The 45,388-nt window shown below is 46.5% G+C and carries 39 protein-coding genes and 1 pseudogene (1 of these 40 running past the window's edge); 7 read left to right on the forward strand and 33 right to left on the reverse strand.

The annotated features are described in order from the left end of the window. Window positions 1–352 carry the 3' portion of a ferrous iron transport protein B gene (gene feoB, locus H6A32_RS08180; RefSeq protein WP_087167459.1) on the forward strand. It extends 1,697 nt beyond the left edge of the window, so 352 of the gene's 2,049 nt are visible here — the last part of the coding sequence; its start codon lies beyond the left edge, outside the window; its stop codon occupies window positions 350–352. A gap of 66 nt (window positions 353–418) precedes the next feature. Here the strand turns inward: feoB and H6A32_RS08185 are convergent, their stop codons facing one another. The 17 genes and pseudogenes from H6A32_RS08185 to H6A32_RS08265 all read right to left on the reverse strand — a co-directional run bounded on the left by H6A32_RS08185 (window position 419) and on the right by H6A32_RS08265 (window position 19,303). Continuing rightward, window positions 419–1,783 (reverse strand): aldehyde dehydrogenase, encoded by a 1,365-nt coding sequence (locus tag H6A32_RS08185; RefSeq protein WP_204864095.1) that lies wholly within the window; start codon window positions 1,781–1,783, stop codon window positions 419–421. Between the two features lie 16 nt (window positions 1,784–1,799). Next, entirely contained in the window at window positions 1,800–2,651 is an 852-nt protein-coding gene (locus tag H6A32_RS08190; protein ID WP_087254525.1) for a PHP domain-containing protein, read from the reverse strand. A gap of 113 nt (window positions 2,652–2,764) precedes the next feature. Further along, window positions 2,765–3,484 (reverse strand): hypothetical protein, encoded by a 720-nt coding sequence (locus tag H6A32_RS08195; protein WP_087167462.1) that lies wholly within the window; start codon window positions 3,482–3,484, stop codon window positions 2,765–2,767. A 436-nt stretch (window positions 3,485–3,920) separates the two neighbouring features. Beyond that, window positions 3,921–4,364, reverse strand: coding sequence for a DUF6465 family protein (locus H6A32_RS08200; protein WP_087167463.1), 444 nt, complete (start codon window positions 4,362–4,364; stop codon window positions 3,921–3,923). 110 nt (window positions 4,365–4,474) lie between these two features. Then, the gene (locus H6A32_RS08205; RefSeq protein ID WP_204864096.1) at window positions 4,475–5,515 is read right to left on the reverse strand and encodes an aldose epimerase family protein; all 1,041 of its coding nucleotides are present in this window, start codon (window positions 5,513–5,515) and stop codon (window positions 4,475–4,477) included. Window positions 5,516–5,649: 134 nt separating this feature from the next. Further along, window positions 5,650–5,931 (reverse strand): annotated as a pseudogene (locus H6A32_RS08210) (ABC transporter permease subunit); the annotation flags it as partial. 27 nt (window positions 5,932–5,958) lie between these two features. Further along, the gene (gene araA, locus H6A32_RS08215; protein ID WP_087254532.1) at window positions 5,959–7,458 is read right to left on the reverse strand and encodes an L-arabinose isomerase; all 1,500 of its coding nucleotides are present in this window, start codon (window positions 7,456–7,458) and stop codon (window positions 5,959–5,961) included. A gap of 28 nt (window positions 7,459–7,486) precedes the next feature. Then, window positions 7,487–8,563 carry a GntR family transcriptional regulator gene (locus H6A32_RS08220; protein ID WP_204864097.1) on the reverse strand — a complete coding sequence of 359 codons (1,077 nt, stop codon included), beginning with the start codon at window positions 8,561–8,563 and terminating at the stop codon, window positions 7,487–7,489. Window positions 8,564–8,730: 167 nt separating this feature from the next. Next, complete coding sequence (locus H6A32_RS08225; protein ID WP_087167471.1) at window positions 8,731–9,234, reverse strand: NUDIX hydrolase; 504 nt, start codon at window positions 9,232–9,234, stop codon at window positions 8,731–8,733. Window positions 9,235–9,281: 47 nt separating this feature from the next. After that, window positions 9,282–10,889, reverse strand: coding sequence for a xylulokinase (locus H6A32_RS08230; protein WP_204864098.1), 1,608 nt, complete (start codon window positions 10,887–10,889; stop codon window positions 9,282–9,284). Window positions 10,890–11,068: 179 nt separating this feature from the next. Then, on the reverse strand, window positions 11,069–12,214 hold the full coding sequence (ytvI, locus tag H6A32_RS08235; RefSeq protein WP_242959064.1) for a sporulation integral membrane protein YtvI: 1,146 nt from the start codon (window positions 12,212–12,214) through the stop codon (window positions 11,069–11,071). 1 nt (window position 12,215) lies between these two features. Continuing rightward, window positions 12,216–12,821: a ribosome biogenesis GTP-binding protein YihA/YsxC gene (yihA, locus tag H6A32_RS08240; protein WP_087167473.1), complete on the reverse strand. Its 606-nt coding sequence runs from the start codon at window positions 12,819–12,821 to the stop codon at window positions 12,216–12,218. After that, a complete protein-coding gene (gene lon / locus H6A32_RS08245; RefSeq protein WP_191433612.1) occupies window positions 12,815–15,163 on the reverse strand; it encodes an endopeptidase La in 2,349 nt (782 codons plus the stop codon). The genes yihA and lon overlap by 7 nt, the downstream gene beginning before the upstream one ends. Before the next feature lie 63 nt (window positions 15,164–15,226). Then, window positions 15,227–16,477, reverse strand: a complete 1,251-nt coding sequence (clpX, locus tag H6A32_RS08250) for an ATP-dependent Clp protease ATP-binding subunit ClpX (RefSeq protein ID WP_087167475.1) — start codon at window positions 16,475–16,477, stop codon at window positions 15,227–15,229. Window positions 16,478–16,568: 91 nt separating this feature from the next. Further along, window positions 16,569–17,150 (reverse strand): ATP-dependent Clp endopeptidase proteolytic subunit ClpP, encoded by a 582-nt coding sequence (clpP, locus tag H6A32_RS08255; protein ID WP_087167476.1) that lies wholly within the window; start codon window positions 17,148–17,150, stop codon window positions 16,569–16,571. 29 nt (window positions 17,151–17,179) lie between these two features. Continuing rightward, window positions 17,180–18,466, reverse strand: a complete 1,287-nt coding sequence (gene tig, locus H6A32_RS08260) for a trigger factor (protein WP_087167477.1) — start codon at window positions 18,464–18,466, stop codon at window positions 17,180–17,182. Between the two features lie 162 nt (window positions 18,467–18,628). Further along, window positions 18,629–19,303 carry a HAMP domain-containing histidine kinase gene (locus H6A32_RS08265; RefSeq protein ID WP_087167478.1) on the reverse strand — a complete coding sequence of 225 codons (675 nt, stop codon included), beginning with the start codon at window positions 19,301–19,303 and terminating at the stop codon, window positions 18,629–18,631. Window positions 19,304–19,442: 139 nt separating this feature from the next. On the opposite strand from H6A32_RS08265, the gene H6A32_RS08270 reads away from it, so the two are divergent. Together H6A32_RS08270 and H6A32_RS08275 are read left to right on the forward strand one after the other, a co-directional pair. Continuing rightward, a complete protein-coding gene (locus H6A32_RS08270) occupies window positions 19,443–19,886 on the forward strand; it encodes a CYTH domain-containing protein (protein ID WP_087167479.1) in 444 nt (147 codons plus the stop codon). Window positions 19,887–19,989: 103 nt separating this feature from the next. Further along, entirely contained in the window at window positions 19,990–20,370 is a 381-nt protein-coding gene (locus H6A32_RS08275) for a helix-turn-helix domain-containing protein (RefSeq protein WP_087254544.1), read from the forward strand. Window positions 20,371–20,417: 47 nt separating this feature from the next. Here the strand turns inward: H6A32_RS08275 and H6A32_RS08280 are convergent, their stop codons facing one another. The 11 genes from H6A32_RS08280 to H6A32_RS08330 form a co-directional block, all read right to left on the reverse strand. After that, complete coding sequence (locus tag H6A32_RS08280; protein WP_087167481.1) at window positions 20,418–21,626, reverse strand: aspartate kinase; 1,209 nt, start codon at window positions 21,624–21,626, stop codon at window positions 20,418–20,420. A gap of 9 nt (window positions 21,627–21,635) precedes the next feature. Beyond that, window positions 21,636–22,841 carry a cofactor-independent phosphoglycerate mutase gene (locus tag H6A32_RS08285; protein ID WP_204864099.1) on the reverse strand — a complete coding sequence of 402 codons (1,206 nt, stop codon included), beginning with the start codon at window positions 22,839–22,841 and terminating at the stop codon, window positions 21,636–21,638. 39 nt (window positions 22,842–22,880) lie between these two features. Continuing rightward, window positions 22,881–24,098, reverse strand: coding sequence for a homoserine dehydrogenase (locus H6A32_RS08290; RefSeq protein WP_118637723.1), 1,218 nt, complete (start codon window positions 24,096–24,098; stop codon window positions 22,881–22,883). A gap of 2 nt (window positions 24,099–24,100) precedes the next feature. Beyond that, window positions 24,101–24,541 (reverse strand): ACT domain-containing protein, encoded by a 441-nt coding sequence (locus tag H6A32_RS08295; RefSeq protein WP_087167484.1) that lies wholly within the window; start codon window positions 24,539–24,541, stop codon window positions 24,101–24,103. Beyond that, window positions 24,534–25,644, reverse strand: a protein-coding gene (gene prfB, locus H6A32_RS08300; RefSeq protein WP_118637721.1) for a peptide chain release factor 2 whose coding sequence is annotated in 2 segments (ribosomal slippage) — window positions 24,534–25,568 and window positions 25,570–25,644 — 1,110 coding nt in all. Because the reading frame shifts where the segments join, the coding sequence is not laid out codon by codon here. The genes H6A32_RS08295 and prfB overlap by 8 nt, the downstream gene beginning before the upstream one ends. A 23-nt stretch (window positions 25,645–25,667) precedes the next feature. Beyond that, window positions 25,668–28,238 (reverse strand): preprotein translocase subunit SecA, encoded by a 2,571-nt coding sequence (gene secA / locus H6A32_RS08305; RefSeq protein WP_087167486.1) that lies wholly within the window; start codon window positions 28,236–28,238, stop codon window positions 25,668–25,670. 119 nt (window positions 28,239–28,357) lie between these two features. Continuing rightward, window positions 28,358–29,143 (reverse strand): phosphoribosylformimino-5-aminoimidazole carboxamide ribotide isomerase, encoded by a 786-nt coding sequence (gene hisA, locus H6A32_RS08310; protein ID WP_087254553.1) that lies wholly within the window; start codon window positions 29,141–29,143, stop codon window positions 28,358–28,360. Window positions 29,144–29,272: 129 nt separating this feature from the next. Further along, window positions 29,273–29,542, reverse strand: a complete 270-nt coding sequence (locus tag H6A32_RS08315) for a hypothetical protein (RefSeq protein WP_087167488.1) — start codon at window positions 29,540–29,542, stop codon at window positions 29,273–29,275. Between the two features lie 72 nt (window positions 29,543–29,614). Then, window positions 29,615–30,373: a 4-hydroxy-tetrahydrodipicolinate reductase gene (gene dapB, locus H6A32_RS08320; RefSeq protein ID WP_087167489.1), complete on the reverse strand. Its 759-nt coding sequence runs from the start codon at window positions 30,371–30,373 to the stop codon at window positions 29,615–29,617. Window positions 30,374–30,443: 70 nt separating this feature from the next. Further along, window positions 30,444–31,331 (reverse strand): 4-hydroxy-tetrahydrodipicolinate synthase, encoded by an 888-nt coding sequence (gene dapA, locus H6A32_RS08325; protein WP_087167490.1) that lies wholly within the window; start codon window positions 31,329–31,331, stop codon window positions 30,444–30,446. A 128-nt stretch (window positions 31,332–31,459) separates the two neighbouring features. Further along, window positions 31,460–32,095: a single-stranded DNA-binding protein gene (locus tag H6A32_RS08330; RefSeq protein WP_191433608.1), complete on the reverse strand. Its 636-nt coding sequence runs from the start codon at window positions 32,093–32,095 to the stop codon at window positions 31,460–31,462. Window positions 32,096–32,307: 212 nt separating this feature from the next. Between H6A32_RS08330 and typA the strand changes: the two genes are divergently transcribed. From typA to hpf, 3 genes are all read left to right on the forward strand, one after another. Beyond that, window positions 32,308–34,137 carry a translational GTPase TypA gene (gene typA / locus H6A32_RS08335; RefSeq protein ID WP_087167492.1) on the forward strand — a complete coding sequence of 610 codons (1,830 nt, stop codon included), beginning with the start codon at window positions 32,308–32,310 and terminating at the stop codon, window positions 34,135–34,137. A 25-nt stretch (window positions 34,138–34,162) separates the two neighbouring features. Beyond that, window positions 34,163–35,041 carry a phosphatase PAP2 family protein gene (locus H6A32_RS08340; protein ID WP_191427003.1) on the forward strand — a complete coding sequence of 293 codons (879 nt, stop codon included), beginning with the start codon at window positions 34,163–34,165 and terminating at the stop codon, window positions 35,039–35,041. Between the two features lie 209 nt (window positions 35,042–35,250). Then, window positions 35,251–35,790: a ribosome hibernation-promoting factor, HPF/YfiA family gene (gene hpf, locus H6A32_RS08345; protein WP_087167494.1), complete on the forward strand. Its 540-nt coding sequence runs from the start codon at window positions 35,251–35,253 to the stop codon at window positions 35,788–35,790. A gap of 39 nt (window positions 35,791–35,829) precedes the next feature. Here hpf and H6A32_RS08350 read toward each other — a convergent pair whose 3' ends face one another. Next, window positions 35,830–36,486, reverse strand: coding sequence for a YigZ family protein (locus H6A32_RS08350; protein WP_087254568.1), 657 nt, complete (start codon window positions 36,484–36,486; stop codon window positions 35,830–35,832). A 162-nt stretch (window positions 36,487–36,648) separates the two neighbouring features. Between H6A32_RS08350 and H6A32_RS08355 the strand changes: the two genes are divergently transcribed. Further along, entirely contained in the window at window positions 36,649–39,240 is a 2,592-nt protein-coding gene (locus tag H6A32_RS08355; protein WP_204864100.1) for a transglycosylase domain-containing protein, read from the forward strand. A gap of 90 nt (window positions 39,241–39,330) precedes the next feature. Here the strand turns inward: H6A32_RS08355 and H6A32_RS08360 are convergent, their stop codons facing one another. From H6A32_RS08360 to ftsH, 4 genes are all read right to left on the reverse strand, one after another. Beyond that, the gene (locus H6A32_RS08360; protein WP_204864101.1) at window positions 39,331–40,263 is read right to left on the reverse strand and encodes an ROK family glucokinase; all 933 of its coding nucleotides are present in this window, start codon (window positions 40,261–40,263) and stop codon (window positions 39,331–39,333) included. Between the two features lie 19 nt (window positions 40,264–40,282). Continuing rightward, on the reverse strand, window positions 40,283–41,200 hold the full coding sequence (gene hprK, locus H6A32_RS08365; RefSeq protein ID WP_087167498.1) for an HPr(Ser) kinase/phosphatase: 918 nt from the start codon (window positions 41,198–41,200) through the stop codon (window positions 40,283–40,285). 54 nt (window positions 41,201–41,254) lie between these two features. Continuing rightward, entirely contained in the window at window positions 41,255–43,099 is a 1,845-nt protein-coding gene (uvrC, locus tag H6A32_RS08370) for an excinuclease ABC subunit UvrC (protein WP_087167499.1), read from the reverse strand. 77 nt (window positions 43,100–43,176) lie between these two features. After that, window positions 43,177–45,246, reverse strand: a complete 2,070-nt coding sequence (gene ftsH / locus H6A32_RS08375) for an ATP-dependent zinc metalloprotease FtsH (RefSeq protein WP_204864102.1) — start codon at window positions 45,244–45,246, stop codon at window positions 43,177–43,179. Window positions 45,247–45,388: the final 142 nt, after the last annotated feature.

Genomic DNA, 45,388 nt, shown 5'->3' on the forward strand with positions numbered 1-45,388 from the left:
ACTTGCTCCGGCGGGACTTGGGTACTGGCAGATCGCCGTTGCTCTGATCTCCGGTATTGCTGCAAAAGAAGTCGTTGTTTCCAGCTGCAGCGTTCTTTTTGGCATCGCCAATATTACGACTTCCGCAGGTATGGACAGCATGGTATCTGTCCTTGCTTCCATGGGATTTGGCGCAGCCAACGCCTACGCAATGATGGTTTTCTGTCTTCTCTATGTTCCATGTATGGCAACGATCGGAACGATCCACAGAGAAGTGGGAAAGACAAGTATCACTGTCGCGTTCGCCTGCTTCCAGCTTGTCATTGCATGGATTTTCGCAGTGATTTTCTACCATATCGGACTGCTGTTTTAAATAAGAGAGAAAACAAAGACCCTTTCCGGTCTCCGGCTGATTACAGGCCGCCCGGAAAGGGTCTTTTTACATAAACTTTTTTATCAAATTAAGATGATCCCGAAACGGCGGGTACCGGAAAGGAATGTCTACAAGAACCGATTTTTTGAGGATACTTTTCTCATGCGTAAAGGTATCAAAACTTGCCTTCCCATGATATTTCCCCATTCCGGACTGCCCTACTCCTCCAAACGGCAGATATGGTGTTGCCAGATGGACTACCGTATCATTGATACAACCTCCTCCGTAGGATAGCTTTTCAAGAATGTAGGACTCCCTTTTTTTGTCCCTCGTAAACAGATACAGCGCCAGCGGGCTTGACTGCGCTTCAATGGCAGCTGCCGCTTCCCGCAGATCATAGTAGGACATGATCGGCAGAACCGGCCCGAATATCTCTTCTTTCATCACAGCGTCATCCCAGGTGATGCCATCCATCACTGTCGGCTCAATCCGAAGCGTGGTACTGTCGGTCTTGCCGCCGTAAATGACTTTATTTTCATTGATCAGTCCACTGATACGTTTGAAGTGCCTCTGGTTGATAATCGCCGGATACTCCTCATTTTCCAGCGGTTTCTGGCCGTACATCTTCTGAATCTGTCTGATAATATAATGAATCAGCCTTTTCTTTACACTGTGCTGCACCAGTACATAATCCGGTGCCACACAGGTCTGTCCGGCATTCAAAAACTTCCCCCAGACAATCCGTTTTGCCGCGGTTCTTAAATCCGCTGTCTCATCAACAATGCAAGGGCTCTTTCCCCCAAGCTCCAGGCTGACAGGAGTTAGATGTCTGGCTGCCTTCTCCATCACGGATTTTCCTACTTTCGGACTTCCCGTAAAGAAAATATAGTCAAACTTTTCATTGAGGAGCGCCTCGTTCTCCTCCCGGCCGCCTGTCACAACTGTGACATACCAGGATGGAAACACTTCCCGAATCATCTCCTGAATCATCGCAGATGTATGCACCGAGTAGGAAGACGGCTTAAGGACTGCACAGTTTCCTGCACTGACCGCGCCAATCAGAGGTGCCACCGTAAGCTGAAAAGGATAATTCCACGGAGCCATAATAAGTACGACACCATAAGGCTCTCTGTAAATAAAAGAGGCAGACGGGAACTGAGATACCGGCGTCCTGACTCTTCTTGGCTTCGCCCAAAGTGTCAGATGTTTCATGGCAAACCTGATTTCCTCTTTTACCATTCCGATCTCAGTCATATATCCTTCCGTGCCGGATTTTCCGAGATCCTTATTGAGGGCATCCAGAATCCGTGACTCATTCTCATCCATCCATTTCAGAAGTCTGCCAAGATAAAATACCCTGAATCCCGTTTTCTTCGTTTTCCCTGTCTTAAAAAACTCTTTCTGCCGTCTTACCAATCCTTTGTACTCCATTCCTTCTCCTTTCCAGCTAGTCTCTTAATTTCTGCATTTTTTCTTTTTTTGCCTCCCGCAGGTAAGGAATCTCGATCGGATCAATCGGATCTACCGGACTTTCTACCTTCATCTTTTTCTGTCTGCTCCTGCGTTTCAAAAGCTCTCCACCTTTGTTGTAGAACCAGAAACTGTATGCGAGAAGCTTATTTGCCTTCCCCATCTTATCTTTCACCGTTTTGTTATAAAATCTTCCGCCGGCTTTTACAATCTGATTCTGACGGATCAAATTGATCAGTTCGGTTTCACATGTGGCTGTTCCCGCAAATTCTGTATACGCGGTACTTACACATTCGATCTTATGGGCATCGCTGCCTCCGGTTCCCGGTTTATTATATTTCTTTGCGAGTCTGGCCGCGCCTTCATTTGACTCCTCAGACTCGCACGCATTAAATACCTCAATAAAATCAAACCGCTTAATCAGCTCCGGGGATTTATAAAACCGCTTTGTATTTGTAAAACTCAGATATTTTTCACCACACGGATGGGCCGGTCCAAGCACACCTCCATTTTTGTGTACCAGATCAATCAACATGGTAAGCGGCAGCCCGCGCATCTCCAGAAGACGCATTTTCCGCCCCTCCGGCATAATGACAAGAAAATGCCCCGCATCTCTCGTGTCGTATTCGATCCCCTTAAATACCATAAAATCCTGGTACTTTTTCCCTTTCAACTCATTTTTCCAGTATCGGTATCCATTGTAAGTATCGTGGTCGGTAACAACCATTCCATCATATCCATTATCGATCAGCTTTTCGATATATTCTTCAATGCCTACTTTGCTGTCAATCGATCCTTCTTTTACATGACAATGCATATCCAGCTTCATACACAAGCCCCCTTTTGCTTACAGGCTTATTATACCCTTTTTTCAGAAAGGCAGTAATACTGTCCGCATTTTCTGATTCCCACAGTCAGATTTTCTCCCTTATTCATTTTCGTTTATTCGTTCTCATCAGAATCCAGAATGTTTCTCGCCATTTCAATTTCGGATTCTACCGATTTCTTTTCCCGAATTTCTTTTGCTTTACTGCGCTCGATCTTTGCAATCTTACTTGACTTCAGAGCATACTGGATGCAGATTCCAAGAACTGCCAGAGCAATGCTCACTCCGTAGAATGCAATTGTACTGTCAAACGGCAGGTAGCGGGATGCTACAATACCGCCGAGAACACCTCCGCCGATTCCCATGACCGGTATAATCATCGGATCACCGAAAACGGCTGCCAGAATCGCAAATAACAGTGCTGCCGCTGCCGCGATGCCAAGTGCAATGTAGCCTCTGCCGCCCGCAAGTGCCAGGGCACTTACAAAAATGGCCACAAACGAAAATACGAATGCCCCGAATTTGCGGAATACCGCCTCGAATGCTGCAAGAAGCACTCCCGCTGCTGCGCATACGCCGATCATGATCCAACCGTCCAGATTCAAATACCAGGACGCCGCCAGTCCAGCAGTCACACCAAGCAGAAGCCCCTGCAGAGCAAACAGAACATATTTACACTTCGCTCCAAAGAAAACCATCAGCAGCGCGATCACACCAGCCACAACAGCTGCCACTGTTCCTCCTTCCGAAAAGATCCACGAGAAATCCATGTTCTTCAATCCATCTTCAAAGAGCAGCCGGCTTATCTGATCTGCTGCTTCAAATACTCTTTCCATCTTTGTCTCTCCTTTGTATATTATTTGATACTCTTTTCGTTTCCCTCCTACTTGTATTTTAATACAAAACTGATATTCCCGCAACACGAAAGATGGACGCCGATGCTTATCTGATCATCAACGCCCATCCTCACTTTGTTGGTTCTTCAGTCATTCGTTAACCTTCCCTTTCTCAGATTATATGAGTTATAAATGTGTTTTCGGTGGTCCGTACCTTCCTTTCTGAAATCCTTTCTGATTTCTATTTCTTTTTCTTGTCCTAATATTACCATCCCTTCTTATTTTTGTCAATATATTTTTCTGTTTCCATCTGTTTTTTCTTTCTTTACATTATTTCCTTTTTAAATTATCTGTTGATTCAGGCGCCCCGGCACACAAAAAAAGATACCATACCGTCCTCTGACCATATGGTATCTTCTCTGCCTTTTTCCGTACATTAGTATGCAACTTTTCCGGAATCTGTCCCGTTTACCACATAGTAAACTGCAGCTTCCTCCGGCTTTACATAAAGTGTGATATCTTTGATATCGCCCACTTTTTTTCCATTTGCCTTTGTCCAGTCTTTTTTGACTGCAGCGATCATATCTTTTTCCTCTACTTCTTTTCCGAAGTACTGAACAAATGTCCTTACTTTGATTTCTTTCTTTGCAGTTTTTTTTGCAGCTGTCTTCTTTGCAGTCTTTACTGTCTTTTCTGCTGCTTCTTTCACAGCCTCTTTTACTTCTTCTGTTTTTTCAGCTACTGCTTCTTTTACAGCTTCTGTCTTTTCCACAGCCGCTTCTTTCACAGCCTCTGTTTTCTCTGCTGCCGCTTTTGCAGTTTCCGCCGCTGCAGCTTCTGTCTTTGCAGTTACCTTTGCCAATGTGCGTTTTCTTGCCATAATAAATCCTCCTAATGAAAACTGTCACCTGTTGTCATTCTTTTCTGCCTTACTACGCCAGCTGTCCATTATTATAGCACAAATTTTTCAAAATGCAAGAAAAGAGCATTTTATTCATGAATCCTGAATTTATATACTGTTGTTGTCTGATAAGTCTCCCCTGCCTTGCACACCGGTGCCTCAAAGTTTTCGTGATGTACCGCATCCGGGAAGTACTGTGTCTCAAAGCAGACTGCCGCATGTTTTCCGTAATGCTTTCCGCCTTTTCCTGTTTCATTTTCAATACCGTTTCCCGTATACATCTGGATTCCCGGAAGGTCCGTCAGGACTTCCATCGAAATACCGGTTTCCGGTGAATACACCTCTGCTGCTTTCTCACAATTTCCCTGATTGCCAAGAGCCCAATTATGATCATATCCGCCTGCAAGCTTCAACGGCTCATAGTCTGCCCCGATATCCTGCCCGATCGCTTTTGCCTGACGGAAATCCATCGGTGTTCCTGTCACATCGATCAGCTTTCCGGTCGGAATCAGTTTATCGTCTGTCTCTGTAAACGCATCTGCGTCAAGACATACGACATGGTTCAGAATCGTATTTTCCCCTTCTCCGTTTAAATTAAAATAACTGTGGTTGGTCAGGTTCAGAATTGTGTCTTCACCCGGAATTGCCCTGTAGGAAATTTTCACTTCATTGTTCTCTGTCAAAGTATAAGTAACTTCAATTCTGACATCTCCCGGATAGCCCTGATCCCCGTCCGGACTGAACAGGGCAAAAGTAATACTCTGCGCATCCGACTGCTTTACTTCCCACAGTCTCTTGTTATAAAAGTTCAGTCCGCTGTGCAGGTTGTTTCCATTTTCATTTGCGTCCAGGCGGAATGTCTTTCCACCAAGTTCAAAAGAAGCCCCCGCAATTCTGTTTGCGTTTCTGCCGACAGTTGCGCCAAAGAAACTTGCTCCTGTCTCATATCCGGACACATCGTCGTATCCGAGTACTACATCCCTTTTCCGACTGTTTTTGTCCACTACCATAATGTTTACAAGGGTTGCACCATAGTCGGTTACTTTCAGCTCCATTCCATTTTCATTTTCCATTGTGTAAAGCGATGCCTGCACACCTGCCCTTGTCTGTCCAAAATTTTCCTTTTTCATTCATCTACCATACGCCTTTCGGCTTCCTTTCTTTCAAACATTTCTGCCTTTTATTTTACACCTAATTTCTCTGCATGAAAAGAAGCATTACAAAGACTGTTTCATTTTCTTTGTAATGCTTCCTGACTGATCCGCTATTTCTTCTCTTTGACTTTTCCAAGTATGGACTGGAGGACAATAAAGAAGCATAACAATGCGGAAAGAACAATTCTTACCCACCAGCTCGACAAGGTCCCCTGAGTAGTAATCAGACTTGTAATCGTACCTTTAATCAGGACTCCGAACAGCGTACCGATCGGTGTTCCTACACCTCCGCTCAGAAGCGTACCTCCGATAACCGCCGCCGAGATCGCATCCATTTCCAGTCCTTTTGCCTGTTCCACGAACCCGGCACAGCTATTGAGGCAGAATACAAAGATACGGCCTGTATTTTCTATTCTTCCTTATTTACGATATGCTGCTGCATTCCATCTGAGTTCATTTTTCAGATTCCGGATATTGGTGTCTTTATCGATATAAACCGCCTCAATACCCATTGCATCCGCCCAGTCTCCCATCTGTTCCGCGGTAATGTCATAGGAGAATGCCGTGTGGTGCGCTCCTCCACAGAGGATCCATGCCTCTGCGCCGGTCTGAAGATTTGGTTCCGGTGTCCAGAAAGCGGTTGCAACCGGAAGTTTCGGCATCGGTTTTTCCGTTTTTTTACAATTGACATTGTTGATAATCAGGCGGAACCTGTCTCCAAGATCAATGAGAGAAGTTGCAATCGCCGGACCTTCCTTTGCCGTGAATACAAGACGTGCCGGATCTTCTCTGTCACCCATGCTGAGCGGCTGCACTTTGATACTGATCGGACCGTCCGCAATAGTCGGGCAGACCTCCAGCATATGAGCCTGAAGAATGCCTTCTTTTCCAGGAACCAGATTGTAGGTATAATCTTCCATAAAGGAAGTTCCCTTTGCGTCTTTCATTCCTTCCGTCATGATTTTCATAATCCGAAGCATGGCTGCAGTCTTCCAGTCTCCTTCTGCGCCAAATCCGTAACCTTTTTCCATCAGTCTCTGGATTGCAAGCCCCGGAAGCTGCTTTAAACTTCCAAGATCACCAAAATGAGTCACAATTGCCTGATAGTTCTTCTCTTCCAGGAACCGTTCAAATCCAATTTCGATCTGTGCCTGTACGGCAACATGTTTCCGGAATTCTTCCGGATCTCTTCCTTCCAGAAGAATATCATATTTATCATAATATTCCTCTACCAGAGAACTTACTTCTCCTTCTTTTACATCTTCGACCGCTTCCGCGATTTCGTTAACCGGATAAGCATCTACTTCCCATCCAAATTTAATCTGTGCCTCTACCTTGTCTCCATCCGTTACGGCTACATTTCTCATATTATCGGCCACCCTCATGACACGTACATGGCTGCTTTCGATCACACCCACAGCTGTACGCATCCAGGATGCAATTTTTTCCTGTACCTGTCTGTCAGACCAGTGTCCCACAACAATTTTTCTCTCGATTCCCATCCTGGTAAAGATATGGCCGAACTCACGGCCTCCATGTGCAGACTGGTTTTCGTTCATGAAATCCATATCAATGGTATCATATGGAATTTCCTGATTGAACTGAGTGTGCAGGTGAAGAAGCGGCTTCCTGTATTCCTGAAGTCCGAGAATCCAGGATTTTGCCGGTGAGAACGTATGCATCCACGTGATGACACCTGCACATTCCTCATCTGTGTTTGCCTCATTAAAGGTCTTTCTGATCAGCTCGTTTGTGATCAGCGTCGGTTTCCAGACAATCTCATACGGAAGAACTCCGGATGCATTCAGCGCCTCCACGATCTTCTGCGCATGCTCTGCCACATGAGCCAGACACTCGTCTCCGTAAAGATCCTGCGATCCTGTACAGAACCAGAACTTGTAGTTTTTCTGCTTTAACATTGTTTTCTCCTCCTGTTTTATTGATTTATTATATATGTGTAATCACTTTCACGGAATTTCGCATAACCAGATCCGGCATAAGTTCCACCGTCTCAATGTCTCCGATTCCCTGTATCTTATCAATCATCATCTCAGCCGCAATCTTTCCAAGCTCCTGCACCGGATTATCGGCCGACGTAAACGGGATCTCACAGAATCTCGAAAGATCGGAATTGTCAATTCCCACAATGGAAAGATCATCCGGTATCCGGATTCCCTGATCCATACAGATACCAACCAGCTTGTTTGCGACCTCATCGTTATAGCAGACACAGGCCGTGCAGCCCTTGATCCGCTTCAGAATTCTACTGCAGTCGTCCCGCATCTCCGCGATCTCATCCGAGTCGATCCATACAACCTGCTTTCCTTTGACCTTGATATCCGCATCCATCAGCGCATCCACATATCCCGCATACCTCTGGTGCCCCTGACCATCGTCCGCCTTGAAAATCCCCGCTATATTGATATGCCCGCAGTCAAGAAGATGCTGCGTCACCATCCGCCCGGCCGCTCTGTCATTCAGGCTCACATGCGCAATATCAAGCTCCGGATAAAAACTGTTAATAAACAGAATCGGAACACCCATCCGCTCCAGCTCCTTGTATAGCTTCAGATTCGGATTCGGAATCCCGCTCTTTGTTGTCTCCGCAATCAGCCCGTCGATTGATCTCTCCCGAATAAAATCCTTCAGAATCATCCGCTCCTTCTCAATCGCATTATTAGACACGGCAAGCTGAAGAAAATATCCCTCATCCGACACTACCCGTTCAATCTCCTTTACAATCAACGGAAAAATATAGACATCCACATAGGTCGTCATCACCGCAATCCTCATGGAACGCTGTCTTTTCTGCTTTCCAATCTCAATATATGTCCCGCTTCCTCGGACACTCCGCACAATCTGTTCCTCCTCCAGCACTGAAAGCGCCTTCCTGATCGTCTGACGACTCACACCAAACCTCACCTGCAGCGTATTCTCGGACGGAAGCTTATCCCCCTGCTTCAGCCTGCCCTCACGCAGCTCTCCTCTGATCCACGCAACCACTTCTTCGTACTTCTTCTGCATTCCAAAGCCTCTCTTTCATTATACTACCACTATAACCCATTCACCTGTACAATACAAGTTGGAGTATTATCCAAACATGTCACGCACAATTTATACAAAATCCAAGATTTGTACTATTGAAATCTCCTGTTTTCAGTACAAATTTGTCAAAGGGGACGTGTTCCGGATCATCGGAACACGTCCCCAAAAATATGTACAAGATCTTTTTCGCCATTCAGGACTGCTTCCATGAGCTGATCCCCTTCATAACGAAGTTTCAGAGAGAAAAACGGTGCATCTTTTTGAATCAGGTCAAAGAAAATCCTATCTCCTTCCCAGAGATTCAGGCGGGAAATCTCGTCTTTTGGAACCCACTTCAGTACGCCTTCGTCACAATCCCGGATCTGCCCTCTAAATCCGTCTATCGTGTAAAGACAGATGTATTCCGGATCCTGTTTATCACAGATAAAGGTTAAAATTCCCCGGAATTTCATGGATGTCACGGTCAGGCCGGTCTCTTCTTCTGTCTCCCTCTTCATACAGTCTTCCGGGCTTTCTCCGTATTCGAATTTTCCTCCTATCCCGATCCATTTGCCTTCATTTACGTCCTGCTCCTTTTTTACGCGGTGAAGCATGAGATAGGCATCCTCTTTTTCGATATATCCCAGTGTTGTCATCTGTACTTTCGGCATGTCGTTCTTTTTGTCCTTCTTTCTTTTTTACCGATAGTATAGCACGTCTATTTCAGATGGTCTACTGCCGCTCGTTCAATCGGGAACCCTTCTTTGTACCGTTCAATAAAGGTATTAAAACCTGCCACATCTTCCGGATCCGCCTGCATCTCAATTCCTGTTTCTCCTGCAAATACTTTTTCTGCCAGGAAATCTGCCAGATTTTCATCTTCCTCACGATGCACCATATAGGATGCGAGCAGGGCAATTCCCCAGGCTCCGCCTTCTCCCGCGGTTTCCATAACGGAAACCGGTGTGTCAATTGCTCCGGCCAGAATACTCTGACCGACTCCTTTTGTCTTGAAAAGTCCGCCATGTCCCAGAATCCGGTCAAGTTCTACATGCTCTTCTTTAAGCATGATGTCCATTCCGACTTTCAATGCTCCAAGAGAGGTGTAAAGATGTACTCTCATGAAGTTTGCGAGATTAAAGCTGCTCTGAGGTGTCCGGACAAATAGCGGGCGCCCTTCTTCAAAGTTTGTAATATGTTCTCCTGAGAAATAATTGTATGCGAGAAGTCCTCCGCAGTCTTTGTTCCCTTCCATTGCTTTGCGATACAGGGTTCCATAGAGATCATCCATGCCAATTTCCATTCCAAAAGTCTCTGCGAACTCTTTAAATACAGATACCCATGCATTCAGGTCAGAAGTACAGTTGTTGCAGTGTACCATTCCCACCGGATCTCCGGACGGGGTGGTCACAAGATCAATCTCCGGATATACTTTGGAAAGTTCTTTTTCCAGTACTACCATGGCAAAAACGGAGGTTCCTGCCGATACATTTCCTGTCCTTGGCGCTACACTGTTTGTTGCCACCATTCCCGTGCCGGCATCTCCTTCCGGCGGGCAGAGCGGTACTCCTGCCTTCAGGTTCCCCGACGGATCCAGCAGCTTTGCCCCCTCTTCTGTCAGAGCGCCTGCATCCTCGCCTGCCAGCAGTACATCCGGAAGAATTCCGCTTAATTTCCACGGATATCCTTTCTCCGCAACAAGGGCATCAAATGTGTCGATCATTCCTTTATGAAACTGCTTTTCTTTGACATCAATCGGGAACATGCCAGACGCTTCCCCGACTCCAAGTACTTTTTTACCGGTCAGTTTCCAGTGAACATATCCTGCAAGCGTTGTAAAAAACGCTACGTCTTTTACATGTTCTTCCCCGTTTAAAACAGCCTGGTAAAGGTGGGCGATGCTCCATCTTTGAGGAATGTGGTACCGGAACAGCTCCGTCAGCTTTTCCGATGCATCCGCTGTGATTGTGTTTCTCCAGGTGCGGAACGGCACGAGAAGTTCCCCTTCTTTATCAAATGCCATATATCCATGCATCATACCGCTGAATCCGATTGCAGCAAGATTTGTGATCTTTGTTCCGTATTTTTCTGATACGTCCTGCGTCATGCTCCGGTAACTGTCCTGCAGTCCTGTCCAGATATCCTCCAGCGTATAGGTCCAGATCCCATGATCATAACGGTTTTCCCAGTCGTGGCTCCCGGATGCCACCGGTTCATTTTTTTCATTAATCAGAATCGCCTTGATCCGTGTCGATCCAAATTCGATTCCAAGCACCGCCTTTCCGTCTTCAATCATCTGTTTTGTATTTTGAGCATCGAATGCCATATGCCTTTCCTCCTTCAAGAATCACTTCCATTTTGTACTATTATATCATTCCGAATTCTCCCCAGCAATGAAACTTGTGCATCCTGCCCAAATTCGGATAAATGCCGAAAAAAGAGACAGGAGGTTTTCAAGTTGTACTGAAAAACTCCTGTCTTACTCTTTCGTCTATTTCTGCCGGACTAAGGTTCTTTCAGTGATGCAATTCCCCGCATCAGAATTCTAACATCATCCAGAATATAATCAAAGGCTCCTGCTTTGTACAGATTTAGAATAATCATTCCGATCGGAACTGCCAGAATCATGCCAAGCAGACTCCCTACCCGGTATCCGACATATAAAAGAATCAACGTAAGAAGCGGACTGAGTCCGATGCTGTCACCGACCAGTTTTGGCTGTATGATCTGTCTCACCAGCTGTGTAATTCCATAAATGATCAAAAGTGCTATCGCTATTTTAATATCCATTACAAAAAACTTATATACAGCCCACGGGATCAGAGCGGTTCCGGTTCCGAAAAACGGAAGGAAATCCAGAAAGGCGATTAAAATCGCAAGTAAGAAAGCATAATCCACACCAAGAATCAGAAAGCCGCACAATAGAATCAGTCCTACAACCGCCATAATTTTAAACTGCGCTTTAAAATAACCTCCGACCGCATACTTCAGATTGTACATAACCATTGACATTCTTGCTTCAATCGCTTTGGGTGCCACTTTTTTACTCCACTGTATGATTTCCTCCCTCTGGGCTGTAAAAAAGTAAGCCGATACAAGTGCTACAATAACAGACACAAGAATCCCCGGAATCCGTTTGACTACATTTCCCGTCGCTTCCACCGCCGGGTTTCCTATCCCTGCGATCACACCGCCTACTCTTTCATCCATATTCTGAATCAGACTGTTCCAGCCGTTTTGAATATTCTCGGGCAGCATCCTGTAAACTCCCTGAAACCGTTCTCCAATCTCCCGAAATCCCGCTTCCAGATCTTGATAAAGATCCGGAGCATTGTTAAGCGCCATCTGTATTTCCCGGGCCAGCTTTACGATTCCCAGATATCCGAGTCCTGCCACAATAGCGATCACCAGAATGATAATCAGGGCAGATCCCAGTTTTTTCTTGATCTTCACTCTGCTCTCCAGCCACCCCACAAGCGGATACGCCAGATACGCAATAAACCACCCGATAACAAATGGCATGAAAAATCCGATTGCCCGTACACCGATCACAATAAACAAGATCGTCCCCAGAAGACTGAAAAAAAGACTTGCGGCAACTTTCCAGTACGGCCTTTTATCTGTTTTCATTCCATCTGCGTCTTCCTGCATCCTACTCCTCCTTACTGTCAGCCCCGAACATTCTGGTCTCGGCAAACTCCCAGATTTCCTCTCTCCCCTGCTTTGTTTTTGCGGAAAACGGAATCACCTTTGTGCCGCTTACCAGATTCAGCCCTTCTCTGATCACCTTGAGCTGTTTTGACAGCTGACTTTTCTTGATTTTATCAAGCTTCGTAGCAATAATTACCGGTTCATACCCCTGATGTAAAATCCAGTCATACATCATTTTATCATTTTTTGACGGTTCGTGCCGGATATCAATCAGAAGGAACACCGCCTTAAGCATGGCAGACTGATGCAGATAGCGCTCAATCATCTTTCCCCACGCCTCCTTTTCTTTCTCGGAAACCTTGGCGTATCCATATCCCGGAAGGTCAACCAGATACATTTCCCCATTGATATTATAAAAATTAATCGTCTGTGTTTTTCCGGGCGTAGCCGAAATCCGGGCCAGAGACTTCCGGTTCATCAAAGCATTGATCAGGGAGGATTTCCCTACATTGGATTTGCCTGCAAATGCAATCTCCGGCTTGTCATTGACCGGAAGTTTACTGGTAATTCCACACACTGTCTCCAGAGCAACCTCTTTAATTACCATTGTTCTCCCTCCTGTTCTATTTTTTCTGCAAGTGCCGTATTTAGTACTTCTTCCATCCGTGAAACGAACCGGATCTCCAGTCCTTTTGTGATTTCCCTGGAAATTTCTTCCACATCCGCCTGATTTTCAGCCGGTACAAGCACACAACGCACGCCTGCGTTTTTCGCTGCCAACAGCTTTTCTTTTAGTCCTCCGATCGGAAGCACTCTTCCACGGAGCGTAATCTCTCCGGTCATGGCCACATCCGCCCGGACTTTTTTCCCGGTCACTGCGGAAAGGATTGCCGTGGCCATCGTAATGCCCGCAGATGGTCCATCCTTCGGCACTGCCCCTTCCGGAATATGTACATGAATGTCATGCTTTTCAAAAAAGTCTTCTTCGATTCCACAGCGGCCGCTGATGGAACGGATATAACTGATTCCGGCCTGCGCAGACTCTTTCATGACGTCACCCATCTGTCCTGTCAGCAGGAGATTTCCCTTTCCGGAAAGAACATTGACCTCAATCTGAAGTGTATCCCCTCCAACGCTTGTCCATGCAAGACCTGTCACAATTCCCACTTCATCCTGGCTGTTTGCCATATGATAGTGGTATTTTTCTTTTCCAAGATACTGTCCCAGATTCCGTTCCGTGATACGTACCCGCTTTTTTCCCGACTCCAGAATCTCCTTGGCCGCCTTTCTGCAAAGCTCCCCAATGGTTCGCTCCAAGGTACGGACACCGGCCTCTTTCGTGTAATTGCGGATGATTTTCCACAATGCTCCATCCGAAATACTGAGAAGTCCACCTTCCAGCCCGTGACGCTCCAGCTGTTTCTTCATCAGATGCTCTTTCGCAATGTGCATCTTTTCATTTTCCGTATAGCTGGAGACCGAAATCACTTCCATTCTGTCAAGAAGCGGTCTTGGAATCGTCTGAAGGGTGTTGGCGGTTGTCACAAAGACAACTTCCGAGAGATCCAGCGGTACTTCCAGATAATGATCCCGGAATTTTTTATTCTGTTCCGAATCCAGAACCTCCAGAAGTGCGGAAAAGGTATCACCTTTATTATAATCAGTGCTCACCTTGTCAATCTCGTCCAAAAGCATCACGGGATTTTTGACCCCCGCTTTCCGAAGCCCATCCGCGATTCTTCCCGGCATCGCTCCTACATAGGTCTTTCTGTGTCCCCGGATCTCCGCCTCATCTCTGACACCTCCGAGAGAGATTCTTACATAAGGCTTTTTCATGGACTCCGCAAGGGATTTCGCAATGGATGTTTTTCCAGTTCCCGGAGGTCCCACAAGACACAAAATAGAAGATCCGCTGCGTTTTGTCAGTTCTCTGACCGCCAGATATTCAAGCACCCGTTCTTTGACTTCTTTCAGACCATAATGCTCTGCCTCAAGAATCTCCTTGGCATGTTTCATATCGGTATATTCCTCCGCCCTTTTATCCCAGGGCATCTCCAGCATTGTCTCAAGATAGGTACGGATGACTCCTGCCTCGGTCGGGTTGTTTACTGTATTTTTAAACCGGCGTATTTCTTTTGCCACTTTCTCGTGTACTTCCTCCGGAGCCTGCATTTTCTTTTCTGCTTTTTCGAATTCTTCCGCGTCGGACAATGTTCCGTCCTCTCCCAGCTCTTCACGGATATATTTTAACTGTTCTCTCAGAATGTATTCCCGCTGGCCTTTGTCGATCCGCTCTCTGACTTTCTTTTCAATTTCTGCGGTAATATCTGCCGCCCGTGTATCTTCCTCGATCCTGGCTACAAGCGTATAGTAGCGTTCCAGAAGATCATCTTCATCCAGCAGTTTCTGAAGTACAACGGAATCCAGTCCGATCCCTGCCGCCGCTTCTCCTGCCATTTCATAGACATCATCAAGCTTCAGGATATCCCGGATCACTCCTTCCGGAACACGCCGTGTCTTTTTTACATAAATCTTCAGGGCATCTGTCAGAATTTTTTTCATTCCCTCCAGAGATACCCCTTCCGGAAGGTCCGGACGCTTTTCCTGACAAATGGAAATATCTGCCTCCCAGTATCCTTCCACCTCACGCATCTCTCTTAACACTGCCCTCTTTTCACCGTAAACCATCACTCTGAGACCCTTTTGAGGCACCCGCACAACCTGCCGGACTTCCGCCAGCACACCGGTACGGCATAGTTCCTCTTTCTGCGGCTCTTCAGTTTTATCTTCTTTCTGTCTGATCAGGAACACCTTCTGTCCTGCAAGCATTGCCTGCTGAACACCTTCCATGGATTTGATCCTGACAACATCAAAATGTACTGCCATACCCGGGAAGACGGTCAGGCCCCGGATCGGCACCATTGGTATATGATTGATCTGTTCTGTCATTAATTCCTCCGTATTTTACAAAAGGTGCAGGTATAATTACCTGCACCTCTCTCATTCTGTCTATTATGCACTTTCAGATTCACGTTCTTCATGCTCGGTCTTTGGCAGGCTCTTTCCCTCAACAGCATCTTTGGTAATGATGCATGTTTTCAGCGTCTCATCCGATGGAGCCCTGTACATGATGTCCATCATGACGTTTTCCATTATCGCTCTTAATCCTCTGGCTCCGGTATTTCTTGCAATCGAACGGTCCGCAATCGCCTCAAGCGCATCTTTATCAAACTGCAGGCTGACTCCGTCGAGTTCCATCAGTTTCTGATACTGCTTCACAATCGAGCTCTTTGGCTCTGTCAAAATCTGAATCAGTGCCTCTCTGTCAAGAGATTCCAGTGCGACAATCACCGGAACACGTCCGACGAATTCCGGAATAAGGCCGAATTTAACAAGATCCTGCGGCAGTACCTGATTTAACAGTCTGTCCAGATTGTCTTCATGATTGGTTGCAATTTCCGCATTAAATCCTATGGATTTCTGGTCGATTCTCTTTTCGATGATCTTGTCAATCCCCTCAAACGCTCCGCCGCAAATGAAAAGGATATTGGACGTATCAATCTGATACAGCTCCTGATGCGGATGTTTTCTTCCGCCCTGCGGAGGCACGGATGCAATCGTACCTTCAATGATTTTCAGAAGCGCCTGCTGTACCCCTTCTCCTGATACATCTCTTGTAATGGATGGATTTTCGGATTTTCTTGTAATCTTGTCAATCTCATCGATATAAATAATTCCGTATTCTGCTCTTTCTATATCACCGTCAGCAGCCTGAATAATCTTCAAAAGAATGTTTTCCACATCTTCTCCGACATATCCCGCTTCTGTCAGCGTCGTGGCATCCGCAATCGCAAACGGCACATTCAGCACTTTTGCAAGCGTCTGTGCAAGAAGCGTCTTTCCGCTTCCGGTCGGTCCAAGCATAAGAATATTGCTTTTCTGCAGTTCCACTCCCAGATCTTTTTCCGCCTTAATCCGTTTATAATGATTATATACAGCAACGGAAAGAACCTTTTTTGCTTCCTCCTGACCAATGACATAGTCATCCAGAAAGCTTTTTATTTCCTCCGGCTTCAAGAGATTAATCTCTCCAAGCCCGTTGTCTTCGTTCTCATATTCGAATTCTTCCTCTATAATTTCGGCACAGATCTCGATACATTCATCACAGATGTAAGCACCGTTTGGTCCCGCAATCAGCTTGCGCACCTGTGACTGTGTCTTATTACAGAAGGAACATCTTACCACATCTTCTTTTAAAGCCATTCTCACACCTCATTTATATACTTTCCGCATTGTATTATGAAACACGGAAAGGGGATGCCCCAAGCACATGGGACAGCCCCTTGTTTCCCCTTTACCGGCTCGTGATGACCTCATCAATTAAACCGTATTCTTTTGCTTCCTCAGCAGACATGAAATTGTCACGATCCGTATCACGGCTGATCGTTTCCAGTGTCTGCCCGGTATTCGCTGCCAGAATTTCATTCAATTTCCGGCGGGTTTTCAGAATATGCTCTGCAGCAATCTGTATCTCTGATGCCTGACCCTGTGCACCACCTGATGGCTGATGAATCATGATCTCAGCGTTCGGAAGCGCAAGACGCTTCCCTTTTTTCCCTCCGGAGAGAAGGAAAGATCCCATACTTGCAGCCATTCCAATACAGATCGTAGACACATCACACTTGATGTACTGCATCGTATCATAAATTGCCAGACCTGCCGTCACAGAACCGCCCGGACTGTTGATGTATAAATTGATATCCTTTCCCGGATCCTCTGCTTCCAGGAACAGGAGCTGTGCAACAATCACACTCGCTGAAGCATCATTTACCTCACCGTCCAGAAAAATGATTCTGTCTTTTAAAAGTCTTGAGTAGATGTCGTATGAACGCTCTCCACGGCTTGTCTGCTCAATGACATAAGGTACTAAACTCATGCAATATGCCTCCTTATTATTTATGTCTCTTATTCTTCTACCGCATTATCAACAAGGAATGTAACAGCTTCCTGAACAGCCATGTCCAGTTTCATCTGTTCTTTTTCTTTTTCTCCCATGAATTCTTTCAGCTTGTCTGCTTCCATCTTGTAAGCATCAGCCATCTTCTGGATTTCCTCGTCGATTTTCTCATCGCTGATTTCGATGTTTTCCGCTTTTACGATCGCTTCCAGAACAAGTCTTGTCTGAATTCTCTTTAATGCCTGCGGTTTCAGCTCATCTGTCATCTTCTCAGCTGTCATTCCTGTAAACTGGAAGTACTGATCAAGAGTCAGCCCCTGCTGCTGTAATCTCTGAGCAAAATCATTTGCCATCTGTCTTACTTCTGTGTCAACCATGGCATCCGGAATATCCATCTGCGCGTTTGCAACAGCTTCTTCTACTGCTTTGTCTTCCTGTTTTCTCTTGCCTTCTGCGATCTTCTGCTCTTTGATCTTTGCCTTGATGTCTGCTTTGTAAGCGTCCAGAGTTTCAAACTCGGAAACTTCGGATGCGAACTCGTCATCCAGCTCCGGAAGTTCTTTTACTTTGATCTCATGCACTGTACATTTGAAGACTGCTTCTTTTCCTGCCAGGTCTTTTGCATGGTACTCTTCCGGGAATTTTACATTCACTTCTTTTTCTTCTTCCAGGTTTGCGCCGATCAGCTGCTCTTCAAATCCCGGGATGAATGCTCCGGAGCCGATTGTCAGCGGGTAGTTTTCTCCTTTTCCGCCTTCAAAAGCAACACCGTCTACAAATCCTTCAAAGTCAAGTACAACTTCGTCTTTATCCTGAACCGGACGGTCTGTCACAGAAACTGTTCTTGCGTTCTTTTCCTGTTCTTCAACAAGTTTTGCTTCGATCTCTTTCTGTGTCACACGGTTGGAAATCTTTTCAACCTTTAATCCTTTGTATTCTCCTAATGTAACTTCCGGCTTTAAAGCCACCTCAGCTGTAAAAATAAATGGTTTGCCTTTTTCAATCTGTACGATATCAATCTTCGGCTGTGATACGATCTCAAGATCCTCTTCATCATATACTTTTCCGTATGCTTCCGGAATCAGCTGGTTTGCAGCGTCATCATAGAAAACTTCCGGTCCGTACATTTTTTCGATCATCTGGCGCGGCACTTTTCCTTTACGGAATCCTGGGATGCTGATGTTTTTCTTCTGCTTGTTGTAAGCTCCCTGGAGTGCTTTTTCCAGTTCTTCGGCAGAAACTTCGATCGTCAGTTTCGCCATGTTGTGTTCCAGTTTCTCTACTTGTAAACTCATTTACATTTCCTCCTAAATCTTATCGTATATGCGAAAAGTCGGCAGACTTATCTACATTACACTGATTGTATGAGTATACCATATTCTTATTCGAATTTCCAGTCTTACCTTTACTTTTCCTCATATTTTCGCCGTTTTCTGCCGGAAGACGCATTTTGACTCTTAGTCCGTGCTGCCGACTTCGTCCATTCGGAAAAACTGTTCCAGAAGTGTCTGGTATTCTTCCTCACTGACCGAATAGGTGTTTCCGTCATCTGCCTCCACTTTCACAATCACGGTCTCCGGATCGGAGTACTGCATATTCAGGTACGCTTCTTCCAGAAGATCATATGCTCTGAATAAATAATCATACTGCATCATCTCCTGAATTTCTTCTTCTGTTCCTTCATATCCTCCGTTCTGCGCGGACTGTTCAATTTCCTTTGATGCCTCCTGCAGCGCAGGTACGTAATTGACAAACAGATCTACCGGCTGAATCTCCACAGATACTTCGTACTCTTTTGAATCTGTCTTCTCCGCTTTCTGCACATCATATTTCATCACACTGAAAATCTCTTTTACAAGTGTTTCGTACTCATACAATGTATAATCACTGAGTTCATCATAACCGGATGTCAGATAATCATAGACAAACTGATCGACAGCCGCCTCATAATCCTGTTTCAGTTCATATTCGGATGTATCCATGATTCTGGACGCCTCCGTAAATTCCCCCTGGAGTCTCTCATCGAGTACGGCTTGTACATACCCTGCTGCATCAAAGTCTCCACCGCATCCGGCAAAGGCCATCATGCCGGCAAGGACCGCAGCCGCCAAAGCACAGGCTTTTTTTCTCATGATTTTCTCCTCCTTGTTCGTTTTTGATTCTATCAGACTCTATAAAAAAAAGCAACCTAAGTCCGTTTTCCCTTGTTTTCCTTCCGCAGTACATTTATACTGAAAGAACAGATCATACTATTACAAGGAGGAAACATTTGTGGAAATTGAACGTAAATACCTCATCGAATCCTGCCCTCTGCCTCTGGAAGATTTTCCATATCATGAGATGGAGCAGGGCTATCTGAATACCAGTCCCGTTGTTCGTATCCGCCGGTCGGACGAGGATTATACATTGACCTATAAATCCAAAGGCCTGATGGTCCGCGAAGAATATAACCTTCCTCTTACAAAGGAGGCCTATGAACATCTTCTTACCAAAATTGACGGAAGACTGATTCAGAAAAGACGTTATCTGATTCCTCTCGAATGCGGACTGACAATCGAACTCGACTGTTTTAAGGGAGACCTGGCTCCGCTTATGCTGGCAGAAGTAGAATTTCCTTCTGTAGAGATGGCCGATTCCTTTACTCCGCCCTCCTGGTTTTCAGAAGATGTAACGTTTTCTGTTCTTTATCACAACAGCACATTAAGCAAATTATAAATAGCAACGTTTTGTTGCTTTTCTTTACATAGATACATTTTGTGGCATTATCTGAATTTTTACATAGAAACTGATATACTGTTTCTAAAAATGGAGGTATGCCATGGCAAATGTACAGCTTGCAAAGAATCTCAGGACTCTTCGCAAAAAATACAACTACACACAGAAACAACTCAGCTCTATCCTGAACATTACCAGACAGGCGTACTCTCACTACGAACAGGCGCTCAGAGAACCGGACCTGTCTACTTTGATCCGTTTTTCTGATTTTTATAAAATCACGCTTGATGAACTGGTCGCCGGTGTCATTGATGCCGATCAGATTCAAGAATCCTTTCCGGTCTATCAGTATCATCTTTGCGAAACAGAAGATCAGAAACACTCAATCTGCTTAACGGATCCGGAAATCGACCTTATTATGAAATACCGGTACTCCTCTGAAAATGACCGTCAGATTGTTCGTGGATTTCTGAAAGACAAATAATCCCCTAACCGTACTAACGGAAAGGGGATTTCTTATTTTTCTGTTTTTTAATCATTCAGTCCAAATCCGTCATGGATTGCAATCATTGCTTTTTCTGTATCTTTTTCATCGATCAGAACAGTGATACGGATTTCAGATGTGGAAATCATGTTGATATTGATGTTGGAGTTAAACAGAGATTCAAACATCTTTGCCGCAACTCCCGGATTGCTGAGCATACCGGCTCCTACAATGGATACCTTTGCCACATCGGTGCTGTATGTAAGCTCTTTGATCGTAAGAACTTCTTTTTTCTCTTCAAGAATAGCAAGTGCTTCTTTCAGATCTTCCTCGGATACGGTAAAAGAAATATCCTTTGTTCCGTTTCTTCCTACAGACTGCAGGATGATATCCACATTGATGTTGTTTTTCGCAAGTGTATTAAAGATTTTGAACGCGATTCCCGGCTCATCTTTTACTCCAATCGCAGAAATTCTTACTGTATTTCTGTCAGCCGCCACACCGGTGATTAACATTTTTTCCATTTTTACTACCTCCTTGACTACGGTTCCCTCTTCTGATGTAAGACTGGAGCGTACAACCAGCTCGACGCCATACTTCTTCGCCATCTCAACGGACCGGTTATGAAGCACCTTTGCTCCTGAAGTCGCAAGTTCCAGCATTTCATCGTAAATAATCTCGTCAATTTTTCTTGCATTTTTTACAATTCTCGGATCTGCCGTGTAGACACCGTCCACATCGGTATAGATTTCGCACTTGTCAGCATGAAGTGCTGCCGCAAGCGCAACCGCAGTAGTATCGGAACCGCCTCGTCCCAGGGTAGAGTAATCATCGTATTTGTTAATTCCCTGGAATCCGGTCACAATTACAATCTTTCTCGCTTCCAGTTCATGCTGGATCCGCTCAGTATCGATCCGTTTGAATCTTGCATTTCCATATCTTGCCGTACAGTGCATCCGCACCTGAAAAGCGTTCAGAGAGATTGCCGGGACATCATATGAGTGAAATGCCATCGCCATCAGCGCAACGGATACCTGCTCTCCCGTAGTCAGGAGCATATCCAGCTCCCTTTTCGGCGCGTTTGGATTGATGCTCTGCGCCAGTTCCAGAAGTTCGTCTGTTGTATCTCCCATAGCTGAAAGTACTACAATTACATCATTCCCTTTTTTATAATCCTCAATGCAGCGCCTTGCCACATTGAAGATTCTTTCTCTGTTTGCGACAGAGCTTCCCCCGAATTTCTTTACTATCAGCATAATTTCCTCCTAGTATTCAAATAAGTGTTCGATCAGATGATATCCATTTTTTTCCCATCTTCCTGACTGCACAGCCGTCCTTTCACAGTAGCTCTCTGCCCCGTTTTCAGGTCTTTTTCTGTCGTAGAGAAGATAGGGAACCGGATCCGCGGTATGTGTTCTGGCAGCAATCGGTGTCGGATGATCCGGCAGAATCAGCAGTCTGTACGGTTCTCCCGATGAATCCATCGCCTCCCTGACAATCCGGATCAGCCTCTGATCCAGAAATTCGATTGCCCGGACCTTCTTTTCCACGCTGCCCTGATGTCCCATTTCATCCGGCGCTTCCACATGGATATAGGCGAAATCGTAGCCTTCATCAAGCAGCGCACGGACTGCCGACTGTGCCTTTCCTTCATAATTCGTATGAAGGCCGCCGTCCGCTCCTTCTACATGAACAATTTTCATTCCGCTTCCGGCGGCAATCCCTTTCAGGAGATCCACCGCCGAAATCATCACGCCTCTTTTTCCGGTCTTTTCCTGAAAATCCGGCAGTTTTGGCCTTTTTCCCGCTCCCCAGAACCAGGCGGAATTGGCCGGCCGAAGCCCCTGGGCTTTCCGCTTTAGATTAACCGGATGCTCTTTTAAAACTCGATAGCTTTCTTTCATCATTGCCAAAAGCATCGGATCCCCCGGAAGATATTCCCGGATCTGATTTGTCAGAATATCATGGGGCGGCGTCAGTTCCATTTCGTGTCCATTCTTCCAAAGCAGAAGATGGCGGTAGGATGTCCCGCGGTACAGCTCAAATCCCGGTTTTAACACTTCCTCCTTCAGAACCTCCAGAAGGACACCTGCATCCCTGGTATTAATTTCATCCGAGCTGTGGTCCACAATTCTCTGATCTTCATAAGGGAGTGATGCATCCTCGGTCAGCGTGACCAGATTGCAGCGGAATGATACATCATCCTCTTCCATCCCTACTCCGATACTGAGCGCCTCAAGAGGCGACCTTCCGGTATAATATACTTCGGGATTATACCCAAGGACCGACAGGTTGGCCGTATCACTTCCAGGTGCCATCCCCTCCGGCACCATTGAGACGAGCCCGATTTCGCTCATCTTTGCAAGGCGATCCATCTCAGGCGTCAAAGCCTGTTCCAGCGTCGTCTTTCCCCCAATACACTCCAGCGGCTCTCCTGCCATACCGTCCCCAAGAATGATAATATATTTCATCCGCAATCATTCCCTTCTGTTTTCGTCTTATAATCTATCTTATGATGCTGCACGGATCATGTGAATGACATTGTCAAACCTTGCAGCCGCGTCTTCGTATTCCCCTTCTTTCATGACATCTGTAATAAATCCGAATTCTCCTTCGCAGCCATCAGCCTCCACGAATTCAACCTTGCCAAAAGTATTTCTGATCCGTTCTTCATATGCTGCCCTGCTTCCGGACATCCGGACAAAAAACTTTCTTTTTACATCCAGGCGGCTTTCAAGTTCCAGACGCTCTCCGGACCAGTATTCGCAGATTGTCTCGTTTCTGTATTTCGCAGCTTCCACGATATCTGCCGCTACTGCGCTGGCCGTCGGCATCTTTCCTGCGCCGCTTCCATAGAACATTGCATCCCCCAAAGCGTTGCCATGCACGAAAATCGCATTGAACACTCCATTCACACTTGCAAGCGGATGCTCTGCCGGAAGTATGAACGGGGCTACAACCGCCTCAAGCTTCTCTTCGTCCCGCTTCATCGTAGCAAGCAGTTTGATTACCGCATTCATCTGTTTTGCGTAGCGCATATCCTGGACAGTAATCTTCGTGATGCCTTCTGTATAAATATCGCGAAAATCCACCTGCTTTCCGGAGACAATGGAAGACAGAATCGCTATTTTCCTGCAGGCATCCATACCTTCCACGTCCGCCTCCGGATTCCGTTCTGCAAATCCATTTGCCTGTGCTTCTTTCAATACTTCATCGTAATCGGCTCCCTCATAGAACATCTTCGTCATCATATAGTTCGTCGTCCCATTCAGGATTCCCGTAATCTCTTCAATCTCATCCGCCGTAAGCGAAGAGACAAGCGGACGGATAATCGGAATACCGCCTCCCACACTCGCCTCAAAGAGGTAGTTGACATGGTTCTCTTTTGCGGTCTTCAACAGCTCCGCTCCATGTGCAGCCACAAGCGCCTTATTGGAGGTTACCACATTTTTCCCGGCTTCCAGACTTCTCTTCACAAAGGTGTAAGCAGGTTCCAGACCGCCCATTACCTCTACGACAATATCCACACTTTCATCACTGACAATTTTTTCAAAATCATGCACAATCAGCTCCTGCACCGGATCCTCCGGGAAATCACGCAGATCCAGAACATATTTGATCCGCACCTGATCTCCTGCGCACCGGTCAATCTTCTCCTGATTTTGCCGGAACACTTCCACTACTCCGGATCCGACTGTACCATAGCCCAGTACCGCAACACTTATCATTTTTATTCCCTCCCTACTATTTTCAGATAATGAACTCCGTTTTTTTCTTCGATTTTCGCAACCATTTCCGAGAGATTTCCTGTTGTGGAAAGGACTTCCACACTCATGGTAAGCGTTGCCACTCCATTGAGCGGAATACTTTGGTGAATAGTCAGAATGTTTGCCCTGCACTGTGCAACTTCACCCAAAATCTCTGCCAAAAGCCCTGGAATATCTTCCATCTGCAGGACCATGGTAATAGTCTGTCCCTTTTCATTTTCATGAAACGGGAAAATATCATCTTTGTATTTATAAAAGGAACTTCTGCTGATTCCTGCCTGTTCTGCCGCTTCGCCGATCGTAAGTCCCTTCTGTGTCGCAAGCAGATGCTTGACCTCCACAACTTTCAACAGGACTTCCGGAACCGCTTTTCTGTTCAGCACATAGTATTTCGTCTTATCCATGTACACTCTCCTGTTTCAGATATGCATTGATGAATCTGTCAATCTCGCCGTCCATCACTGCTCCTACATTACTGGATTCTTCGTTTGTCCTGTGATCCTTGACAAGACTGTATGGATGCATAACATAAGAGCGGATCTGATTTCCAAATCCGATATCCTTGACCTCTCCGCGGATACCGGACATCTTCTCCGCCTGTTCCTGTTCTTTCATCAAATACAGTTTTGCCTTTAACATCTGCATCGCTTTATCCTTATTATGATGCTGCGAGCGCTCATTCTGGCACTGTACGACAATCCCGGTCGGAAGATGCGTGATCCGGACTGCGGAGGACGTCTTGTTAATGTGCTGTCCTCCTGCCCCGCTTGACCGGTAGGTATCGATCTTCAGATCATCTTCATTGATCTCGATATCGATCTCTTTGTCAATATCCGGAATCACATCACAGGACGCAAAAGATGTCTGACGTTTTCCCGCCGAATTGAACGGTGAAATCCGTACCAGACGATGTATCCCTTTCTCGGATTTCAGAAATCCATACGCATTTTCCCCGTGAACTTCAAAGGTCACGTTTTTGATTCCCGCAATGTCACCGTCAATATAATCCAGAACCTCCATCGAAAATCCATGACGCTCCACAAACCGGGAATACATCCGGTAAAGCATCTGGTTCCAGTCACAGGCCTCCGTGCCTCCTGCTCCGGCATGGAGTGTCACGATCGCATCACAATTATCATACTCTCCCCCGAGGAGCGTACTGATCCGTACCTCCTCCAGGTGCTCATCCAGCCTTTTGACTCCGTCACGGATCTCTCCGATAAGACTTTCATCCTGTTCTTCTTCTGCCATTTCCAGAAGGACTCCGGTATCTTCATACTGCTGATTCAGCTCTTCCGCCGTTTTCAGTGTATCTTTCAGCATTTTGAGTTCTTTCATGACTTTCTGGGAGCCTTCCGTATCCTCCCAGAAATCCGGTTCTTCCATTTTACGTTCCAGTTCTTCTACTCTTTTTTCTTTGCCCGGCAGGTCAAAGTGAATCCCTTACTTCCTTAAGAGGTTCCTCGAATGCCTGCAGTTCCAGTCTCAGCTGTTCAAGCTCAACCACTGTTCTCACCTCTTTTATTTTTATTATTTCTTTTTCCCGCAGCACTGTTTGTATTTCAGGCCGCTTCCGCATGGACACGGATCATTCGGGTAAACTTTCTTTTCTGTGCGGACTTTCGGCGCATGGGATGCAGAGTCGTCCTTGTTTGTTCCTGTTACTTTTACAACCTGTTCTCTTTCCACTTTCTGTTCCATCTTGACATGGAAGAGCACACGGATCGTATCTGCCTCAATAGCCTTTGTCATCTCACCGAACATGTCGTATCCAAGCATCTTGTATTCCACGAGCGGATCTTTCTGCCCATATGCCTGAAGACCGATTCCCTGACGAAGCTGGTCCATATCGTCGATATGATCCATCCATCTGCCATCAATCGCTCTGAGCAGTACGACACGCTCTACTTCTCTTAAATGTTCCGGTTCCGGGAATTCTGCTTCCTTTGCCTCGTATGCTTTGACAGCACGTTCTTTCAGAAGATGCTTCAGCTCTTTCTGCTGCTTTTTCTTCACATCTTCCCCGGTCACAGCCTGAATCATCGGAATGGTCTCATGAAGCGCCACATCCATGCCTTCCAGATCCCACTCATCACCGGATCTGTCAGCCGGAGCATATCTGTCAACAAGATCTTCCACATATTCTGTAATCATATGATAGATGGAATCTCTCATGCTTTCCCCGTCAAGCACACGGCGGCGTTCTTCGTAGATAATCTCTCTTTGTTCATTCATAACCTGGTCATATTCCAGAAGATTCTTACGGATACCATAGTTGTTGAACTCGATCTTCTTCTGCGCCTTTTCAATCGCTCCTGAAAGCATTTTGTGTTCAATCTGTTCTCCGTCTTCCACGCCCAGCGCATTGAATACGGACATCAGCTTTTCAGAGCCGAACAGGCGGAGCAGGTCGTCTTCCAGAGAAAGGTAGAAACGGGATTCACCCGGATCGCCCTGACGTCCGGAACGTCCGCGGAGCTGGTTGTCAATTCGTCTGGATTCATGACGCTCTGTACCGATGATCTTTAAGCCGCCGGCTTCTCTTGCCTTTTCATCCAGCTTGATATCGGTACCACGGCCCGCCATATTGGTCGCAATCGTAACCGCGCCGTGCTGTCCGGCCTCAGCTACGATCTGTGCTTCCAGTTCATGGAACTTGGCATTCAGGACATTATGGCGGATACCTCGTTTTCTGAGCATTTTGCTTAAAAGCTCACTGGTCTCAATGGTAATCGTACCAACCAGAACCGGCTGCCCCTTTGCATGTGCTTCCTCAATAGCATCGCATACTGCGTTAAACTTCTCTTTCTTGGTCTTGTAAACAGCATCGTCCAGATCCTTCCGGATAACCGGTTTGTTGGTCGGAATTTCCACAACATCCATTCCGTAGATATCGCGGAACTCTTTTTCTTCTGTCAGGGCGGTACCTGTCATACCACATTTCTTTTCATACTTATTAAAGAAGTTCTGGAAGGTAACCGTTGCAAGTGTTTTACTCTCCCGGTTGACTTTTACATGCTCTTTTGCCTCGATTGCCTGATGAAGTCCGTCGGAATACCTTCTTCCCGGCATGATACGTCCTGTAAACTCATCGACGATCAGCACTTCGTTGTCTTTTACTACATAATCCTTGTCACGGAACATCAGGTTGTGTGCTCTCAGGGCCAGGATGATATTATGCTGGATCTCCAGATTTTCCGGATCTGCCAGATTTTCAATATGGAAGAAGTTTTCAACCTTCTTTACACCGTCTTCCGTCAGGTTGATGGCCTTCTCTTTTTCGTTGACGATGAAGTCTCCGGTTTCTTCAATCTCTTCACCAAGAATTGCATTCATCTTAGAGAATTCACCGCTTGCTTCTCCACGCTCCATCTGTTGCGCAAGAATATCACACGCCTCGTAGAGCTTTGTGGACTTACTGCTCTGGCCGGAAATAATCAGAGGGGTTCTTGCCTCGTCGATCAGAACGGAGTCGACCTCATCGATGATGGCGTATTTCAGTCCCCTTTGTACAAGCTGCTCTTTATAGATCACCATGTTATCTCTCAGATAATCAAATCCAAGTTCATTGTTGGTGACGTATGTAATATCACAGGCATAGGCCGCTCTTCTCTGGTCATTGTCCATATCGTTTAATACGACTCCGACTTTCAGTCCCAGAAATTCATGTACTTTTCCCATCCACTCGGCGTCACGCTTTGCCAGATAGTCGTTGACAGTAACGATATGAACACCTTCTCCCGTGAGGGCATTCAAGTAAGCCGGCAGTGTGGATACAAGTGTCTTTCCTTCACCGGTCTTCATCTCGGAAATACGTCCCTGATGAAGGACAATACCGCCGATCAGCTGTACACGGTAATGTTTCATTCCGATGGATCTTACTGCTGCCTCTCTTACTGTGGCAAATGCCTCAGGAAGCAGGTCATCCAGAGTTTCTCCCTTTGCGTACCGTTCCTTATATTCTCTCGTTTTATCTCTTAATTCTTCATCAGAAAGCTTCTGCATCTCAGGTTCCAAAGCTTCGATATGATCTACGATCGGATAGATTCTCTTTAACTCATGCTGGCTGTGTGTACCAAACACTTTCTGTATCAGTCCCATTTTTTACTGCTCCTTATCGTTCTAAAAAATTAATCCATTCCTCATTTTAACACTATCCACGGGCTTGTTCAACCTGTTTCTAAAGTGTTCACAAACTCTTTCCACCGTGTTCACAAACGTCAGCCATGATACTTCTGTCTGATTTCATCGTAGCTTAGCTCTCCTCCGAAAAGATCCAGAGCACTTCCCACGGTAAAATCCACCCTGTCTTTTCCTGCTTTCTGCAATATCCTTATATCCTCCATGGATGCAATTCCGCCGGCGTACGTCACAGGTATTTCGCCGGCTTTCTCCCATGTTCCAAGGATTCCGGCAAGCTCCTGATCGATTCCCGCAGAGCGTCCCTCCACGTCAACACCGTGAATCAGAAACTCGGCACAGAAACCGGCCAGCATATTCAAAAGTTCCCGGGTCACTTCAGTGTCCGTAAATTTCTGCCACCGGTCTGTGACAACCAGATATTTTCCATCTCGTTTTCTGCAGCTTAAATCCAGAACAATCCGCTCCTTTCCCACGGCATCTTTCAGCTGTTCCAGATGATCCCACCGGATCCGGCCGTCGGAAAAAACATAAGATGTAACAATGACATGACTCGCTCCCTCATCTAAATAATCTCCGGCATTATCCGCCCGGATACCGCCTCCGATCTGAAGTCCTCCGGGGAATGCCTGAAGGGCCCGAAGTGCCTGCTTTTTTGTCTCCTCAAAATACGGAGACGATGCCGGATTCAGAAGAATAACATGACCTCCATAAAGGCCGTCCTCCTGATATCTGCCCGCAAACCAGTCTGCCGGTTTATCCGCCACAAAATTGGTGCTGGCCCTGTCCCCCCGGTCGGTGAGGCTTCCGCCTACAATCTGTTTTACTTTGCCATTATGTATATCAATACAAGGACGGAACCGCATCTTTTTACCTCCCAACACTTTTTTACTTTACCACGTCAATTTATTTTCTTACATTAACACAGGTTCCTCTCTTCCGTCAAGCCAAATATCTCCTCCATAATCGCAGATAAGAGAGCCAAAAAGGCTCTCTTATCTGTCCATATCTGTTCTGCTGTTTCCATCCAGCGCATCTTCCACGCCATCTTTGATATCCCGGGCACCGTCTTCGACACCGTCTTTTAAGTCCTCGGCACCGTCTTCCAGGGCGTCAGCTCCATTATTGATATCTTCCTCCAGCGTGTTCCCGGTATTGCTTCCGTTTGTCGCATCATTGACACGGTTTTCTCCTGAACATGCAGTCATGCAGCCAAGCATGAACACACTCAGCAGAACAAGAGCGGCTCGTTTCCAAGATTTCATCTTTTTCCCTCCTGCAAATAGAATTTGCACTACTTACTATCTGCAGAAAATCAGATTTTATTCATGTGAGAATTAAAATGAAATCACATCGCTCATTTCATATCTTCCTGCCGGCTTCCCTGCCAGGAATTTTGCCGCTTCCAGTGCTCCTTTTCCGAACACGGCTTTGGAATAAGCGGTATGTTTAAACTCAATCACTTCATCCTCTCCCGCAAAGAGCACCTCGTGTTCCCCGACGATCGTTCCGCCGCGGACAGCCGAGATTCCGATTTCTCTTTTTTCCCTTGGCTTTCTCTCCTGACTTCTGTCAAAACAGTATGCGTACTGTGGATCCTGGGTCTCATTGATGGCATCGGCAAGTGCAAGCGCTGTTCCGCTTGGCGCGTCTACCTTTTTATTATGATGCTTTTCAACAATTTCAATATCATATCCTGCCGGGGCAAGGACTTTGGCAGCATCCTTCAAAAGACGCATCAGCAGATTGATGCCGAGAGACATATTGGCAGATTTAAGAACAGCCGTCTCTTTTGCCGCGTCTTCCACTTTCTGAAGCTGCTCTTCGGAAAGACCGGTCGTACAAAGCACTACCGGAAGTTTCTTTTCGCAGCAGGCTTCCAAAAGCCCGTCCACCGCTTTTGCGTTTGAAAAATCGATCACAACATCTGCTTCCACATCACAGTCTTTCAGATTGTCAAATACCGGATAGGTATTTTCAATCCCGCGGAATGTATCAATTCCTGCCACAATCTGACAATTGCCGTCTTCTGCCGCGAGCCGGGTGATCACCTGTCCCATTTTCCCATTACAGCCATGCATAATTATTCTTACCATCTTCGCTCTTCTCCTTTCGCATATCCAAAGAGGGCGCCTTTCGGCTCCCTCTTTTCTTTTCCTGATTCTGTTAAGCCAGTTTCATTCCAAACTTTTTCATCTCTTCTGCAAGAGCCTGTTTGTGAGCCTCCTCCATCGGGGAAAGCGGCATTCTCAGACCTCCAACTTCTTTTCCAAGCAGATTCATCGCCGTCTTTACCGGAATCGGATTGACCTCGCAGAACAGCTTGTCGATCAGCGGCAACGCATCCAGCTGCATCTTCAGACTTCCTTTCAGATCGCCGTCAAAGAACTTCCGGCAGATGTCATGGGTGTACTCCGGTGCAATATTGGCAAGAACGGAGATGACTCCCTTGCCTCCAAGAGACAGAAGCGGGACGATCTGGTCGTCATTGCCCGAATACAGATCCAGCTTTCCGTCCGTCAGCTGCATGATTTTCGCAATCTGGGAAATATTTCCTGATGCTTCTTTGATTGCCACGATGTTATCGATTTTGGCAAGCTCTGCTGCCGTCTCCGGTGCAATATTCAGACCGGTCCGGCTTGCTACACTGTAGAGAATAATCGGTGCCTTCGCCTCATCGGCTACCGCCTTGTAATGGGCAACCAGTCCTTTCTGTGTCGCCTTGTTATAGTAAGGCGTTACAAGAAGCAGAGCATCCGCGCCGTACTCAACCGCTTCTCTTGACATTTCGATTGTCGTAAATGTCGCATTTGACCCCGTTCCTGCAATGACCGGGACTCTCTTTTTCACCTGCTGAATCGTAAATTTGATGCACTCCATATGCTCTTCTTCTGTCAACGTGGATGACTCACCGGTCGTACCACAGATAATAATCGCATCCGTCTTATGATCAATATGATACTCAATCAGTTCATCGAGCTTATCATAGTTTACGGAACCATCCGGTAAAAATGGTGTCACAATCGCTACACCTGACCCTGTAAATATCGACATAATATTACCTCCAACTCGTTTGTTTCCTTTTCACACTTTAGAACATTAAATCGTCATTACTGAAAGTTTATCACTATTCCCAACATGTGTCAAACATCAATTCAACGAGTCCTGCCAGCATTGGGTCCTTATTCTTCCTGGCATTCCAGCTTGCTTACCGACACTTCATAAGCGGTTCTTTTCTCTGTCTCCGTCTCCGAGAATTTTTTTATATATTCCCGGCTCTGTACCCGTCCGAGAATATGTACATGCGCGCCGACTTCAAACGAGGAGGCAAACCTTGCGTTACGCCCCCAGCAGATACATGGAATATAGTCTGATTTCCCGTACGGCCGGTTGACGGCCAGCAGAAGGTCCGCAATTTCCCTTCCAAGCGGAGTCTTTCTGTATACCGGTGCTTTACAGATATAGCCGTCCAGAAAAATGCTGTTTGTCTTGACACCGTCCATATCCTCGTCACTCTCCACAAAGGACACTTCCCTTGCAAAGACGGACAGCACAAGTCTGTTTTTCTGTTCCTCATGCCGATTATAGGACCGGAACTGTCCCTGAACAATAATATATTCTCCCACATAATCCTGAGTCACATCGATCAGACGCTCAGAGATCATGACCGGGATCCGGTCCTCCGAGTTGCTCAGGCGCTTCACAAGCACTTCCATCGTGTAGAAGCCCTCTCCAAATACTTCGTGGCTGAATTCGAATGTTGTCGCCACCTGTCCCATAATCGTTACCTGGTTGTTTTCAATGATCTTATCTGACATGAAATGTAATTCTCCCTTCCTCTGATACGTAGTTTTTTATCTTTAATACTTTATGCCCCTCCTTGAAAGGATATGACCATTCCGGAAGATTTTCCATAAATTTCGATCGACATATTCCGATAAATATGGATAGAAATGCTTGTAAAATCCAAAAAATATGGTAGACTATATAAGTTGCTACATTATATAAGTAGAAAGAAGGATATAACGATATGAAAATAAAACGTGAAGATATTCGTAATATTGCCATTATCGCCCATGTAGACCACGGGAAAACAACTCTGGTTGACGAGCTTTTAAAACAGAGCGGCGTCTTCCGTGAGAATCAGGAAGTTGAAGAGCGTGTCATGGACTCCAATGACATCGAGCGTGAGCGCGGCATCACCATTCTTTCAAAAAATACAGCCGTACACTACAAAAATACGAAAATCAATATTATTGATACACCGGGACATGCCGATTTTGGCGGCGAGGTAGAACGTGTCCTCAAAATGGTAAACGGTGTTGTCCTTGTTGTGGACGCCTTTGAAGGGCCGATGCCGCAGACCAAATTCGTTCTGAAAAAAGCGCTGGAATTAAAGCTGCCGGTCATTGTCTGCATCAACAAAATCGACCGTCCGGAAGCACGTCCGGATGCAGTGATTGACGAGACACTGGAGCTCTTTATGGATCTGGACGCAGATGACAGCCAGCTGGACTGCCCGTTTGTGTACGCTTCTGCCAAAGGCGGGTACGCGATTCTGGAGCTGGATGACAAACCGGAAAATATGATCCCGCTTTTCGAGACGATTCTGGAATACATCCCTGCCCCGGAAGGAGATCCGGACGCCGCCACCCAGGTGCTCATCAGTACAATCGATTATAATGAATATGTGGGACGTATCGGTGTAGGAAAAGTTGACAATGGAACAATCCGGGTAAATCAGGATGTCGTCGTTGTCAACCATCATGAGCCGGACAAACAGAAACGGGTAAAAATCAGCAAGCTCTATGAGTTTGACGGTTTGAACAAAATCGAGGTCAAAGAGGCCGGAATCGGTTCTATTGTTGCCATTTCCGGTATCGCTGATATTTCCATCGGAGATACGATCTGCTCCCCGGAACATCCGGATCCGATCCCGTTCCAGAAAATTTCCGAGCCTACGATCTCCATGCAGTTCAAGGTTAACGACAGCCCGTTTGCAGGGCAGGAAGGAAAATTCGTAACTTCCCGTCATCTCCGCGACCGTCTGTTCCGTGAACTGAATACGGATGTCAGTCTCCGCGTGGAAGATACCGATGACATGGACAGCTTCAAAGTGTCCGGACGAGGCGAGCTCCATCTTTCCGTCCTGATCGAGAACATGCGACGCGAAGGCTACGAATTTGCTGTCAGCAAGGCAGAGGTTCTTTATAAAGAAGACGAAAACGGAAAACTGTTAGAGCCGATGGAGCTTGTCTACATCGATGTTCCGGACGAGTTTACCGGAACCGTCATCGACAAGCTGAGCCAGAGAAAGGGCGAACTCCGGAATATGGGAATGTCAAACGGCGCCTACACCAGACTGGAATTTTCCATCCCGTCCCGGGGCCTGATCGGATACCGCGGCGACTTTCTGACCGATACAAAGGGGAACGGAATCATGAACACTGCCTTTGACGGCTACGCTCCGTACAAAGGCGAAATTCAGTATCGTAAAAACGGTTCTCTGATCGCTTTCGAGACAGGCGAGGCTCTGACCTACGGTCTTTTCAATGCCCAGGAACGCGGAACATTATTTATCACTCCGGGGGAACGTGTCTATGCCGGAATGGTAGTCGGCCAGAATGCAAAGACCGATGATATCGAAATCAATGTCTGCCGGGCAAAGCACCTGACCAACACTCGTGCTTCCGGTTCTGATGACGCATTAAAACTCTCTCCTCCGCGTATCCTGAGTCTGGAGGAGGCGCTGGATTTCATTGATACAGATGAACTTCTGGAAGTGACTCCGAAGAGTCTCCGGATCCGTAAAAAGATTCTGGATTCCAGAATGCGCAGACGTGACAGCGCGAAAAAATAAAAGTGAATTATTCTGAGGTGTCTATATGGATTTTTTATGGTTTTTAGAAGGCATCCGGACTCCTGCAGGTAACGAATTCTTTCAGTTCGTTACCTGTTTTGGTCAGGAAACCTTTCTTCTTTCAGTGATCTGCTGCTTTTACTGGTGCGTCAATAAAACATTCGCCTGTCAGCTGGGCCTGACCTATTTTTCATCCGGGCTTTTCGTACAGAGTATGAAGATTACGTTTCGGATTCCGCGTCCCTGGGTTTTGGATCCGGATTTTCCGCCGGTAAAGAGTGCCGTTTCCCATGCCACCGGTTACTCGTTTCCAAGCGGTCACACGCAAGGCGGCACCTGTCTGTTTGCTCCCCTTGCAATGAAAGCCGGAAACAGGATTCTGAAAGTGTTATTTACCGCAGCATTTCTTCTGATCGGTTTTTCAAGAATGTACCTGGGCGTCCATACACCCAAGGATGTGCTTGCTGCCCTGACAGTTTCCCTTGCCTTTTCCTGGTTTTTCTCCAGATTTTCTTCCAGGCTTTTTGACCATATCCGGACACTGTGTATCGTCCTGGCCATCTGTGCTTTTGCAGTGCTTCTTTACGCCTGTCTTCTAATGCACCTTGACCGGCTGGCTGTCAGATATGCCGCAGACTGTATCAAAGCCGCCGGAGCCGGACTTGGTTTCGCTGCAGGACTTTATCTGGAACAGACACGACTCCGGTTTTCCACCGCGGCACGCACCCGTACCGCACAGGCCATAAAACTGCTTGCAGGTCTTTTTTCCACACTCCTGTTCAAGCTGTTCCTCTCGGGCCTTGGCTCCGCCCTGCTCTGGAAAGCATTTGTTTACGCTTTCCTCGTTTTCTGGATTCTGTTTTTATATCCTGCCCTCTTTGTATTCGTCCAGAAAAAAGCATAGTTTTTTCATTCTATTGTTTGTACTTCTCAGATTTTGTCAGTAAACTTATTACTTTTAATATTTTTTTTAGTTATTTATAATTGCATGTCCAAAGTCTTCGTAGTATAATAAGGGCAGGAATTCAAATCTATGATTTGAAAACAGATCTTCTGCCAGATTGAACTGCTTTCGCAGCCGGGCAGAAAATACAGGAAAAAGGAGTTGGGCTTATGAAATTTATTATCAGAGGAAAAAATATCGATGTGACGCCTGCTTTAAAGGAAACAATCGAACACAAACTTGGAAAGTTGGAAAGATATTTCACTCCTGAAACCGAGATACACGTTACACTCAGTGTGGAAAGGGAAGAGCAGAAAATTGAAGTCACTATCCCTCTCAAGGGAAATATTATCCGCTCCGAACAGTCCAGCAACGATATGTATGTTTCTATCGACCTTGTCGAAGAGATCATCGAACGTCAGCTCCGCAAATATAAAAACAAGCTGGTTGAAAAACATCAGGCTGGTGTGGATTTCAGCAAATCATTTGTGGAAGATCATGATCACGACAGCGTGGAAGACGATTCTATTCAGATTATCCGTACAAAACGCTTTGGTATCAAACCAATGTTTCCGGAAGACGCATGCATTCAGATGGAACTTCTCGGTCATAATTTCTATGTATTTACCAACGCTGAGACTGATGAAGTCAATGTTGTATACAAGAGAAAGAATAATACTTACGGTTTGATCGAACCGGAATTCCAGTAGTATTATAAAAGCAAGGGGCTGTAAAACACAGCCCCTTCCCTATTTCTCAAACAGCATCGTTTCTCCCTTATGCACTGCGAAAAAGCACTCTTCGCCCCACTCCAGTTTCGCCTGTCCGTTTGTCCCTTCTGTCAGCTCTTTTTCCATTTTTCCCTTTTCTCTGTAAGGAATCAGACACTCCATGCTGACAGCTTCCGTATACCGGGTGTCCAGAACATGAATCCCATTCTGGGCAAGGATGTACTGGATCTTCCCCAGTCCGGTATATTCAGTCCGGATTTTCAGTTTAATCCCTCGTTTTCTGGTAATAATAGCACTTGCAAGAAGTCCCTCTTTTGCTGCTCCGGAGTAGGCCCTGACAAGCCCGCCGGTTCCAAGAAGCGTTCCTCCAAAATAACGGGTCACGACAATCACGGAGTCATGGATGTCCTCTCCTGTCAATACATCGAGAATCGGCTTCCCGGCGGTTCCTCCCGGCTCTCCATCATCACTGAAACGCTGCAGTTCAAACCGCTCTCCCAGAACATAGGCATAGCAGTTGTGCGTAGCATTGTAATGCTTTTTCCGGATGCTCTCTATAAATTCCAGTGCCTCTTCCTCCGTGTCAATATGGGAAACCGCCGCCAAAAAACGAGATCTCTTTTCAACAATTTCCGCTTCCCCGTTTTCAAGCACTGTCCTGTATTCTTCGACCATGTTCGTTCCTCCTGTATCTTCTTTTCTACTATAACAGGAATTTCAACATTTTCAAAACTTTTTCTTAAATTTTTATCAGCGAATACTGAAGATTGCATTTTTTTCTTTATTTCAATATTGAAATTTGCTATAATGGTTTGGTATAAAAGGAGGCATATGCTCATGAACTATGGTAGAAAAAAGGCTGCTAAGAAACGAAAAGACATTACCTCAAAATCAAAACTGAAAAAGAAACGTCTCGGCGTACGGATCTTCAAAGGAGTTCTTCTGACGCTCCTGCTTCTTGTCGTAGCCGGATGTGTGGGCGGCGGAATTTTTATCAAAAAAGTCATCAATGATGCCCCGGATGTCACCCCGGAAGACGTAAAGCCAACAGGATATACTTCCGTTATTTACGCGTCGGATAATAAGACCGAAACCGAGCGGCTGACCTCAGCCGGTTCCAACCGTGTTTATAAGACAATCGACGAGATTCCAAAGGATCTTCAGCATGCTTTTGTTGCAATCGAGGACGAGCGTTTTTATGAGCATAACGGTATCGATCCAAAAGGTATCATCCGTGCAGGAATCATCGGTATCACCACCGGAGATTTTTCTCAAGGCGCATCGACCCTGACACAGCAGCTGATCAAAAATAATATTTTTGACTTCATGTCGGAAGATACGTTCTTTGACAGACTGGAACGTAAAATTCAGGAACAGTATCTTGCACTCAAGCTTGAAAAGCAGATGTCAAAAAGCGAAATCATGGAAAACTATCTGAATACCATCAACCTTGGCCAGAATACACTCGGGGTACAGGCTGCTTCCCAGCGGTACTTTAACAAGGATGTGTCTCAGCTGACTCTTTCGGAATGCGCGGTCATCGCTGCGATTACCCAGAGTCCAAGTTATTACAATCCTATTACACATCCTGACAACAATGCGAAACGCCGCGAGCAGGTTCTCGACAACATGCTTGATCAGGGATATATTTCCCAGGAGGCGCATGATGAAGCACTGGCGGATGATGTATATTCCCGTATTCAGAATGTCAATACGAACATCACACAGAGCACCACTCCGCAGAGCTATTTTGTGGACGCTTTGACAGAACAGATTCTGAATGATCTGGAAGATCCGGATATCGGACTTGGCTACAGCGAAACTCAGGCCTACAATACATTATATAAAGGCGGATTGAGTATTTATTCCACACAGGATCTGGAAATCCAGGGAATCTGTGACCAGATCGTCAACGATGACAGCAATTATCCTTCCAACATAGAGTATGGACTGTCCTATGCTCTGACTGTTACCCGTGCCGATGGGACACAGGAAAACTACAGTTCCGGACATATCAAGCAGTTCCGGAATATGAAATACGGACTGACTTTTGATTCGGAGGAAGAAGCGTACCAGGTGATCGAAGAATTTAAGGCTTCTATTGCTCAGGAGGGAGACACATATGATGAAGTAATCGATCTGTCACCGCAGCCTCAGGCATCAGTGACCGTCATTGATCAGGCTACCGGACAGATCAAGGCCATGGTCGGCGGCCGTGGAACCAAGTCCTCCAGCATGAGTCTGAACCGTGCATACACCGGATCTACAAGACAGCCTGGTTCCTGCTTTAAGATTCTGTCTACCTACGCTCCTGCCCTTGACAGCGCCGGTGAAACACTGGCAACAATCATCAAGGATGAACCTTATGAATACGCGGATGGTACTCCGGTATCCAACTGGTGGGGCGATTATTACCGCGGTGATATGACCATGCGGGAGGCGATTGAGCAGTCCGCCAATATCTGCGCTGTCAAGACACTGACAGAGATTACGCCGCAGCTTGGCTTTACCTACTGTCAGAACTTTGGACTCTCCACGCTGGTTGAAAGCCGGACTACAGATGAGGGTCAGGTATTTACAGATATTCACCAGTCTCTTGCCCTTGGCGGTATCACAGACGGTGTGTATAACTACGAAATGTGTGCGGCATACGCCGCAATCGCAAACGGCGGTGTTTACCAGGAGCCGATCATGTACACCAAGATTCTGGATCATGACGGCAATGTCCTGCTCGACCGTACTCAGACACAGGAAAAGCGGACTGTCCTAAAAGAGTCCACCGCATATCTTCTGACAAGCGCAATGGAAGGCGTTCTGACAGAAGGAACCGGTACCCCGGCCCGTCTTTCCAATATGGCCGCTGCCGGTAAGACCGGTACGACATCCAACAACGTCGATCTCTGGTTTTCAGGTTACACTCCGTACTATACCTGTACGATCTGGACCGGTTATGATGACAATACCCCGCTCGCAGATCAGGAGTGGAATTATCATCTAAGAATGTGGAAAAAGATCATGGATCAGATCAATACAACAAAAGGTCTTTCCTACACAGACTTCGAAACACCGGACTCTGTTGTTGAGCGGACTGTCTGCACAAGCACCGGTAAACTTGCTGTATCCGGATGTCCTTCTGTGACAGAATATTTTGACAAAGATACCGCACCTACTGAAAGCTGTTCCGGACACAGAACCACACGGCGTTCTACGAGCAGTAATTCTGAAAGCTCAGACAGTTCTGATCAGTCAGAAGACAGCCAGTCTTCCGAAAGTTCCGACAGCAGTAATTCTTCGGACAGTGAATCCTCTTCCGACAGCGGAAACAGCAGTTCCTCTGACAGCACTCAGGGATCTGACAATACTTCCTCCGATTCAAACAGTGGAGGAACTCAGAGTGATGATTCCGGCGGAGACAGCGCTTCCGAGTAGATAGTTCCGGACAAAAAACGCAGCATTAAGGCCCCTGCAGCAGATATGATCTGCCGCAGAGGCCTTCTTTATGTTCTGTTATTCAGATGATTAATCTAAAACGAGTTTTGCCGCTCCGCAGATCCCCGCATCATTTCCAAGCTCCGCAAGTGTAAATTTCACGTCGCGGTCAGCAAAAAACGCTCTCTCCTGATATGGCTTTTTGATGTACGGGAGAAGCACTTCTCCTGCCTTGGATACCCCGCCTCCGATCACGATGGCAGCCGGATCTACTGCAGCCGCAAGATTTGCGAGCGCATATCCCAGATATGTTCCAAACTCCACAGCAATCTCATCGGCAACTTCATCTCCTGCTTTTACCGCATCAAAGACGGTCTTTGCGTTGACCGGTCCTTTTCTCAACAAAGTCTCCCTGTCAGTGGAATCCAGCTTTTTCTTTGCAAGACGTGTAATTCCTGTCGCAGATGCGTACTGCTCCAGACATCCATGATTTCCGCATCCACAGCTGTCCGTTTCCTCGTAGTTGACACAGAGATGACCGATCTCACCGCCGGCTCCATGTTCCCCTGTCAGGATCTTTCCATTAATCAGGATTCCTCCTCCGACACCGGTTCCCAGCGTGACCATAATCATATTTTTACAGCCTCGTCCGCCGCCGAGCCACATTTCTCCAAGTGCTGCCACATTGGCGTCATTGCCTGTAGCAGTACGGATTCCTGTCAGCTCCTCCATCTCTTCTTTCACATTTTTATATTCCCATCCAAGATTTGCCGTTGCCTTTACAACTCCGTCTTCTGTAATCGGAGCCGGGACCCCGATTCCGATTCCGGCCACATTCTCTTTCGGAATTCCATTCTTTTCCAGACTGTTCAAAAGAGATTTGGCAATATCCGGAAGAATCCTGCAGCCTTTCTCTTCCGTTCTGGTTTTTATCTCCCATTTTTCCCGAATGTTTCCGTCTTCCTGAAATAATCCGATCTTGACGGTGGTACCTCCTATATCAACTCCAAAACAATAATTCATCTCTGTTCTTTCCTTCCTCTTATTTTGCCAGACTTTCCTGTACACGTCTGTATAACTCTTCTGCCGCATTATACCCCATCTGTTTCTGTCTGTGGTTGACAGCCGCTGATTCCACAATGATCGCCAGATTTCTTCCCGGACGGATCGGAATCGAATGGCATACGACTTTATTTCCGAGAAATTCTGTATATTCCTCTTTCAGTCCAAGACGGTCGTACTCCCGGTTCTTGTCCCACTCTTCCATATTGATCACGAGATCGATCGTCTGTGTCTCTCTGACGCTCTGTACACCAAACAGACTCTTGACATCGACAATACCGATTCCGCGAAGCTCGATAAAATGTCTGGTGATATCGGGAGCTTTTCCAACCAGAGTATCATCGCTGACTTTCCGGATTTCAACAACATCGTCTGTCACAAGACGATGGCCGCGGTTAATCAGTTCCAGTGCTGCTTCACTCTTTCCGATACCGCTCTCACCCATCATCAGAACACCAACTCCATATACATCAACCAGTACCCCGTGAATAGAAATGCATGGAGCCAGTTCCACATTCAGCCAACGGATCACTTCCGCAGTAAAGGCAGAGGTCTGTTTACAGGACTGAAAAATCGGCACTTTCATTTCATTGGCCATCTCAAGAAACATCGCATCCGGCTCCATATTCCGGCAGTATACAATACATGGAATTCCATAGGAGAGAAGCTGCGCATACATCTCTTTCTTCTTCTCATCTGACAGTGTTTCCAGATACGTATACTCCACATATCCGATAATCTGGACACGCTCAGAATCAAAATGGTCAAAATATCCCGTCAGCTGCAATGCCGGACGGTTGATATCCGGAACCTGAATTTCCGACTGGGTCAGGTCCAGATCCGGAGTCAGATTCTTCAGGTTCATCTTCTCAATTAGTTTTTCAAGCTTCACACCCATATTTGTTCTCCTTTATTTTCTCAGTTAAAATCATTTTGTGAATAGTATATCATATCAGTGGAAAAAATTGTACACGTCTCTGGCAGATTTTTCATTCATGGTAGGAAGTTTTTTCAGATCTTCGATTTCCGCCTGCCGGATCGCATCCAGACTCTGAAAATGTTTCATCAGATCTTTTCTCCGCTTCGGTCCCACTCCCGGAATATCATCCAGAATCGAGTGAACCTGCCCCTGTCCCCGCAGTTTCCGGTGAAATTCGATGGCAAACCGGTGAGCCTCATCCTGTACACGTGTAATCAGTTTAAACGCCTCTGAATCTGCCCGGATTGGGAGTTCTTCATCGTGGTAATAAAGTCCTCTCGTGCGGTGCCTGTCATCCTTCACCATGCCGCAGACCGGTATGCTGATATGCAGCTCCTCCAGCACTTCCTCCGCGATATGCACCTGTCCCTTGCCGCCGTCCATCAGAATCAGATCAGGAAAGACAGTAAAACTTCCGAACTCTTTTCCTTCTTCTTTTTCCTGCAGTCCATGTGTGAACCGCCTTGTCAGCACTTCCCGCATACTTGCGTAATCGTCCGCTCCCACTACGCCCTTGATACGGAACTTCCGGTAGTCGCTTCTCTTCGGTTTTCCATCCTCGTAGACTACCATGGAACCAACCGATGCAAACCCGTTCGTATTGGAGATGTCAAACGCCTCCATCCTGCGGATTCCGGTAACACCGATAATTCCCTCCAGTTCCCGGACTGCTCCTGTAGTTCTGTTGGCTTCCCGGATCAGGTGTTCTTTATCTTTTGCAAGTACCATCGCCGCATTTTTCTGCGCCAGTTCACAAAGTTTTTCCTTCTCGCCCTTTTTCGGCACTGTAAAGGTTACTTTGTGTCCTCTTCTGCGAGTCATCCATTCCATCAGTATATCTGCTTCATCCAGTTCGTACGGAAGCAGCAGTTCTCTTGGAATATACGGTGTCCCGGCATAAAACTGCTTGATAAAGCTCGTCAGGATCTCCGCCTTCGTTTCGTCCGGATCGGTCCGCAGATAAAAATGATCCCGTCCGATCAGGCGGCCTCCACGTATGAAGAAGACCTGTACCACAGCATCCCCCTCTTCCCTTGCAACCGCCAGAACATCCCGGTCTTCTCCCGGTTTTCCCGCATCGGTGATCTTCTGCTTTTCCGAAATCTTCTTGACACTTCCGATCAGCTCCCGGTACTCGATTGCCTTTTCAAACTCCATCTGCCCGGATGCTTCCATCATCTTTTCTTCCAGTTCTTTCAGAATCCCGTCATAATGCCCGGATAAAAATTTCACGACCTCGTCAATGGACTCCCTGTACTGTTCGCTGGAAATATATCCCTGGCACGGAGCATCACACTGTTTGATGTGGTAGTACAGACACGGACGTTCTTTCCCGATATCTCTCGGCAGATTTCTGCTGCAGCTTCTTAAATGATACAGCTTTCTTACCATATCAATGATATCCTTCACCGCCTGAGAACTCGTAAATGGTCCAAAATACTTTGCCTTATCCTTTGCCTGCCTGCGCACCATCATAATCCGCGGGAACGGTTCCTGGACGGTCACCTTGATAAAGGGATATGTCTTATCGTCCATCAGCATGGTATTGTACTTCGGCCTGTGTTCCTTGATCAGATTACATTCCAGTACCAGAGCTTCCAGTTCCGAATCTGTGACAATGTATTCAAACCGCCGGATGTGCGTGACCATCTGCTCGATCTTGACGCCCTTATTTCTGCTGCTCTGAAAATACTGCCTCACCCGGTTTTTCAGGCTGATGGCTTTTCCCACGTAGATGATCTCGTCCTTCTCATCATGCATCAGATAAACTCCAGGCTTTGCCGGCAGTTTTTTCAGTTCTTCTTCAATTACAAACATCGCTTCACCTCTTTAACCCCATCTATTTTAGCAAAAGAACAGCGTATGGACAATCCCCATACGCTGAATTCCTGTCTTTATTCTTCTGTCGCTCCAAAGCCTGTGCTTTCTTCCTCGTTTGCAGTCTCCTCCGGTGCCTGAACAGCTTCTTCGATCTCCGGATGATCCGGAAATTCTACCGGCTTCATTGCGATCCGTTCCTCTTTTTTGACTTCCCCTTCGGACACTCCTTTGACCTCGTGGAAGATCTTCATAAACTCTTTTCCGGTAATCGTCTCTTTCTCGATCAGGAACGCTGCAATCTTGTCAAGTGCTTCCCTGTTCTCCATCAGAAGACGTTTTGCTTCATCGTAGGCAACCTTCAGCATCTGCATGACCTCAGAGTCAATCTCAGCCGCTGTCGCCTCACCGCAGTTCATGACTGCCCTTCCGTCAAGGTACCGGTTCTGGATGGATTCCAGTCCGATCAGACCGAACTTCTCGGACATACCATACTGGGTAATCATCGCTCTGGCAACCTTGGTCGCCTTCTCGATATCATTGGAAGCTCCTGTCGTAACTGTATCAAATACGATCTCCTCCGCAGCACGTCCGGCAAGAAGCCCTACCAGCATCGCCTCAAGTTCCTTCTTGGTGTTGAGGAATTTCTCTTCCTCCGGTGTCTGCATGACATATCCAAGCGCACCCATCGTACGCGGAACAATCGTGATCTTCTGAACCGGCTCGGAATCCTTCTGAAGCGCACTCACAAGTGCATGTCCCACCTCATGGTAGGAAACAATCCTGCGCTCTTCCTGGCTCATGATCCGGTCTTTCTTTTCCTTTCCTACAAGAACCACTTCCACGGCCTCAAAAAGGTCGGACTGACTCACCGCGTGACGTCCATGCTTTACCGCATTGATCGCCGCTTCATTGATCATATTCGCAAGATCTGATCCTACCGCGCCGCTCGTCGCAAGTGCGATCTCCTCCAGATTAACGCTCTCATCCATCCGCACATCCTTTGCATGTACTTTCAGGATATCAACACGGCCTTTCAGATCCGGTCTTTCCACAATAATCCGGCGGTCAAACCGTCCCGGTCTTAACAGAGCCGGGTCCAGAATCTCCGGACGGTTCGTTGCTGCCAGTAGAAGAAGACCTTTGTTTGTATCAAATCCATCCATCTCCGCCAGCAGCTGATTCAATGTCTGTTCACGCTCATCGTTTCCCCCGAGCTGCGAATCCCTGCTTTTTCCGATGGCATCGATCTCATCGATAAAAATAATACACGGCGCCATCTGCTGTGCCTGTTTAAACAGATCCCTTACACGGGATGCTCCGACTCCGACATACATTTCCACAAACGCAGAACCCGACAGAGAGAAAAACGGCACATTCGCCTCTCCTGCCACTGCCTTTGCAAGCAGCGTCTTACCTGTTCCCGGAGGGCCTACCAGAAGCGCTCCTTTCGGAAGCTTCGCTCCGACTCCCGTGTATTTGCCCGGATTGTGAAGGAAATCTACCACTTCCTGCAGAGACTCTTTCGCCTCATCCTGACCGGCTACATCACGAAATGTTACGCCCGTGGTCTTTTCCACATACATCTTGGCATTGCTCTTTCCAATCCCCATCATGCCCCCGCTGCTTTTGGATACTCGCCGCATCAGGAAACTGAGCAGAATAAATACTAGCGCAAACGGAAGAATGACACTGAATACAAGATTTAAAATCATCATGGATGTCGAATCCGGAATCGTCCTGCTGACCTCAACTCCCGCTTCCTCCAGCTTATTGTACATTTCCGGATCATCTACAATCCCGGTATAATACTCTACCTGAGATCCGGTATTAAACTGTGTAAACCAGTTACTGCCCTGAGTGAGTGTATCCTGTCCGTCACTGCTTCCCGACTGGGAATCCTGCTGCTTTTCCGCTTCCGTTTTCGGTATGATCGTAATCTTTTCCGAGTCAATAGTGACTTCCCTGACTTCGCCCTGTTCCACCATATCCATAAATTTCGTATAGGAAATCTCCTGAGATGGCGTGTCCTGCATGAGCTGATAGAGAAACATGACAAAAACAGCAGCAATTATTGTGGTTATAATAATAATCCCATAATTCTGCCGATTATTGTTATCGTTCTTTTTATTATTCTGATTGTCCATTCTTTTCCTCCTACATGCTATCTATTTTATTACTAAGACTTCCCATACTTAAAATGGGCTTTGTACCTTGAAAATTCAATATTTCAGCTAACAAAATAGTGATTTATGTTCCTATAGACTCTGGATGGAGTGCGTTACGCAG

Origin of the sequence: Drancourtella massiliensis, assembly GCF_016900655.1 — a bacterium.
In the GTDB taxonomy this organism is placed as follows: Bacteria; Bacillota; Clostridia; order Lachnospirales; family Lachnospiraceae; genus Sellimonas; species Sellimonas catena.

What these genes read in the sequence shown, in the direction of transcription:
- H6A32_RS08185 (WP_204864095.1), bottom strand. Translation starts at nt 1,783, where the DNA reads ATGGAGTACAAAGGATTGGTAAGACGGCAGAAAGAGTTTTTTAAGACA.
- H6A32_RS08190 (WP_087254525.1), bottom strand. Translation starts at nt 2,651, where the DNA reads ATGAAGCTGGATATGCATTGTCATGTAAAAGAAGGATCGATTGACAGC.
- H6A32_RS08195 (WP_087167462.1), bottom strand. Translation starts at nt 3,484, where the DNA reads ATGGAAAGAGTATTTGAAGCAGCAGATCAGATAAGCCGGCTGCTCTTT.
- H6A32_RS08200 (WP_087167463.1), bottom strand. Translation starts at nt 4,364, where the DNA reads ATGGCAAGAAAACGCACATTGGCAAAGGTAACTGCAAAGACAGAAGCT.
- H6A32_RS08205 (WP_204864096.1), bottom strand. Translation starts at nt 5,515, where the DNA reads ATGAAAAAGGAAAATTTTGGACAGACAAGGGCAGGTGTGCAGGCATCG.
- araA (WP_087254532.1), bottom strand. Translation starts at nt 7,458, where the DNA reads ATGTTAAAGCAGAAAAACTACAAGTTCTGGTTCTGTACAGGATCGCAG.
- H6A32_RS08220 (WP_204864097.1), bottom strand. Translation starts at nt 8,563, where the DNA reads ATGCAGAAGAAGTACGAAGAAGTGGTTGCGTGGATCAGAGGAGAGCTG.
- H6A32_RS08225 (WP_087167471.1), bottom strand. Translation starts at nt 9,234, where the DNA reads ATGCCGAAAGTACAGATGACAACACTGGGATATATCGAAAAAGAGGAT.
- H6A32_RS08230 (WP_204864098.1), bottom strand. Translation starts at nt 10,889, where the DNA reads ATGGCATTCGATGCTCAAAATACAAAACAGATGATTGAAGACGGAAAG.
- ytvI (WP_242959064.1), bottom strand. Translation starts at nt 12,214, where the DNA reads ATGCAGGAAGACGCAGATGGAATGAAAACAGATAAAAGGCCGTACTGG.
- yihA (WP_087167473.1), bottom strand. Translation starts at nt 12,821, where the DNA reads ATGGTAATTAAAGAGGTTGCTCTGGAGACAGTGTGTGGAATTACCAGT.
- lon (WP_191433612.1), bottom strand. Translation starts at nt 15,163, where the DNA reads ATGACAGAACAGATCAATCATATACCAATGGTGCCGATCCGGGGCCTG.
- clpX (WP_087167475.1), bottom strand. Translation starts at nt 16,477, where the DNA reads ATGGCTTTAAAAGAAGATGTGGTAAGATGTTCCTTCTGTAATAAGACA.
- clpP (WP_087167476.1), bottom strand. Translation starts at nt 17,150, where the DNA reads ATGAGTTTAGTACCTTATGTCATTGAGCAGACAAGCCGTGGAGAGCGT.
- tig (WP_087167477.1), bottom strand. Translation starts at nt 18,466, where the DNA reads ATGAGTTTACAAGTAGAGAAACTGGAACACAACATGGCGAAACTGACG.
- H6A32_RS08265 (WP_087167478.1), bottom strand. Translation starts at nt 19,303, where the DNA reads ATGAGAAAAAAAGCCTGTGCTTTGGCGGCTGCGGTCCTTGCCGGCATG.
- H6A32_RS08275 (WP_087254544.1), top strand. Translation starts at nt 19,990, where the DNA reads ATGGCAAATGTACAGCTTGCAAAGAATCTCAGGACTCTTCGCAAAAAA.
- H6A32_RS08280 (WP_087167481.1), bottom strand. Translation starts at nt 21,626, where the DNA reads ATGCTGATAGTAAAGAAATTCGGGGGAAGCTCTGTCGCAAACAGAGAA.
- H6A32_RS08285 (WP_204864099.1), bottom strand. Translation starts at nt 22,841, where the DNA reads ATGAAATATATTATCATTCTTGGGGACGGTATGGCAGGAGAGCCGCTG.
- H6A32_RS08290 (WP_118637723.1), bottom strand. Translation starts at nt 24,098, where the DNA reads ATGATAAGTGTTGCGGTACTGGGCTATGGTACAGTCGGATCCGGAGTA.
- H6A32_RS08295 (WP_087167484.1), bottom strand. Translation starts at nt 24,541, where the DNA reads ATGGATAAGACGAAATACTATGTGCTGAACAGAAAAGCGGTTCCGGAA.
- secA (WP_087167486.1), bottom strand. Translation starts at nt 28,238, where the DNA reads ATGGGACTGATACAGAAAGTGTTTGGTACACACAGCCAGCATGAGTTA.
- hisA (WP_087254553.1), bottom strand. Translation starts at nt 29,143, where the DNA reads ATGCGGTTCCGTCCTTGTATTGATATACATAATGGCAAAGTAAAACAG.
- H6A32_RS08315 (WP_087167488.1), bottom strand. Translation starts at nt 29,542, where the DNA reads ATGAAATCTTGGAAACGAGCCGCTCTTGTTCTGCTGAGTGTGTTCATG.
- dapB (WP_087167489.1), bottom strand. Translation starts at nt 30,373, where the DNA reads ATGGTAAGAATAATTATGCATGGCTGTAATGGGAAAATGGGACAGGTG.
- dapA (WP_087167490.1), bottom strand. Translation starts at nt 31,331, where the DNA reads ATGTCGATATTTACAGGGTCAGGTGTAGCGATTGTGACACCATTTTTA.
- H6A32_RS08330 (WP_191433608.1), bottom strand. Translation starts at nt 32,095, where the DNA reads ATGTCAGATAAGATCATTGAAAACAACCAGGTAACGATTATGGGACAG.
- typA (WP_087167492.1), top strand. Translation starts at nt 32,308, where the DNA reads ATGAAAATAAAACGTGAAGATATTCGTAATATTGCCATTATCGCCCAT.
- H6A32_RS08340 (WP_191427003.1), top strand. Translation starts at nt 34,163, where the DNA reads ATGGATTTTTTATGGTTTTTAGAAGGCATCCGGACTCCTGCAGGTAAC.
- hpf (WP_087167494.1), top strand. Translation starts at nt 35,251, where the DNA reads ATGAAATTTATTATCAGAGGAAAAAATATCGATGTGACGCCTGCTTTA.
- H6A32_RS08350 (WP_087254568.1), bottom strand. Translation starts at nt 36,486, where the DNA reads ATGGTCGAAGAATACAGGACAGTGCTTGAAAACGGGGAAGCGGAAATT.
- H6A32_RS08355 (WP_204864100.1), top strand. Translation starts at nt 36,649, where the DNA reads ATGAACTATGGTAGAAAAAAGGCTGCTAAGAAACGAAAAGACATTACC.
- H6A32_RS08360 (WP_204864101.1), bottom strand. Translation starts at nt 40,263, where the DNA reads ATGAATTATTGTTTTGGAGTTGATATAGGAGGTACCACCGTCAAGATC.
- hprK (WP_087167498.1), bottom strand. Translation starts at nt 41,200, where the DNA reads ATGGGTGTGAAGCTTGAAAAACTAATTGAGAAGATGAACCTGAAGAAT.
- uvrC (WP_087167499.1), bottom strand. Translation starts at nt 43,099, where the DNA reads ATGTTTGTAATTGAAGAAGAACTGAAAAAACTGCCGGCAAAGCCTGGA.
- ftsH (WP_204864102.1), bottom strand. Translation starts at nt 45,246, where the DNA reads ATGGACAATCAGAATAATAAAAAGAACGATAACAATAATCGGCAGAAT.